46 protein-coding genes (1 of these 46 running past the window's edge) are annotated in these 57,671 nt (G+C 44.3%); 17 read left to right on the forward strand and 29 right to left on the reverse strand.

Annotation, left to right across the window (positions count from 1 at the left end; genetic code table 11):
- The first annotated feature begins 204 nt into the window (after positions 1–204).
- Entirely contained in the window at positions 205–687 is a 483-nt protein-coding gene (locus U9S71_RS19260; RefSeq protein WP_326329414.1) for a hypothetical protein, read from the forward strand.
- Between the two features lie 34 nt (positions 688–721).
- Entirely contained in the window at positions 722–2,191 is a 1,470-nt protein-coding gene (locus tag U9S71_RS19265; protein WP_326329416.1) for a S8 family peptidase, read from the forward strand.
- 1 nt (position 2,192) lies between these two features.
- On the opposite strand, the gene tnpC is transcribed toward U9S71_RS19265, so the two are convergent.
- The 3 genes from tnpC to tnpA all read right to left on the reverse strand — a co-directional run bounded on the left by tnpC (position 2,193) and on the right by tnpA (position 4,461).
- Entirely contained in the window at positions 2,193–3,674 is a 1,482-nt protein-coding gene (gene tnpC / locus U9S71_RS19270) for an IS66 family transposase (RefSeq protein WP_436410342.1), read from the reverse strand.
- 146 nt (positions 3,675–3,820) lie between these two features.
- Positions 3,821–4,174, reverse strand: a complete 354-nt coding sequence (gene tnpB, locus U9S71_RS19275; protein ID WP_326329419.1) for an IS66 family insertion sequence element accessory protein TnpB — start codon at positions 4,172–4,174, stop codon at positions 3,821–3,823.
- On the reverse strand, positions 4,174–4,461 hold the full coding sequence (gene tnpA, locus U9S71_RS19280) for an IS66 family insertion sequence element accessory protein TnpA (RefSeq protein WP_326329421.1): 288 nt from the start codon (positions 4,459–4,461) through the stop codon (positions 4,174–4,176). The genes tnpB and tnpA overlap by 1 nt, the downstream gene beginning before the upstream one ends.
- Positions 4,462–4,641: 180 nt before the next feature.
- On the opposite strand from tnpA, the gene U9S71_RS19285 reads away from it, so the two are divergent.
- Together U9S71_RS19285 and U9S71_RS19290 are read left to right on the forward strand one after the other, a co-directional pair.
- Positions 4,642–5,193 carry a hypothetical protein gene (locus U9S71_RS19285; RefSeq protein WP_326329423.1) on the forward strand — a complete coding sequence of 184 codons (552 nt, stop codon included), beginning with the start codon at positions 4,642–4,644 and terminating at the stop codon, positions 5,191–5,193.
- Between the two features lie 371 nt (positions 5,194–5,564).
- Positions 5,565–5,705 (forward strand): hypothetical protein, encoded by a 141-nt coding sequence (locus U9S71_RS19290; protein WP_326329424.1) that lies wholly within the window; start codon positions 5,565–5,567, stop codon positions 5,703–5,705.
- Positions 5,706–6,457: 752 nt separating this feature from the next.
- On the opposite strand, the gene U9S71_RS19295 is transcribed toward U9S71_RS19290, so the two are convergent.
- Together U9S71_RS19295 and U9S71_RS19300 are read right to left on the reverse strand one after the other, a co-directional pair.
- A complete protein-coding gene (locus U9S71_RS19295; protein WP_326329426.1) occupies positions 6,458–6,982 on the reverse strand; it encodes a hypothetical protein in 525 nt (174 codons plus the stop codon).
- 561 nt (positions 6,983–7,543) lie between these two features.
- Entirely contained in the window at positions 7,544–9,403 is a 1,860-nt protein-coding gene (locus U9S71_RS19300) for a hypothetical protein (RefSeq protein ID WP_326329427.1), read from the reverse strand.
- Between the two features lie 681 nt (positions 9,404–10,084).
- On the opposite strand from U9S71_RS19300, the gene U9S71_RS19305 reads away from it, so the two are divergent.
- The 8 genes from U9S71_RS19305 to U9S71_RS19340 all read left to right on the forward strand — a co-directional run bounded on the left by U9S71_RS19305 (position 10,085) and on the right by U9S71_RS19340 (position 25,393).
- Positions 10,085–11,569: a TolC family protein gene (locus U9S71_RS19305; RefSeq protein ID WP_326329428.1), complete on the forward strand. Its 1,485-nt coding sequence runs from the start codon at positions 10,085–10,087 to the stop codon at positions 11,567–11,569.
- 139 nt (positions 11,570–11,708) lie between these two features.
- Entirely contained in the window at positions 11,709–12,053 is a 345-nt protein-coding gene (locus U9S71_RS19310) for a LytR/AlgR family response regulator transcription factor (RefSeq protein ID WP_326329429.1), read from the forward strand.
- 648 nt (positions 12,054–12,701) lie between these two features.
- Entirely contained in the window at positions 12,702–13,793 is a 1,092-nt protein-coding gene (locus U9S71_RS19315; protein ID WP_326329430.1) for a BF3164 family lipoprotein, read from the forward strand.
- A gap of 90 nt (positions 13,794–13,883) precedes the next feature.
- A complete protein-coding gene (locus tag U9S71_RS19320; protein WP_326329432.1) occupies positions 13,884–15,689 on the forward strand; it encodes an O-antigen ligase family protein in 1,806 nt (601 codons plus the stop codon).
- Between the two features lie 205 nt (positions 15,690–15,894).
- Positions 15,895–16,986: an efflux RND transporter periplasmic adaptor subunit gene (locus tag U9S71_RS19325; protein WP_326329433.1), complete on the forward strand. Its 1,092-nt coding sequence runs from the start codon at positions 15,895–15,897 to the stop codon at positions 16,984–16,986.
- On the forward strand, positions 16,976–20,164 hold the full coding sequence (locus tag U9S71_RS19330) for an efflux RND transporter permease subunit (RefSeq protein ID WP_326329434.1): 3,189 nt from the start codon (positions 16,976–16,978) through the stop codon (positions 20,162–20,164). The genes U9S71_RS19325 and U9S71_RS19330 overlap by 11 nt, the downstream gene beginning before the upstream one ends.
- A gap of 102 nt (positions 20,165–20,266) precedes the next feature.
- On the forward strand, positions 20,267–23,338 hold the full coding sequence (locus tag U9S71_RS19335; protein ID WP_326329435.1) for an efflux RND transporter permease subunit: 3,072 nt from the start codon (positions 20,267–20,269) through the stop codon (positions 23,336–23,338).
- Between the two features lie 363 nt (positions 23,339–23,701).
- On the forward strand, positions 23,702–25,393 hold the full coding sequence (locus tag U9S71_RS19340; RefSeq protein ID WP_326329436.1) for a hypothetical protein: 1,692 nt from the start codon (positions 23,702–23,704) through the stop codon (positions 25,391–25,393).
- 129 nt (positions 25,394–25,522) lie between these two features.
- On the opposite strand, the gene U9S71_RS19345 is transcribed toward U9S71_RS19340, so the two are convergent.
- The 20 genes from U9S71_RS19345 to U9S71_RS19440 all read right to left on the reverse strand — a co-directional run bounded on the left by U9S71_RS19345 (position 25,523) and on the right by U9S71_RS19440 (position 48,907).
- The gene (locus tag U9S71_RS19345; protein WP_326329437.1) at positions 25,523–25,690 is read right to left on the reverse strand and encodes a hypothetical protein; all 168 of its coding nucleotides are present in this window, start codon (positions 25,688–25,690) and stop codon (positions 25,523–25,525) included.
- Between the two features lie 45 nt (positions 25,691–25,735).
- Entirely contained in the window at positions 25,736–26,464 is a 729-nt protein-coding gene (locus U9S71_RS19350; protein WP_326329439.1) for a nucleotidyl transferase AbiEii/AbiGii toxin family protein, read from the reverse strand.
- Positions 26,465–26,522: 58 nt separating this feature from the next.
- Positions 26,523–26,789, reverse strand: coding sequence for a DUF6922 domain-containing protein (locus U9S71_RS19355; protein WP_326329441.1), 267 nt, complete (start codon positions 26,787–26,789; stop codon positions 26,523–26,525).
- 290 nt (positions 26,790–27,079) lie between these two features.
- Complete coding sequence (locus U9S71_RS19360) at positions 27,080–27,256, reverse strand: BF3379 family histone-like protein (RefSeq protein WP_326329443.1); 177 nt, start codon at positions 27,254–27,256, stop codon at positions 27,080–27,082.
- A gap of 234 nt (positions 27,257–27,490) precedes the next feature.
- Positions 27,491–27,877 (reverse strand): hypothetical protein, encoded by a 387-nt coding sequence (locus tag U9S71_RS19365; protein ID WP_326329444.1) that lies wholly within the window; start codon positions 27,875–27,877, stop codon positions 27,491–27,493.
- A gap of 54 nt (positions 27,878–27,931) precedes the next feature.
- Positions 27,932–28,558, reverse strand: coding sequence for a class Ib ribonucleoside-diphosphate reductase assembly flavoprotein NrdI (nrdI, locus tag U9S71_RS19370; protein ID WP_326329446.1), 627 nt, complete (start codon positions 28,556–28,558; stop codon positions 27,932–27,934).
- Positions 28,559–28,562: 4 nt separating this feature from the next.
- Positions 28,563–29,030, reverse strand: coding sequence for a hypothetical protein (locus U9S71_RS19375; RefSeq protein ID WP_326329448.1), 468 nt, complete (start codon positions 29,028–29,030; stop codon positions 28,563–28,565).
- A 7-nt stretch (positions 29,031–29,037) separates the two neighbouring features.
- Positions 29,038–34,203 (reverse strand): helicase-like domain-containing protein, encoded by a 5,166-nt coding sequence (locus tag U9S71_RS19380; RefSeq protein ID WP_326329450.1) that lies wholly within the window; start codon positions 34,201–34,203, stop codon positions 29,038–29,040.
- 53 nt (positions 34,204–34,256) lie between these two features.
- Positions 34,257–34,793, reverse strand: coding sequence for a hypothetical protein (locus U9S71_RS19385; RefSeq protein ID WP_326329451.1), 537 nt, complete (start codon positions 34,791–34,793; stop codon positions 34,257–34,259).
- A 1-nt stretch (position 34,794) separates the two neighbouring features.
- Entirely contained in the window at positions 34,795–35,484 is a 690-nt protein-coding gene (locus tag U9S71_RS19390) for a hypothetical protein (protein WP_326329453.1), read from the reverse strand.
- Between the two features lies 1 nt (position 35,485).
- Positions 35,486–36,589 carry a hypothetical protein gene (locus U9S71_RS19395; RefSeq protein WP_326329454.1) on the reverse strand — a complete coding sequence of 368 codons (1,104 nt, stop codon included), beginning with the start codon at positions 36,587–36,589 and terminating at the stop codon, positions 35,486–35,488.
- 12 nt (positions 36,590–36,601) lie between these two features.
- A complete protein-coding gene (locus tag U9S71_RS19400) occupies positions 36,602–36,808 on the reverse strand; it encodes a helix-turn-helix domain-containing protein (RefSeq protein ID WP_326329456.1) in 207 nt (68 codons plus the stop codon).
- Entirely contained in the window at positions 36,801–37,907 is a 1,107-nt protein-coding gene (locus U9S71_RS19405) for a PorV/PorQ family protein (RefSeq protein ID WP_326329459.1), read from the reverse strand. The genes U9S71_RS19400 and U9S71_RS19405 overlap by 8 nt, the downstream gene beginning before the upstream one ends.
- A 2-nt stretch (positions 37,908–37,909) precedes the next feature.
- Entirely contained in the window at positions 37,910–38,611 is a 702-nt protein-coding gene (locus U9S71_RS19410) for a PKD domain-containing protein (protein WP_326329461.1), read from the reverse strand.
- Complete coding sequence (locus U9S71_RS19415; protein WP_326329463.1) at positions 38,608–44,241, reverse strand: Ig-like domain-containing protein; 5,634 nt, start codon at positions 44,239–44,241, stop codon at positions 38,608–38,610. The genes U9S71_RS19410 and U9S71_RS19415 overlap by 4 nt, the downstream gene beginning before the upstream one ends.
- A gap of 615 nt (positions 44,242–44,856) precedes the next feature.
- Positions 44,857–45,486, reverse strand: coding sequence for a hypothetical protein (locus U9S71_RS19420; RefSeq protein ID WP_326329464.1), 630 nt, complete (start codon positions 45,484–45,486; stop codon positions 44,857–44,859).
- Positions 45,487–45,500: 14 nt separating this feature from the next.
- Positions 45,501–45,872: a hypothetical protein gene (locus U9S71_RS19425; RefSeq protein ID WP_326329466.1), complete on the reverse strand. Its 372-nt coding sequence runs from the start codon at positions 45,870–45,872 to the stop codon at positions 45,501–45,503.
- 257 nt (positions 45,873–46,129) lie between these two features.
- A complete protein-coding gene (locus U9S71_RS19430; protein ID WP_326329468.1) occupies positions 46,130–47,425 on the reverse strand; it encodes a toprim domain-containing protein in 1,296 nt (431 codons plus the stop codon).
- Between the two features lie 111 nt (positions 47,426–47,536).
- Positions 47,537–47,971, reverse strand: a complete 435-nt coding sequence (locus U9S71_RS19435; RefSeq protein WP_326329470.1) for a single-stranded DNA-binding protein — start codon at positions 47,969–47,971, stop codon at positions 47,537–47,539.
- Positions 47,972–48,010: 39 nt separating this feature from the next.
- Entirely contained in the window at positions 48,011–48,907 is an 897-nt protein-coding gene (locus tag U9S71_RS19440) for a DUF3945 domain-containing protein (RefSeq protein WP_326329472.1), read from the reverse strand.
- A gap of 234 nt (positions 48,908–49,141) precedes the next feature.
- Between U9S71_RS19440 and U9S71_RS19445 the strand changes: the two genes are divergently transcribed.
- On the forward strand, positions 49,142–49,801 hold the full coding sequence (locus U9S71_RS19445; protein WP_326329474.1) for a M23 family metallopeptidase: 660 nt from the start codon (positions 49,142–49,144) through the stop codon (positions 49,799–49,801).
- A 14-nt stretch (positions 49,802–49,815) separates the two neighbouring features.
- On the opposite strand, the gene U9S71_RS19450 is transcribed toward U9S71_RS19445, so the two are convergent.
- From U9S71_RS19450 to U9S71_RS19465, 4 genes are all read right to left on the reverse strand, one after another.
- A complete protein-coding gene (locus U9S71_RS19450; RefSeq protein WP_326329476.1) occupies positions 49,816–50,274 on the reverse strand; it encodes a helix-turn-helix domain-containing protein in 459 nt (152 codons plus the stop codon).
- A 142-nt stretch (positions 50,275–50,416) separates the two neighbouring features.
- Positions 50,417–52,489 (reverse strand): type IV secretory system conjugative DNA transfer family protein, encoded by a 2,073-nt coding sequence (locus U9S71_RS19455; RefSeq protein ID WP_326329477.1) that lies wholly within the window; start codon positions 52,487–52,489, stop codon positions 50,417–50,419.
- Between the two features lie 16 nt (positions 52,490–52,505).
- Complete coding sequence (locus U9S71_RS19460) at positions 52,506–54,959, reverse strand: relaxase/mobilization nuclease domain-containing protein (protein WP_326329478.1); 2,454 nt, start codon at positions 54,957–54,959, stop codon at positions 52,506–52,508.
- Positions 54,956–55,336, reverse strand: a complete 381-nt coding sequence (locus U9S71_RS19465; RefSeq protein WP_326329479.1) for a plasmid mobilization protein — start codon at positions 55,334–55,336, stop codon at positions 54,956–54,958. Before U9S71_RS19465 ends, U9S71_RS19460 begins: the two co-directional genes overlap by 4 nt.
- 561 nt (positions 55,337–55,897) lie before the next feature.
- On the opposite strand from U9S71_RS19465, the gene U9S71_RS19470 reads away from it, so the two are divergent.
- The 4 genes in view from U9S71_RS19470 to U9S71_RS19485 are tightly spaced (at most 11 nt apart) and all read left to right on the forward strand, a layout consistent with a single transcriptional unit that may run on beyond the window.
- Positions 55,898–56,635: a ParA family protein gene (locus U9S71_RS19470; protein WP_326329481.1), complete on the forward strand. Its 738-nt coding sequence runs from the start codon at positions 55,898–55,900 to the stop codon at positions 56,633–56,635.
- Between the two features lie 11 nt (positions 56,636–56,646).
- On the forward strand, positions 56,647–57,126 hold the full coding sequence (locus tag U9S71_RS19475) for a hypothetical protein (protein ID WP_326329482.1): 480 nt from the start codon (positions 56,647–56,649) through the stop codon (positions 57,124–57,126).
- Positions 57,126–57,635: a hypothetical protein gene (locus tag U9S71_RS19480; protein WP_326329484.1), complete on the forward strand. Its 510-nt coding sequence runs from the start codon at positions 57,126–57,128 to the stop codon at positions 57,633–57,635. The genes U9S71_RS19475 and U9S71_RS19480 overlap by 1 nt, the downstream gene beginning before the upstream one ends.
- Positions 57,636–57,646: 11 nt before the next feature.
- Positions 57,647–57,671, forward strand: partial view of a hypothetical protein gene (locus tag U9S71_RS19485; protein WP_326329486.1) — the 5' end (the start) only. The gene runs 293 nt beyond the window's last position; the window shows 25 of its 318 coding nt (coding positions 1–25); it begins with the start codon at positions 57,647–57,649; its stop codon lies off the right edge, out of view.

Raw genomic sequence — 57,671 nt, forward strand, 5'->3', positions numbered from 1 at the left:
GCCTATTTCGGCTCTTTTTATTTATCTATTTGCGGATTTAAGGTATAAATAAACCTTGAATATTGAGCCCTAGGTAATACTTCTCTTCAATTAGTTACATACCTGAGTTCACCATGAACAATTGTTGGGGCTGTAGCGAGAATTAACATTTTCTCGTTATCTAATTTTGGAGATTACCAATTCAATAAAATAAGGAGAATGATAATGCAAACAAAAAACCAAGTTCTGATCGCCGTATGTATTGTTGCATTCGGATTCCAGCAATTATCATGTTCCAAAACCGAAAATAGGGATGCCAATTGCCTTACAGTGATGATGCCGGATACATTGCGATTCAGTATACTGGATAAAGAAACGAAGAAAGACTTGGTCTTTTCATCGGGTTCTATCTACGAAGCGGAAGACATCCAAGTAATAAGAAAAATAGCGGGGGAACTCAAGCCCGGTTTCCCGATAATCAAGGAAGGAAAAACACCGCATTTTTATATTTTAGCCAGTTCCGCGGAGCCAGTCGACACACTGTATATGCAGATCGGCGACCAGCCGATGGATACTATCACCTATTCGATAAAAAAAGATAAAGAGCAACCATGTCCGACCTATATCCTGGACCAGGTTCGGTTCAACAAAGAAAATCCGGAGCGGAACGCTCATGGAAGGATCGTTCCATTTTATAAAAAGGAGTAAATTACAATTATATAACCTTTTAAATAATTCTATTATGAAAACGATTTTTGTTTCTGCCGATGACAGAACCCAGGTATATTATTATTACCAGAACAATAGACGTTACCTTTTACCAGTGGGCGACCGCGTCCTCATTGGCTTGAAGTCTGAGAAAACAAAGAAGGAGAAAATGGCATTGCTCAACGAGCTGGACGTGGATTCTTCCGTTTTTGATTCGACGAAATCATATCCCGAAGGTCGGGAGTTTGTCTCTGACACATATATTATCGCACACCTGAAGGATGGTTGGCAAAACGCGGACAAAACCAAAATCGCCACTCTTTTGGAAACCAATCCTGAAATTACATTCATTAATTTTTTCTACAAGCCCGACGGCCCGGATGAACTGATTTCATTTACCCTCCAACTCTTTGTACAGACAAAAGACAAGGAATCTCCCGAGAAACACCAAGATCTCCTAAAGAAATACGGGATTGTTAGTGTCGATGAGTTTGACCCGGAATACGGTGTTTTCCTCCTGTCTGTTGGGGAAAAAAGCGACTATACAGCGCTTGAAGCTGCAAACGGTTTACATGAATCTGATCAGTTTGTGTATGCTGAACCCAATTTTTTCAGACTCGCGAAACTATCGCAGTTCATTCCGGATGATGATTTTTACGACGAACAATGGTATCTGCCCAATGTTGGTATGCCCAATGCCTGGCCAAGGTCAAAAGGAGATGGTATACGCATAGCAATTATGGATGTGATGGTTTCAGCAAATCATGACGACCTCGCCCCGAACATGGTTACGGGTTACGACCCCACGGGAATGCCCATCGGGTTTGACACACATGGAACCCAGGTCGCGGGCGTTGCCGCTGCAAGGGGTGACAATGATTTGGGGATCGCAGGGGTTGCTTTTGAGGCGACGATTATCCCCGTAAGGATCGGATTTGCACCAGCGGCAGGCAGTCCGGTTTTCATTTCGAACGAGACGTGGGTAGTCGAAGCATTCAACAGGTGTAGACAACAAAGCGAACTCAACGCGGATGTCATCAACTGCTCTTTCGGTTGGAATAGCCCTACGAATACGCTAACAAACGCCATCACCAATGCCGCTACCAATGGCAGGGGTGGTTTGGGATGCGTTATATGTGCTGCTACCGGCAATGATAATACGAGTGTAGCATACCCGGCAAGCCACACTTCCGTAATAGGTGTGGGAGCTACGAATGGGACGGGGCACAAGGCTTCATTTTCCAATTATGGCACAGGAATAGATTTATCAGCGCCTGGAACGGATATTGTAACGACAACCCCTCCTAACAACTACACTTTGGCTCCGAACACCATAGACGGGACATCGTTTGCCTCACCGGCTGTTGCTGGGGCGGCCGCGCTTATTCTGACAGTGTACCCTAATGCTTCACCGAATTGGGTACGAAACATACTGCGGTCTACAGCCGACCGCACGGGTGGGTACAGCTATGTGGGTGGCTGGTCCTCTGTATCCCCCCTATGAACTACATGTTTGATTCCTGGAGTTTTCTTTTATAATTCTGCGGATAGAGGTCTTTCAGGTTCTTGTGGTTTATGGCCATGATGTTTTCCAGCGTGTATTTCAGCCACTGGAAGGGATTCGCTTCGTGTTTTTTGCAGATGGCGAAGAATGAATATATCATGGCGGCGCGTTGTGCCGCTTCATGGCTGCCGGCGAAGAGGTAGTTCTTCCGGCCGAGGGCAACAGGTCTTATTGCATTCTCGCATAGGTTATTGTCTATCTGCAGGTTCCCGTCATACAGGTAAGCCGATAGCGCATCCCACCTGGCATAGGCATAAGCCATGGCCTTGCCGATCTGGCTTTTGGGCAGGGTGGATTTTATTTCTTTAAAGATCCATTTACCCAATTCGTTGATTACCGGCAGCGAGTCGGTTAACCGGAGTTCCTTGATCTGATCGGCAGCCAACTTTTCCTCCCGGGCCTGTCTTTCTACGGCATACAGTTGCTGTATCATAAGAAGCGCTTTCTCTGCTCTGGGCCTGTCATTATCCAGAGTACGCTCAAACTCACGCCGCGCATGTGCCCAGCAGGCCAGGTGCGTGACATCCTTTTTGCGGCCATATTTCTCATAGACGGCATACCCATCGGTTTGCAGATAACCTTTGAAGGTATCCAGCAGCTTCTTTGCGGCCACCTGTCCGCGCGTGGGCTGGTAGTCAAACAATACCGTCCCGTCCAATGGGGCATGGTATACCCAATAATATCCTTGGTGGGCGGCGCCTTTCTTATCGCTGTCCAATACTTTTATCGGGGTCTCGTCAACCTGTAAATATCCTTTTGATTTCGTGTCGAAGATGAGCTGTTCGTACAGCGGGTGCAGTTTGATCAGTGCCTCCTTTGTCCAGCCTTCGATGGTCGAGGAAGGTATCCGGATGTTTTCCCGGGTGAAGATCTGTTTCTGGCGGTACAATGGCAGGTGGTCCATGTATTTTCCGGTCAGGATCATCGCCAGCAGGCCGGCTCCCGGTATCCCTTTGTCGATGACCCGCTCAGGGAGCTCACCGATCCGTACACCGTCGCCGTTTTTAGCAGCATATTTATAACGGATATAGCGTTTGATATAGAACTTTGCCGGCTCGCATTCAAGTTCTTCGGTCACCTCTTTCCCGATGCACACCATATCCGATAGGTCGCCTTCGGGGTGGATCTCGATCTCTTGGACAGGAAGGTGTTCCGGCAGTTTTGCACGCCCTTTGTGGTTTGGACGTTTACGGATATATTCGATCTTTTCCTTTACTTCTTCCTGCTGCTGTTCCACTTCAGAGGGTGCAGCATCGAAAGGCAGGCTCATCTGGGCCGGGTCGCCTTCAAAGCGTTCGCGGCTCTGGCCGAACTGCATGCGCTGCAGCATTTCTACACGGGCCCTGAGCTGGTCACGTTCCCGGGTGAGGGAATCGATCTTTTCATCCTTGTGGGCGGAGTCCTGCGTTAGGGAATCGACCATCCGTTGCTGCTCGGCAAGAGCCCGGTCACGGCTGGAAATAACCTTTAAAAGGTCTTCTTTTGACAGGTTTTCCAGTGCCGCTTGCATGGCATAAAAATACAAATAACCAGCGGGTTACGCAAGCAAAAAACGATGTTTTTGATTGTTTAAACCACTTTTTTCAGGCTGAACCGGTGCCGCCTGCGGCTCTTCTCCACAACGATCCCCTCAACCATCAGCACCAGTTCGCTCCAGTCGATCTCACCGTGCTTTCCACTGCTTTGCGGTAGCGGGAAGGTGCCGCCCTCCAGCCTTTTGTAATACAGCACAAACCCGCCGTGCTCCCAGTGCAGCAGTTTCATGTGGGTGCGCCGACGGTTCAGAAAGACGAACACATCCCCGCCCGTGGCCCCACGGCCTAAACCGGTGGACACCAGCCCGCAGAGCCCGTCAAATGATTTACGCATGTCACAATGGCCACCGTACAGGTAATAACGGTGCGAGGAACCCAAACTGAACATCAGCCAAGGGCAATCAGCCTGGACAATAATCCCAGGTCGGCAGACGGGACTTCCAGCCGTACGCCGTTGGGATAAATAACGGATAAAACAGCATGGCCCGATGGCCCCGAGGAGCCCATCGGGATAAAACAGCCTCCTCCGTCCGATTGGTCTTCTTTAAACCGGGCAATCCAGTAACCAAACTTGGAAAGGGTGACACCATGCTGCTGGCAGAATTCATTCCGGGTCAATCCGCTCTCGCGCCACTGGCGGACAAGGGTGAACATGTAGTCTCTACGCTCTTTCATAATCATATTATTTTGGGCGTAAAGCTACGGGCACTCAGTTAATCAGAAAATATGTACTTGGTAGGGCGGATACGGTCCTCTGAATTGGGGGCCGGACGTCTGAACGTCCCTTCCGCGCTTGAAAGAGCCATAAATTCCGCATACCCTATTAATGGACCCGGATATCTATGTGGGTCGGCGATGGAGCCCTATTCCGTGCCAACGGCAGGCAGCGTAACTTGGTCTGCCGGTACTGGCATAAATATCAATTCTACGACGGGGGAAGCAAATGGTCTTGTGTCAAATAACGGCATCCTATCACAAGTTACCGCCACAATTAACACTGGTTTTATTATTATCAATAAGAGCCGTAATATTCCGGTAGGCGCCTACCACAACGAGTTTTTCGCCAACGGGTATTCGAGTGCTGGGCTGTATACTTGGGCCTCGATGTATATGCCAATATACTTTACTGATAATGTTACCGACGGTTCAAATACAATTACATTCGGTTACGCTCCCATGATTGGTCTTACAACTGCTAATCCGTGGCTGCCGGGACAACCACCCTGGCCCAAGGGTGGCGTTTCCGGCATCCAGATAGTATCCCAACCCTGGGGTTGGACAAACGTCCAAAATTTAGGGGATGAAATCAGGGTATCCAACGGAGACCCCGAAGGCTTGCTTGAGTTGAAGATGTTCACATCCTGTGGAGAAACGACCGTTATTTTTGACATCCGACGACCGTTTTAATCTGTATTTCATACTTGATTTATTTTAGTGCCGATACATCATTGTTTTACCGGCCCATTTTCCATATACCGGAGTTCTTTAGGATCTCTTGCCTTGGCCAGACATACTCATCGTTCCTATTTTGGAGAATTTTGTATGGACGGGTTAGTGGAGCCCTTTAGGCGTAACTTTGCAAAGAATTGATGGTTTTGAAGCTAAATTCCCATTGCATCGGGCATACGAACGAACACAGGCCATAAGCTTTTAGGCCTGTAGCCTATGTGTGAGAATGCTGCCCGGATTCCTAATGGGCGGGGACAAACCGTGGTTGAAAACCATAAATAGTTAAGAGTGGATAAAAATCGGGTTTGTTAAAGAAAAATAGTCGTTTTATGAAACACAAGGTCGGGTGCAAGTGGAAACTCCGCGACCGCAAGGCAGGGAAACCCGTGATTTTCCGGACTACCTTGGACCTGGTGCAAATGGCCATGGGCAGCGGTGGGAGTAAACGCTGCAGAACATTGTGCTTCTAACTTTGCCGTGATAATCGAATTTTTCGTTTCCAGCATTTATCAATCGAGTAGGAAGTAAGGGATTATTTCCCTTACTGTCCTCTCACACCACCCGGCATACCGTTCGGTACCAAGGCGGTTCCTTGCTTTTACATCGGTTATGATGTGTTTGACGTTGTTTTCAGTTATCCTCGTGACACAATCACTCTTACCTATCCTTCGGATTCCGTCCTATTCTTTTGGTAAGGAGCCTCCAATCGGAGCATCTGACTAATCATTTCGGTAACATTCATTTACTGTCTAACTGCAAGGTTCAGTCCTTCGATACTTCGTGAGACCTCCTACTTTCTTTGCAGGCTCGTGTCCGTATCTACTATGACCTCTGCTGACTTCTCACGGCAACTGTTGTCCGTGCTTCCGAAAAAAAACGTCCGCACGTCCGTGAGACCTCCCCGGGTACGAGCGATAACTTTCATCCCATATACCTGTTGCATTTACCATGTTGTCCCCGTGCAGTATGGGACTTCGATTCGTGTTGCTATCTCATCCGGACAACTTTGGCCTTATATGCACTTCCTGTTCGTCAGGCCGGGAGTTTGCCGCCGGCTTCCTTCAGATTCCACCTCGCGGTGGACACCCTTGCCCTTGGCTAACACTTCCTACTGCTAAGCGTGTTCGGGACTTGCACCCTAGAGTTATCGCCCATGCCGGGCGCACACCAAAAAGGCCGCCTCAAAATGAGGCGGCCTGATAACACGGTGGCTCCGGGAAGCCTAAAATGTATGTACAAACTCTTTGTTGCGTTCTTCGAGGAAAATACCGATTTCATCGAAAAAGTCGCCCTCCCAAACCCGGCCCGTATACATTGCTTCGAATTCATTGGTGAGCCGTTCGCTGAGCTCGTATAAGCCTTTGCGCCCTGAGGTAGCCATTACCTGGTTAGCCATAGAACCCCGTACATTTACGGTGCTTGTTAGGTAATAAAAGATTTCGAAGTGTGTTTTGTGCCAGCTGTCGAAGCCATTTGGATGATGTAATTCCTCAATAATATGCTTCTCCATGGAACTGGATTCCCCGAAATGATTTTCCTCACGGTTTAGATCATCGAGCTGTACTGCCGGAACCTCGTGTATGAGGGCAACGATCACATCATGTGTGTCCGGGGTAATGACATCGGAATTAATGTAACCCAAGACATCTTCAAGGGCGGCAGTTACTTCTGTGTCAATTTCAGATGTCGTTAAGTTTTCCTCGACAAAAAATCTCAAATAGACTGTTGCTTGTGCTTCCTTTTGCATGATCATTAAAATTTGAAAGTTAAAAAACGATTAATTCATGCGAATGGTGCCTGGGCTTGTGGTTGAATAAGGAGAATATTCAGGAAGGAAAATGCCGGAGGCTAGGGAGGCTCACTAACTGGAAGGAAGGGACACCCATTGTTCCTTCCGGAATATTTTGTGTGGTTGGCAAAGTGCAATGGGCCGTTTCAACACTGTCCAGAGCTTTGCTGTGAATTAATAGGATACTTCAGAACCTACACGGCACCAGGTATGCGACCTGATACCGGCTTTTGTATGGGTAGGTCTGCAAGCGTGTAAGAGAAACCGCCACCCATTTGTCCGATTACCAATGGCCATATGTTGTTGGCAATTTCATTACCAAAAGCGTGGTCCAAAAGGTTAAGACTAAATTTTGAGGGAGAGTGATATTATATTGAAAAAAGAGGACACCGGAGCGTCTTTAGTCGTACAGTGGGTTTAACCTAAATTTCTTCTAGGGTTCAACCTACAATTTCTTCTAGGGTTCAACCTACAATTTCTGTTATGAAAGTAGCCATAAAAAGGGGCTGGGGAGTTGGACTATCTGAATACCTGCTGCCCATTTTCAATATTGAAAATTCTTTCCTCTACACCTCCGGAATAATTTCGAAGGTATAAAAGCGCATTCAAGGGAACATCTTGATACATTAGTGAATCTGATTCCGATTTTTGTTTTCCAAGTGACTTCCACCCTTCCTTTGTTGAAACGAAAAGTTCATAGTCATGGTCGATTTTAATGTAATTATCAAAGTTTCTCGGTGCGTACCGAATTTTCGTGACATTTTTTGCTTGAGCCAAACTGAGGCCTGTCCACCCTTCACCAGTTGTTGAATGATCAAACGAGGTCTCTGTGCGTCCGTCAAAAGCTGAAGTAAATTCATAATTTGTATTATTTTCCCATGCGCCTGCTGTGCCAATAATTTCTCCATTCAATTTAGCGGTGTCGGAAAAAAATTCGATTTCGGCAATATTGCAATGACTGCCTTCGCTGCCCTTGTACCTTAAATATCTGTATTTTCTGGGAGAATCCAACAAGACTTCTGTAAACAATCGGTCAGGCACTTCCTTAATAATATGTAGAGTGTCAGTATTAGTAAATTTAGGATCATTTGACCCCTCAAAGCGGCCATTTACTAACCGACTCACAAAATGCAAATCTCGAATAACGCTGAACTTCGAATATAAAGTTACATCTTTTACTTTTGAAAAATCTGCATCGGGAATAAAGACGAGGTCACGGGACTGTTTGTGTATGTAAAACGGCGAAGAAAGGAACTCGATTTCTGCTCCATTAAAATATGCTATTCTTAAAACGCTTCCACCATCAACATCATTAAACGTAATGCCTCCGTCTTCGTTAAATTCACTCCATGCTATGGGTCTCCATTCAAGCCAAGATGGGGCACATAAAAATGCCATCGCGGGATGTGGTCGATTCTCATATAACGATCCTCTCGAAATATGTAAATCAATTAAATTGTTAGCGTAAAATTTGGTGACATCAATTGAACGGTTGACATAATTACACAGTTGTCTGGGTATTTCAACATTATTCTCGCTAAATTTTAATACCTCATTCTGATTTTTTGAAAATGTCTTTCTGAATACTTTTGTTTTCAAAGACGATCGATTTGTCATAAATTCAGATACATATAAAATTTCCCCGAAAAAATCTGAATTATAAAGCTCTCCTTCACTATCGACTAACGACACCCAAGAATGTCCAACATTCGCATCGCCCCTCATTGGAATAATATCTACTGAACAAGCAATGCCAAAAGTCCTGAAAAGACTTATTGTAAATTGAGTAAGATCGTCACATGTCCCGGACATTTGTTGAGAGCTTAGGGCATCCAGAGTTGGATATCCAGCAGGCCTTGTCAAAGTGAACCGGGGGTGGCCAAGGCGATTTATCAAACTATCTCTTAACAATTTCGCAACGACAATTGGGTTGGATGATTCCACGTTGTCAACAATAGACGAATATTTTTCGAGAAAAATCGCTCTCCATCTTGTCAATAACTCATTTCCAATTCGATATGGTAATATATACTCACAAAATTCATCAAAACTGTAATGCGCTGTCCATGGATATTTCTGCCAAGACTGAAATGCTAATTCAATATTTTCACACAGATAGGCAGAATCGATCGTTTCTATGTCTAACTTTCTCTTATTGCTTTTCAAATCAAACCCCCCATATACTCTATTAAGTGAATCGAGAATTATATGGGGTTCACTCTTCCTCGAATTTAGCATTTTGAAATAGTCTCTATAATTGGAGATACTTTCTCCTTCATAGTAAGAATAATCAGGCATATTCTCAATCAGAAAAACAGCAGCCAGGTATTTCAAGCTATCGGATTGATATGCAGAATATCTCTTTAGGACCTTTTCCAACTCGCCTCTATTATCGCCAGCCCTTAAAAGTGCCGATTCTAAATCGGATACAGGGTTACTACACGAAAAAAGAAATATTATACTAATAAGTGTGAGGGGAAATCTAAAGAGGTATATCCTAAAAACTAAAGTGTAAAAATGGAACATAATTGAAAATTTAATTGACCGATTTAAACCCAGCATCAGACACATATTTAGCATTTCGTGAAAAATTTAAACTTTTGGGCTTATAATCATTCGACTATCTTTATCAAATTTAAAAATTCAATACCAGAAACAGAAAATTAAAACCGTAAAGATTAATTGCCTTTCAAAATCCAAGCTAAAATGAAAAGAGAGAAAATTATGTAATAAATGTGTTACATTTAAATTCATTTTGGATATATTTCATTAAAATGCCAAAACACTTAAATGCGATGAGAATATTGATGATGTCCCTCTTTTTTGCCACATCGATAGTCTACCAGATGGAAGTTAAATAAAGGCCTGGACACAGCTTTTAAATTATTAAAAAAATAATATACCTTTTACAAATACTATATTATTCATTATTTCTTTGCCAATTAAACAAAAGCCCGGCCCTTGAGACCGTCGAGAGATTCGATCGTTGATAGGTTAAAATTGCAATATAACACTGCTAAAACGTATTATTTCTATAGGCAATATTCAAAATATATAAAAATGAAAAAACGAAGTTTGGTGGCGCATTGGATATTCTCCTGTATCCTTATTTGCAATGGCTTTGTAACTGCCGCTCAAGAGCGAATAATTACGTTGGAAGAAGCCGTTATGCTTGCTCAACGGCATTCATTTGAATACAAGGTGGCATTGAACAGTCATCAGAGCAGTGTCTGGAGCTATCGTAATTATATAGCATCATTTAGGCCAATCTTATATCTTGACGGCACAATTCCTAATTACAGTCGCGCCATAAACAAAATCACACTGCCTAGTGGAGAAGATACGTTTGTACTACAAAATCAAGCCTACAGTACGTTGAATCTTGGGATTAGGCAAAACCTAGCAATAACAGGAGGAGTATTATCAGTTGCTTCATCATTAAACCGGATTGATGTTTTTGGCAGTAATCGACAAAGTATGTATTCGTCAGTCCCAATTTCCATCTCATATTACCAGAATACAATAGGTTATAATCCATTCAAATGGCAAAAAAAAATAGAACCCTTACGTTTTGAATTAGCTGATAAGAAGTTTGTCTCACAAATGGAGGAGATCAGTCGACAAACCGTCAACAAATATTTCCAACTTCTCAACGCCCAAACCCGAACACAACTTTCTCGGCAAAACCTTGCAAAAGCGGACACACTTTACGGAATTTCCAAAGAAAGGCATAAAATGGGGACAGTGGGCCAAAGCGAGCTGCTGCAGTTACGACTTAATGTTCTTAATGCGCAAAACCAGGTAACTCAGGACAGTGTGGACGCTGTACTTGACAGGCAGCAGTTTGCTAGGTATCTTCTTCTTGACCTCGATACTGGCTGGCAACTTGAGGTACCCGACAAAGTTTCATTTTTTGAAGTAGGCTTTGATGATGCTTTAACTAAAGCATATTCCAATAGTGAGCAGGTGATGGAATTCAGGCTACAGCGTTTAGAGGCCGAACAACGGGTAGCACAGGCAAAGGCAGAAAACAGTCTCAAATTCAATGTCCAAGCTAATTTCGGTTTGTCAAATACGGCCCCCTCTTTTCCAAGTCTATTTAATAGAATGGAAAATCAGCAGAATGTGCTGGTAGGGTTTTCTCTACCAATTTTGGATTGGGGATTGGCAAAAACGGAGCGTCTGCGTGCTGAAGCGAACCAAGCAATGGTTGAAAGCCAGATCGAACAAAATCAATTGCAGCTAGAACAGGAGATTTCCCTGTATGTAGCCCGATGGAACTTGCACCGACAACAAATGGAGGTAGCAAGGGAGACACAGGCCATTGCCCTTCAGAATTACGATCTTGAAGTTGAACGTTTATTGCGTGGCATGATATCAATTAACGACCTAAATGCTGCACAAATCCAAAAAGACAATGCCACCAGTGCATATATCGATGCTTTGCGGGCATATTGGGAATTGTACTTCATAATTAGGAAGCTTACATTATATGACTTCAAGAATAATAAGAATTTGAAATATAATCTTCATAATGACCAGTAGTCTTTTGGTCATGTTAATAACTTAAAAAGCGTATTAACTCACACTATAAATAAAAATAAATCTGCCTGCAAGTAAAATCTGTCCCGTACTAATCCAAATTTCTATAAATGAAAAATTAAACCTTTAACAGTAATAAAATATGAAAAACGATAGTACAGATAAGGTAGTTCTAAAAATATCCGGTGGCCTTTTACTTATCGATCCTATGGATATTCTATATTGTCTGGCCGATAGTTCTTACTGCTGGATATATACAAATGATGGAGAAAAAATTCATTTGGGAATGACATTGAAAACTTTACAAGACATGCTTGATTGGCCATACTTCATTCGGGTGGGTCAATCCACGGTAGTTAACATCCACTACGTCCGTTCTATACACAGTAAAAGTAAGAAATTGATGCTCAATGATGGAACTGAACTTGACTATACTTATAAATTTGGATCGTTAAAAGAAAATATAAAAAACTGGTTATGTATGTGAGCATCGACTCAAGCGCTTCAAAATGAATACTAACTGAGACATATAAAATACTTCAAATAAAACTTGAAATACTAATTAGTTTAAAAAGTGCAAGGATATTAATTTAAAAGACTATATAATTGTTGTATCTAATAACATAAAAAAATTCATAAACTTAAAAAAGCAGGGAATGAAACGTAAGTTAAGAAAAACGAGCATTTATGCGGTAGCCACTGCAATGTTTTTGGGATCGCTCTTCCTGAGTATGGAAAAAAACAATCAAAACGAATGGACATTCGGTGTAATTTCTACTTTCGCACAGGGTGAAACCGGGCCCGGTTTAACATGTAAGGCTAGCCCAGTAAGTGGAGGCAGTACGGACCATTATGAATTATCTTGCTCAACATGTTCCTATCAATGGTTAAAATCGTGGTCGGGGCAATCGTCGTGCAGAAATTAATTGTACGAGAATTATATCATTAGTATCCGAAAACATTAATTCGGGTACTAATGATATTTTATTTTTTCCAGAGGCCTTAATTTCAACGAGGATACTGTTCTTGGTATGCTTTTTTATGAATATTTTTTTTTCATGCAATGTTCTAAAATTTTTGATGAGACCTGAACAGGTGCTTATCAAATACGTAAATAAATCTTAAAAGTTAATAAATGAGTATTAAAAACCAAATCCAGGCCGCTCTCTCTTCCATCATAATTGTATGTTTTATTTCATGTCGAGAAAATGATAAAAATAATCAAGACGGCATACAAATCATTGACACCAAGGATCTGGATGAATTAGTCAGCACACACCTGACTACCATAGATTCGAGTTGCTTTCAGGATGGGGAAGTGTTAGATTCAATGCTTTTGCTTATTGATTATTGCAATAGCGATGTTTTCTATGGTTATGATTTAACGACATTCAAACCGTTGGTTGCAACGGGCACAAATGGAAAAGGCCCGGGTGATTTTATTTCAGTACCCTTTTTTAGCGTTTCAAACAACAACACAGAACTAGCGGTTTGGGACCCCTCCGGATATCTGAAATATATTGATGAATTTAACCCTGAAATAAAAGCTTCAGAATCAAGATTTCTCGACCCTCAGTTTATGGGTTCAAGGTATGTTGCTATCGCCGATAATAGAATATATGGTAATAAGTTTAAGTCGGGGAAAGGTAATATTTTTTACCAGGAGGGGAATGGAGGTGGGCTGAGCTGGATTGAACCACCTAGATATATTAAAGATCACGCTTACGGCTTCATACATGGCGAAGAATTTATGCAGCCTTTCCTTGAGAACTGTTTTACAATAGGAGGAGAGGGGGACCGTAAATTTCTCGCCGTAGGTATGAAATATTACAATACGATATATTTTATGGACACCGATGGAAACTTAGTAAAATCTTTCCAGCTGGATATGGAAGGAAACGGTGAAAATATTATTGTTCCTCAAGGAGACCGGAATAGTGAGTTCTTTTCGCCCGAAACTACTGTTTTTGTATATGATGTCTATTCTACAGATAAATTTATATACTTTTTAAGTTATGGATCTTCCTCGTCGAATTTTCGGGAAAAGCATGAAGGTGGAAAATCGCAATTATTCGTTTTTGACATTGATATGAACTTTGTGAAAGGTGTGACTTTAGATAGAAAATTGGGATTCATCTGTGTTTCAAATGATAATGAAAGATTATTTGGTGGCGCAATTGGGAATAGTGGGGTATCCGCAATGGTGGAATATCAGTTAAATTTATAACGTATTGGTGAAAATAGTCTAAAGTTTCACTAACTATTCGTCCGGCAAATCAAAGTATAATCTAATACCCAGCCATATGCTCGCATCCAGATGAAGTTTGTCCACTTGCCGCTCCATATTTTTTTCTTACTGATTTTTTTCAATGCTTTCCTTGCAAACACATCTCTTGCCGACGGACTGTTTTCGGCTAAAGAATTGGGTTTGTATGCCACTGTAGTATATTGTGGCATAGCTGGAAGTATATATTTGTTAGCAAACAAAAGGGTAACTCTCGATCTCAATATAATAGACCTACTGGTTATTTCATTTTTATTGATATTGCCGTTAGGCCAATATTTTATTTTTGAAGAAACGGAGTCGTCTTTTTTGGTTCAACAAATCTCTTACTTAGTGATTTATCTTTCACTAAGACTGCTATTTGATAATTTAAGGCTGCCAATATTAGCATCAGCTGTTGCTGAATCCCTTGGTTTAATTGTTTTTTTCCATTTAGTTTTAGCCATTGCACAATATACAGACTTTCTGCCCGTGCATTACCGAGGCGCTAAAGTAACCGGACTGTTTTTTAATCCGGGACCTTTTGGTATATATTCCTCTGTGTTGAGCGTGCTGTTGTATACTTTTTTCGTTGTCAACTTGATGGCAAAACGTTATCTCTATTCTATTATCCAAGGTGTTGCATTTATTGTGGCGGCTTGGATTGTCATAATTACAGATTCAAGGTCCGCTTGGGTCGGGGGGGTGATCGGTTTGTTTTTGGTTTCTGTTTGGCTGGCATTGAAACTAGGATATTTTGGGAAAATTCGTAAAGTTGGTTGGTTTAAATGGGCGTGTGCCATAATATTGGTAATAGGTCTTTTCGGAGCATGGAAAGCTTATTTATTTAAAAAAGATTCTGCGGATGGAAGATTACTAATTTGGAGTTCAACACTTTCAATGATTGGAGATCATTGTTATACTGGGGTAGGAGGGGGCAATTTTGCTCCACAGTATCTAAACTATCAGTCTTCATACTTTAAAAAAAATGGTTTACAAAACAGGTTTGAAAAATTGGCGGGTGATACACGGTATGCGTTTAATGATGTTCTACAAATTGCCGCTGAATTTGGAATTATAGGATTGATTATATTCTTGGCAATTGTTTTCTTGATACTCAATCAACTCTTCGGAACAACGATAATCACATCCAATGCTGTTTTGATTCTAGGGGGAAGCGGTATTGCTATAATATCGAGCATAATAATAGCCGGCCTTTCAGCCTATCCTTTACAGATGACACCAATTGCCATGGTGTTTTGGTGTGGTGCTGCAATTTCGTCCGGTATTTTTCGGTTTATAAAACCGTTTACAAAGATTATTCCACTGCAAAGAATTTTATTACTTGTATTGCTGTTATCTGTGTCATCCTATTATAGTGTGTATGGAATCAAACGAGGGATTGCGTATCATCGTTGGGGGAGCGCCGAAATGATGGAATCAGGGAAAAAACAAGTGTTGTTGAGAGCTATATACGAAGATCTTAAAGAAAACGGGGAGTTCCTCGCTGAATTGGCAAAAACGTATATTGATAAAAAGCAATATCCGGCTGCGATGTCCTATCTACGAGAAGCGATTTCCCACAGCCCTTCGCCTGCGATTTATTATACGCTTGGCGAATGCTATATGCTTCATGGAAATTTTGAAGAGGCAAAAGAAACTATCAATCAGGTGAAATTTGGTATACCAAACTTAATGCGGCCACGATATCTTTTGGCAAAAATCTCCTTTCATCAGGGTAATATACCTGAGTTCCGAGTTCTTGCCAATCAAGCTCTTAACTTTAAGCCTAAAATAGACAATGTCGAGGTTAAATCAATGAAAGAAGAACTTATGCAACTTCTTAGTGGTGTAGATTAATTTTTTAAAACTATACCAATTAATAGTCTCCAAAGACATTTTCGGTAATCGATTAATTTTTCTTTCTATGCATCGAAGTTCCAATGTGCAAAAGAAATATACCCCACAATGTTGAAACCATAGTTTAAATTCGCTTTCATAACACGGAAATGTTAAATATCTTTGGTTGATGAATATAAAATAACCAAGGAATGAGACTCATTATATGCTAAAAAACACCCACAAGACTTCATGGCTGCATTTTTTTGTGCTTTTTCTAACATCATGCAATCCTGGCAATATAAACAATAAGGCGGTTGAGGAACTTGCTCCCCATGATGAATCGAAGGCCCCAACTGAAGTAGAAGTGGTCGTTTTGGAAGTTAGTGAGTTCAGACAAGAATTGCTAGCCAATGGCAAAATATCAGCAATACAGCAAGCAAACCTGAAGTTTCGCACGGATGGAATTATCAACAACATAACTGTAGGAGAGGGTGACCGTGTAAAAAAAGGACAACTAATTGCTACACTTTCCAACGATGAGCAAAGTCAGGAGCTCAAGCGAGCGGAACTTCAACACACCAAAGCGATTCTCGATTATCAGGACCAACTGCTAAGACTGGGATATAGAATTTCTGACACTGCAGGAATTGATTCGGAAGTATTGCGTATCGCTCAGATACGGAGTGGTTTGAGTAGTTCCGAATTAGAGTTGGAGGTAGCCCAAAGCAGGTTTAAAGACACACGACTTATTGCACCATTTGATGGAAAAGTGGCAAATATGAAGGCAAAGACGCATAACGGTTCAGCTGGATTCGATTACATCTGCACTCTAGTCAATGATCACGGATTTTACATAGAATTTAACGTTTTAGAGCAGGAATTAGGGTTTATCCGAGAAAGCGACTGGATGTATATTTACCCCTTCAGCAATACAGAAGCACGCTACAGCGGAAAGATATCAAATATCAACCCCCAAGTAGACGAATCAGGCATGGTGGCCGTAAAAGGTTTAATTTCCTCCAATGGTGATAGCAAATTAATTGATGGTATGGGTGTGCGGATCTCCATCGGCAGAAACATCCCGGACCAATTGGTTATACCCAAGGAAGCTGTGCTTGACCGTCAGGGTCGCAAGGTTGTCTTCACGGCAACAGAAAACGGGAGGGCAAATTGGAATTATGTGGAAATCGGTTTGGAAAACAGTAACGAATATACGGTTATCAAAGGACTCAAGCCGGGTGATAGAGTTATCCGGGCAGGTAACTTCAATCTAGCGCATGATAAACCGATCACGGTTATAAATCATGCACAATAAAGACTCGAAATACTTCCCATCCTTTAGCATCCTTACAATATCATTGATGCTGAGTCTGATAGGTGTGGCATTGATCCCCCGTCTCTCGATTCAGTTGCTGCCGAGCCATACGTATGCTTCCATTACAGTGCAATGCTCGATGCCTAATGCTTCACCAGAAGTGACAGACTTGGAGCTAACTGCACCTATCGAGCGCGCACTTTCACGATTACGAGGAATAAAAAAAATACATTCAAATTCCGGAGCTGGGACAGTTCGTGTGGACGTGCAACTGGACAAATGGACTGATCCAACGGACTTCCGGCTTGAGGCCTCTACAGTGCTTAGGCAGATAAGCCCACAGCTACCACCCACGTCAACATATCCAGAGGTAAGAATCAATCAACCTTTGGAAGCAAACCCCTACGGCAATGATATTGTAGGCTACACTTTAAGCGGCCCCGCAAGAACGGCCGATATTGCCTTGTTCGCTGAGCAAAGACTTCGGCCGATACTTGCCGAAATTAATGGAATACATGCAGTCAGTATTACCGGGTTAAAGCCGGTGATGGTAGTTGTCGAATTAGACCCGCTTCGGCTACAGAACTTAGGTTTAAATATTGACGATCTCCAAGACCATTTGAAAGAGGGCCTTGCTAAAAAAGGCCTCGGTGTGGTGCAATCAGGGGGTATGAAGACTAATCTGGTCATCGAGAGTAGCATCTCTGAAATAAATGATATACCGAGTTTCGCGATAAGTTGTCGAGACGGTAGGGTATTCCATTTACGAGATATTGCAAAAGTTAAAATTGAAGAAGCTGCTTCAAATTCGTATTACAGAATTAACGGAAAAGAGCTTGTATATATCAATATTGCTCCCGAAGCCCATTCCAATAATATCCAATTGGTAGCACAAATACGTTCAGTCTTAGAAAACGTAAGCCAACAGATGGAAGGCGAAGGATACATTTTGGATTTGGCATACGATAATACCGAATATATTAAAGAAGAATTGGAAAAAATCACGATACGTACTGCTTTATCTGTAGCTATCCTGCTTTTATTTGTGATACTGATAACTCGCAAATTGCGTTACCTCATGATAGTAGTCCTTTCACTCGGTGTTAATGTGGCTATATCGTTGTTTTTTTACTACCTCTTGCGTTTAGAGATTCATCTATATTCCCTCGCGGGTATCACGATATCTTTGGGCCTAATTATAGACAATATTATTGTGATCGTGGATGATATCCGACATACGGGTCGCAACAGGATATTCGCGGCCATCTTGGCATCGACAATGACAGCGCTAGGGGCATTGAGTGTTATTTTTTTACTGGAGGAAAATGCACGGATAAACCTTCTGGACTTCGCGATGGCCATTATAGTCAATCTGCTAGTCTCTCTCCCGGTATCATATTTTTTTATCCCCTCACTTTTGGAAAAATGTCCGATAAATACTACCCATGATAAAGTATTTTTCAAACGCCTTCGATATTTAGCTGCTTTTACAAGATTTTACGACCGTCAACTAAAATTCATGATACGTTTTCGCCGGCCGATATTTGTTTTGTTCGTTCTGCTTTTCGGGATTCCATTATTCATGCTACCAACTAAAATTGAGCGTGATGATTGGTTCTCAAAATCGTATAATGCAGTATTTGGCAGCGATTTCTATAACAATACATTACGAGATAAACTGAACACATATCTAGGGGGTGCGCTTTACCTTTATGCTAAAGACAAGGTAAGAACAGATGGTAGCGTAGACGAAGCGGGGCGTGAGGCGTTATACGTGCGGATCACAATGCCAAATGGGGCTACTTTGGAACAGATGGATACCATCGCCCGTAATTTTGAGAATGAACTTAAGAACTATAACCAAGAAATAAAACGGTTCATCACCAGAGTTTCAAGCGCGAACCATGCGTTTATAAGTATTGACTTCCACGAGGAATATGAGAAAACGTTCCCTCAGCATTTGAAGCAGCTTTTGGAAACAAAGGCCGTAATGTCTGGTGCGGCTGACTTTGCAATTTACGGCGTTGGAAGGGGGTTCAGCAATGCGATTACACTTGATAATTTCAATTCAACCATAGAGTTGCGTGGGTACGACTATGCACAATTGCAGGCCATCGCACTAAATATACGCGACACGCTGTTTCGTAATTCGCGTGTTTTGGATGTAGCAATAAATTCTCAAATCCAGTGGTGGCAACAAAGTCTATATGAAGAATTCCTGGTGGGCATCGACCGTTCAGATTACTTGGTGGCACACGGCATTGGACAAAAAGATATAAGCGACATGCTAAAAAAGATCGATGACAGGGCTTTCTACGTAGGAAACATTCAGACATCGCTAGGTGCGAATTCGGAAATAATAATTAGAACAAATGCTGGAAAGCCACCCCCAATGTGGATGGCCATGCATGCCCCTCTAGGGGTTAATAATTCTAACACGCTCCGACTGAAGGATGTTGCAACAGTAGAAAAAGTACGGCTGGGTGACAACATCGTTCGTGAAAATCAAGAGTACTTACTCAATGTTCATTCACATTTTATCGGTACAACTCAACAGAATCGCCCCGTACAGGAACGTATGACAGAAAACATAAGGAGTTCCTTGCCATATGGGTACTCTGTTGAATTAAACCGTTTGGCTGGGTGGGGAACCGACAGCGGGGATTCACGCCATTTTTGGTTAATAGGGGTGGTATTGTTGATCATTTATATTATTTGTGCCATACTACTTGGATCTTTCCGACAGCCTCTTTCGGTGGTTTTGATTATCCCGTTTTCGTTTATAGGGGTATTCTTGACTTTCCATTTTCTAGACTTACAATTCGGGCAGGGGGGATATGCTTCTCTATTAATGCTTAGCGGGTTAGTAACGAACGCCGCCCTCTATATCATCAACGATTTCAACTATATACGAAGGACACGAAAAATATCAAATAATAGAAAGGCATTTGTAAAAGCATTTAATTCAAAGGCAATGCCGATTCTTATTACTACGCTCTCTGCCATACTCAGTCTACTTCCATTCATGATTAGCGGGGATGAGGATGGATTCTGGTTTACCCTATCTGCTGGTACAATTGGCGGTTTGCTCTTTTCAATTCTGGGCGCATACCTTTTACTTCCGATTAGTTTGTTAAAGAAGGTAGATATGTTTGACCATAAAGAATATAATGTGTAATTAGCGTATCATCCGGCATGATGCTGTTCAAAATATAATATCGAACATTCGAATAGACAAGGGTTAAGTTTTATTTAATTAAATGGTAGAATCCGGCATGAAATGATCAGATTTTTAGTCCATAGACCTATTTCAGTACTCGTTAGTTTTTTTGCGCTTCTGCTTTTAGGCATTACGGCGTACGTGTATCTTCCTACTTCGTTGCTGCCGGATAGTGATATCCCAGAAATCGCCGTAGAACTGTCAGGAGAATACATGTCATCGGAAGAAGTAGAGGAACAATTGACAACACCTATCCGAAATGCATTGCTTCAGCTGCACGGACTTGATCGGATAGAGAGTAGATCGATGGAAGGGGAAGGCCTCGTGCTTGTTCGTTTCGAAGCGGGATCGGACATTAGTAAGCGGTTCATTGAAGTCAATGAGAAGGTGGACATGTCGATGAACGGCCTGCCACGGGAAGCTAAACGACCGTTAGTTACCAAAATGCGAGTGGATGATATTCCAGTCTTCCAATTGAATGTTTCTGTAAGTGATAGTCTATCCTCTCCCGCTAAACATGTTGCCGCTAGCGAATTAGTTCGCGGAACCATTGTACGTCGTCTGGAGCAACTGCCAGAAGTGGCCATGGTAGATGCTACAGGATACATGCAGCCACAAGTACGTATCGAGCCAAAGCCAGGCTATCTTGAAAGCCTTGGACTTGATGGAGAAATATTATTGCAGGCTTTCCGCGAAAACGACATAAACCTAGGGAATATCCGTGTCACGGATGGACATTATCAATACTTCCTAAAATTTACGAATGATGTAGAATCCGTAGAGAGTTTAAAAAGCACCCTGATAAATATCAATCATCGATTACTACGATTAGGCGATATAGCCACTGTCACGCTTTCTCATACAGATGAAACGGGTGCTTTTTATAATAACGGCCGTAGGGCGATAAACCTCGCTATCATAAAGCAGTCTTCTGCACGTATGGAGGATTTGCGGGGAGATTTTTATGAGCTGTTAGAGCATATGCAGCACGATTACCCCGATTTGACATTTGAGTTGGCTCAGGATCAGTCCGCTCTTCTTGACAATGCTATTGGCAACCTCCGCCAAGACTTGTGGGTTGGAGGTGTATTGGCCGCACTTTTGATGTTACTATTCATTCGCAGTCTAAAGCCGGCTTTACTTATAATCGTTACAATACCCGTATCATTGGTCATAAGCCAATTGGGATTTTACCTTTTGGGCATTTCCATTAACATTTTTTCCCTTGGCGGATTGATACTCGGCCTCAGTATGATAATCGATAACTCAATTGTAGTGATCGACAACATCAAGAGATATCGAGATGAAGGTTCAGGGGTTGCAGATGCTGCAACTTGCGCGACGGAAGAAGTTGCTCGCCCTATGTTTACCTCTGCACTTACCAACTGCGTTGTATATATTCCACTGATTTTTCTTAGTGGGCTGGCGGGAGCGGTTTTTTTCGACCAAGCGATTTCCGCTACTTTGGGGGTAGTAGCTTCACTTATCGTAGCTATCCTGCTTCTCCCATCATTGTATCATTGGATTTATACTCGAAAAAGTAATTTTCAGGCTAGCAAAAAAGAATTCACCATCAAATCCCGTGTAAACGTTACAGGGTGGTATGAAAAAGGATTAGAGGCTGCTTTTCGTAATCCTGCAGTTCTTATTATACTAGCTCTTGTGTTATTGGCAGCAGGTGTTTTGCTATATACCGCTTTGGAGAGGAAAAGGTTACCCGAAGTATCCCGAAACGATTTTGAAATCATGGTTGATTGGAACGAACCAATCGACATTGAGGAAAATTTGCAGCGAATGAAGCTTCTTCTGAATGGGCTTGACAGCTTGGTCGTCACCAATAACACTTGGGTAGGAGAACAACAGTATCTCCTTGATCATATTGATAGGCAAAGCATGTCTCAAACAACAATGTATATTGCAGCGGAAACCCCTAAAACCGGAAACGATCTCCGGGAAAAAATACTTTCCCGAGGTAGACAATTGTTTCCATCGGCAGTGATGGAAACCAAACGAGCCATGAATGCTTTTGATGCGGTATTCTCTGACCGACAGGCCCCTATTAGGCTATTGGTTGCTGAAAAGAATACTAGAGAGATGCCAGAAATAACCAAAACCCTGAAACTACTTGACTCTTTGCAGAAAATTTTACCGAATTCACGAATAAGTCGTGCTAAACTCGCCGATAAAGTGACGCTTAGAGCCAACACCGAACAAGCGGCACGCTATGGTATAGGTTTGAACGAACTAAATTCCAATATATCTGCCGCCTTCAAGCCTTTGTTAATTGACCACTTTCACAGTGGGCAAGATTTAGTGCCCATAATGTTTTACCCTGTAGATAGTTCATCCATCAGTAAGGTATTATCCAATACGTTCATCCGCAATCAGAGCGGAATGGAAGCACCGCTTTCAGCCTTCGTAACTACAGAATACACCCAATCCTACCAACAAATTACAGGTGGCATACAGGGTCGATACTATGCTGTGGATATTTATAGCGAACAAGCAGAAAGTGATTTGTCAAGCATACATAAGCTCATCATCAAGGAATTTCCTGGATTAGAAGTCATTTACTCAGGTGCCTATTTCGACAACCGTGAACTCATCACAGAAATGGCTGCAATATTGTTGGTTTCTATATTATTGTTATATTTTATTTTAGCTGCCCAATTTGAATCCCTTATACAACCCCTATTCATACTTGTAGAGCTGCCCATAGCTATTTCTGGTGCGTTGCTTTTCCTTTACATAACGGGTAACAGCATTAATATTATGGCTTTAATCGGTATCGTCGTCATGTGTGGAATCATTATAAACGATTCCATATTAAAGATAGATGCGATCAATCTTTACAGACGACAGGGTGTCCCATTAAAGGAGGCAATATTTAAAGGTGGACATAAACGGCTAAAACCTATTATTATGATCACACTCACAAGCATAGGGTCCTTAGCTCCCACACTGTTTATGCACGATATGGGTTCATCTGTACAACAACCCCTGGTGCTCACATTAATTGGCGGCATGGTCGTGGGACTATTGGTGAGTTTATTTATCGTGCCAATATTGTATTGGGCAGTTTATAAAGGGAATTTTAAATTAAATGAAGATGCTCCGCTAAAATCGAAGTAATTTCCAAGAATACAGGCTATTATTGTCAGTTCTCAGACAAGATTCGTAATAAATTAGGGTCATTTGATAACGGTCGCTGTCATCATCGAAAATGGATAATAAATGTTCAATTATATTAAACTCATATATTTTACAATTCTTCCTTTAATCTATACCAGTTGTTCCAGTCTAGCTGACAGCGAATTGGAGACTGCTTTAAAAAGCGCGGGCAACAATAGGGCAGAGCTTGAATACGTACTGTCCTATTATTCGAGAGATAAAAAGGATAGTCTCAAACAAAAGGCGGCAATATATCTAATTAAGAATATGCCGTTTCATTATTCATACAATATTCCGGATTCGACAAGACACCAACTTACCGAAATGGAAACCAAATTAATTAGTTTGGAAAATGAACCTTTTGATGTTAGAAACCATGAATACACAAAATTTTTAGAATTTCATCAAAACCTCGATTTAAAAGCAGTCGAGGATATAAAAAACATAACATCCGAATATTTGATCAATAACATAGAGCAATCGTTTTTTCTATGGGAAAACCAAAAATGGACCCAACAGCTAACGTTTGATGAATTCTGTCAATATATCTTACCATATAAAATCTTTGATGGGCAGACCTTAGACAACTGGAAGGAATACCTTTTCAAAAAATACAATAATCTTTTGGCAAACTTGAAATACTCTTCAGTATATTCAAATAGCGTCTACATGTCATGTGACATTATAAATAAACGACTCAAAAAGGACATGAGTCCCATTGTACTTCCTAATAATAATAGGCCAATAATTAGCTTGAAAGCACTTTCTGCAATGACCTATGGACCATGTGATGCATATACCTCTTTGGCGAATGCGGTAATGCAAGCAAACGGCATACCCGTTGGTGAGGATTTTACTCCCCAGTGGCCTTTTAGGAGTTTGGGGCATTCTTGGAATTTTTTGAGAGAAAACAAAAATAACAATATCGTGTTTGAAGGAGCCAACGGAACTGTAGGAATGCCCCATAAAAAAGACCACATCTTGGCTAAAGTGTATCGACGCTCATTCGGGATAAATAGAGAGTTGGAGACTATAATTAGACATGGGGATGCGGTTCCACCTGTTTTTTCAAGTCCTTTTATCCACGATGTAACAGATGAATATTTATCAACAATTGATGTAGAAATAGACGTTGAATCAAAAAGAAAATATATCTATTTAGCAGTATTCGATAATAAGAACTGGAATATTTTAGCTTGGGGAAAAAACAATGCCGGCAGAGTCAAATTTAAAAAATTGGGGAAAGGGGTTTTATACATGCCGGTTGAATTCAATAACAATAACTTAAAATACATTGGTGACCCCTTCATAATACTTCACAATGGAGATATAGTGAAAGTATCACCAGATATTTCCAAAAAGCAAACCTTAAGATTGGAGAGGAAATACCCTCTATTTGGTGACGCATACACTATGAATTTAAGAAAAATTGACGCTAAAATACAGGCCGCCAACAATAGAGATTTTAGTGATTCTGTTACACTACACACTTTTGACAATCTAAATAATGAACTGATTATAAATGAAAGTCAAGATAGCTATAGGTATTGGAGGTTTCTATCTGCCGACAGCGGATTTACAAATGTTGCAGAATTAAAATTCTATAATAAGCAAAACTCACCCTTAATTGGTGAAATCATTGGCACTGAAGGTTCGTTTTTTGATTGGGATGACAATAAAAAAGAGGCTGCTTTTGACGGGAAACTTTTGACGTTTTTTAATTCGCCAGATGCAGATAGTAATTGGGTTGGAATGGATTTCAAGAAACAAGTTGTAATTAAACGTGTGACGTGTATTATGAGAGGTGATGGAAATGATATAGAGATAGGCGATGAATATGAGTTAAATTTTTGGAATGACGGTCAATGGCACTCTCTGGGCAGAAAAATTGCAAACGATATAGCCCTTGAATTTGACAATTGTCCTAAAAACGCACTATTTTTACTCCACAATAGAACAAAAGGCATTGAAGAGAGGGTTTTCACATATGAAAACGGCAAACAAGTATGGTGGTAAAATTATACTCCATTTAGTTTAACATAATGTAAATTATCGATATATGAAAAATCTTATAAAAGCACACCTTACCTTGGTTTAAGCAATTTTTGGTAACCTCTAGGGAAATAAAACCCGCAACGGGACAAGTTAAAGCTTTTCGATTTCAGCGATGGGTATCTTAGTTGTCTTGGCTATGAATTCAGCCGACAGGCCTTCTTTTTTCAATTCCCTTGCGATATCTATACTCCTCTTTCTTTCGCCCTTTTTAAAAAGATAATCCTTTTCTTCTTTGAAAAATTTCGTTATCGTTTCCATGACTTTTTCAAATTGCTGTCCGATATTACTATAACCAAACCAAACCTAACGGCCACGAAATGGCTTTTTCGTTTCCTTAAATTTCAGTCCACGTTCATCGGCGAGCGCCTTCAATTTTTCAATCCAGCGCAGTTGGAGCGCAAAAAACGAGATTCCAATCTCCGAATTCTCCGTAAAAACTATGCGGTTTCCCGATTTCCGTCTATCGCCGGCGTTATTGAAATTACCCAAGGGAGTAAGATCATCGGTTAAATCTTCTTTGGGTTTATACGTAGGTTTATTGAAAATATTTTCATCTGTAAGGGGGTTGTATGATGCATTTCTCTCAATCAGCACGTCATATATTTTTTCCAAACCATACTTCTCACTAAGGAGATGTAAATCATAAAAATCCTTCAACTCTCCCCTATCCGCTGCCGCGAGCAATTTTAGACTGCCTATATCCAGGTCATTGATCAGTCTGATACCGTCCACGGTTTCAATTTGATGAAGAATCTTGATGTTCTGGATAATCTGTATTTTGATATCGGTGTTGTTTTTACGTACAAAGGCGTTGATGAACGAGAGGTTTTCTGACCCACTATTTTCCAGGGCACATTCGAGGCCGGCATTACCATACATATCATGGAGAGCCTTAGAAATGCTCGCCATACGCCCAGCTCCAACGGTACTCGAAGAAAACAAGTCGGCATCGATCGATTCGCGGTGGTTATATTTTAGGGCAAGGTTCGTTCCACCTCCCAGGTAAAAATCAGATAACTCCGGAACTTCCATAAGTTCCAAAATAACTTTTCTTAAATCGTCGGAGACTCCGCTTTTCAAGTAAAAATAGTTAAACGCCCGGAATGAACTGATTGAAGGACTCGGGATCCATATGGTATCGGTCGGCAATAAACCGGATGGAATCATTCCCCCGGATGGCTTTGCTACCCTTGGCTACACGCTTAATGATTCGAACAGGGTAGAGTTGTTCGAGATTTTCTAGGTATTTCGGGTTTCTCATGCTTCCTGCCAGTACCCGCTCTATAATAAAATCCCTGTCTTTCTTGGCTGAAAGACTGTCCACGTCAACATCCCAAAACATGGCTCTCCTGAACATGGAGTCCAATTTCGGTTGTTTTTGCGATACAAGTATTTTATGTAAGAATCCCGGTTCCATACTTTAAAACCCTAATTAATACAAAATTACTAATTAATCCCCTTAATCCAGCAAATTTAATGCCCTTTTGGCTTGTGGAAAAACAGATGAAATAACGAAAAATACATGAAGCGATGGTATGATGGAAACGACCGCCAGTTTTTTGTTCTCTTCCATCATTCGTAACGGATAAAATCCGGCCGGCTCCGGTGACACTTCCACCGGAACCGTTGTATTCTCAAATTACCGGATTATTTTGCATTCTTGGCGGCGGTAACCGCATTCCGGATTTCCTGGGCCAAAGTTTTAACTTTCTGTAGGCCCGTACGTACACGGGTACCCGCGGCGCTGTTTCCTTTTTCAAAAAACTTTACGGCATCCTCCTCTATGGAAGCCACCAGCGATTTCAATTCATTGAATTTTTCCATTATAATAATACTAGTTAATTTACACTACGGCAAGTATAGTTATATTTATTGGGAGGTCCGGTATTATCAGAGGGTAATCGACCCCTACCCTACCCTTTCTGCATTGGAACGTTGCTAAGGCCGATGCATCAGGCATACGACCGGACACCGGCATTTGTGTAGTTAGGCCTGCAGGCGTATAAGGGAGAACGCCGCCCGGATGCCACCGGAAATATAGGTTGGATAACGTAAAAATTATGACTGTTCTCTGCGGGTAAGTTTAAACCAGTTGGTGTAATCTTCGGGAGTAAGGTTTTTTTTAAGGTAATTATAGTAACCCCTGTCACTTCTTTCGGAAGCATGAAGCCTAAGCGCCAACATCGTCCTGCATTTCTCAAAGCCCATTAGTTCCAACGAGGGCCTGACTCCTTCATCGAGCCCTTCAAGCCAGCTTTGGTAATCATCTTCATCCGGTTCACAGGCAACATCGTCATGGAACCTGTAAGTAAGATTTCCCACCCTGAAGAGTAACGCGTGTACCTCTCTGTCATCTTCAGAAAGTTTGGCGAGAAACCGTTCCTGATTCGTCCGTTGTTCCTCTAACGGGTGGTCGGTCATTTTAAGCTGTTCCTTATTCTCCATGACATTATAAAATAGGCTGTTATCTCAAAATCGTACTTATGGCCACAAAGTTAATCACTTTCCCGAAACCAGGGTATGCAGCTGCTCGATCACCTCCTGTTTATAGCCGACCATTCGCAGGACCTCCTGTTCACCATCGAGCGCCACGACGGTAGGCACTGAGCGCACGCGGTATTTGGCGGCCATATCGGGGTGGTCGAAAGGATTGATGTCACGGTAAGGGATTCCATGGCTGTCCAATGCCTTGGCCACGGTGCTGCATGTTACGCAGCTTTCTGTCTGGAATTTGATGATACGGAGATTAGTTTCCATGGTTTGTGGATTATTGATATAGTCGATAAAACTTTTCAATTCGTCATTGCTTCCTGAAATCTCGAATTTGGTATTGATGGGTATTCCGTACTGGAGGCTTATTTTATCCACGGCTGCGGCGAAGTTCCGGCCCCAGTTCCTGTTACCGCTACCGGATACGGAAATGATTTTCCGGTGGTTTTCCATCAGGAAGTTATCGACGATTGGGGGAATTTCGCCCCCCGGGCCGGTGTATGTGACCAGGTGTGCCCGGTCGAAGGGAACGGTATCGGGCAGCTCTGTAGCCCGGAGTTTGAACACGGATTGTTCAACGGCTTTGTTAACAAAGCGTTTGACGTTCCCGGTCCTGCTGGCGAATATGATAAGCATCCCATTAATGTTTGTTGGCCATCGTTTTCTGTTTAGCGACGGTCTGTTTCTGTTTGTAATCGCGCACCCAATCGATGTAGTATTCGAGCAAGAGCTTTTCCTCTTGTGAGAGCGCCAAGCCATTGGCCACTTTTCCCTGAAGGTTGTGGATGGCGTATGAGTACTCATCGAATTTTGATTGTTCGGTCGTTTCTTTCATGGGGGGTCGGGGTTTAATGTAAAGTTTGTAGACCACGGTGAGATTGTTTTTCGCGAGGATAATGAAGACAGCGGCCATGACGGTATGTGCGGCGGTCAGGACGATGGACTGGTCGCCGGTCCGGAGGATACTCAATATGATGAAAGCGGCTGTTACGGCGAGGGAGCTGTAGAGCACCGGCTCGGTAATTTTGCCCGCTTTCCAAGCGATAGCCGTCGCCCCGATGAATAGGGCTGCGGCTATGCAGATTCCTGTGATGGCTATGGCATCCATTGGCGTGTTACAATTTTGGGGTGATGTTGATGTTGTTGTCTTCGTCGTCGTCCCCGCCTTTCTTGCGGTTACCATTGATGATTTTCTTTTGCAATCGGTCGACTTCTTTTTTCAGTGACGCGATTTCGTCTTTTCTGGGATATGTTCCCTTGGTGAGTTCGGACAGCCGGGAGATATCCTTTTTGAGGATAGCCGCTTCCGTTTCCTTTCTTTCGAGGATGGAAGGTGTCCTGGCCAGGGCATTCAGAAAGAAGCGTGCCGCCAGCGCGGGGTTATCATTGAGGTATCCGCCGTTGAAGGTCATCCTTATCCCGTTCCGTTCGGCATAGAAAGTGTTTACGGGGTCGCGCTCGAACGTGCCGTTGGGTTGGTTCCAAACATACAGGTCGTGGCCATAAAGCGTTCCGATTTTCACGGGGGATGAAATCCCCCTGTTTTCGGAAATTTTGTTCAGGTGGACACCGATGTCCGCGGGTTCACCTGAGCTTACCCCGTCCAGCTGGATGGGGTTGAGTTTTTTGCCGTTCTTGTCCACGCGTATCGTTCCATCGAGGTAGGCGGCATTTTCCCGGAGTTTGGTAATATTGTCTTCCACTTGCTGGAGGGATGCTGTGAAGCGCTCGATGCGTGATTCGTTGCTGTGTTTTTCCTGTTCATAGTTAAATTCCTCGTTTAGTAGCATTTCGAGACGGCTTTCAAGTTTTGTCTTTTCGAGTAAGTCGGTATTGCCGTTCAGCAATGCCACGTATTCGGCGAGGTTCATGCCAGAGTTCTCGTCCATCGAGCCCTCGTCGATGCTTCGAGTTGTGCTCGAAGCGTTTTTTATCTGGTTGATGAATTTTGCTTTATTGTTTACCAGATTGAATTTGTACGCATCAAGTGTATTGTTGGTGGCGTAGAAATACTCATGTACTTCGTTGTTCTGGTGCTTTTCGGCTACCATGTTTCCCTTTCTTGCTGCACGTCCTGAGCGTTGTTCGATATCCGATGGGCGCCACGGGATATCGAGGTGGTGGGTGGCCACCATGCGTTCCTGGACATTAAGTCCGGTGCCGCATTTTTCCGTTGAGCCGATCAATACGCGTATCTCGCCACGGTTTACCATTCTGCAGAGCCTATCCTTTTTTGTAGGTGTGGAATCCCATTCGTGGATGAAAGCGATTTGCTCCTTGGGAATGCCGTGTTTATCCGAGAGTTTGTCGCGCAGGGCGTCGTAAATATTGAATTGTCCCGGTTTGGGGGTACCCAGGTCGGAGAAAACGATCTGGGTGCCTTTGTGCTTATCGAATTCGCTGTAATATTGCGCGATTTTAGCGGCGCTGACGGACACTTTGTTGTTAGGGTGATCGCCATATTCTTCGGGGTCTATAAGCCTGATATCAAGCGCCATTTTCTTCGCGGCATTGGTTGCTATGAGCATCTTTGCCGTTTCCTCGGATTCGGTGAGGGGTTCGCGTCCGATTAGGGTGGCATCGCCGGTTTCGGCGAATTCAATGAGGTTTGCTGTGAATTCCTCCTGGTCGGGTGTCTGGTCGGTATTAATAAGTATGGGTTTGTTAACCGGCTTTTTGAGGCCGATATCTTTATCGGACCGGTAATCTGTTATTTCACCATAGAACATGGCCAGTTCGGGCACTTTTATGAAATGGCGGAACCGCTCTTTCATGATGATTTTATTGGTGACGGAAACCTCCATTTCCGTTGTTTTCTTGGCGTATACAGCTGCCCACGAATCGAAATTGGATAGGCCCTGTTTCTCCATTTCTCCCGGCCTTAAGTATTTGAATTGGAGGTAAAGTTCAGTCAGTGAATTGGAAATGGTCGTTCCGGAAAGGAACGTTGCCCTGAGGTCGGTGCCGAACCGGTCCTGCAGGGTGCGGATGGCATACAGCATATTGGTTGCTTTCTGCGAACCCAATTGGGGAGAAAGCCCCGACACCCGTTTATGGCGGGTTGTATAGGACAGGTTCTTGAACATGTGGGATTCATCCACGATGATATGGTCGAGGCCCATTTCCCTGAAATTGGGCATATCATCCTTAAGCTGTTCGATGCGGAATTGTACTTCTTTGAGATTGGCAGTAAGGTTCTGTTGCATTTTAATCATGCCTTTCTGCATGGACCTCGATATATCGCCTCCCAATTGATTAACCGAATCGAGGTCTGCCTCCACGTTGGCCAGTTCCTGTTTGATAATGCTTTGCATGATGGCGGGATCCTGGGGGATGGTTTTGAATTGGTCGTGTGTCATGTATACGGCATCCCAATTATTCTGCTGGATCTGGCGGAATAGCCGCTCCCTGTTTTTGGGTGTGAAATCCTTTGGCTCGGGCGCAAGTATCCTATCATTTGGATAGGCAAGCCGGTGTTCCTCTGCAAGTGCCTGAATGTTGGCTTTCATCCCCAGCACCAGTGGTTTGGAAACGACATTCATTTTCTTCATTTGGTGGGCGGTAACAGCTATGATCAGGGATTTTCCGCCACCTACGGCGTGGTCCACGATTCCGCCGCCGTTCAATGCGTTCATCATGACGGCATCGCGCTGGCTTTGGTAGAGTGAAGGGATATCAAGGTTCTTCAGGTTTACATCATCAAGCTGGAGTAAGGAGCCGTCGTACCTTTCTTTGTGGATGGCATTGAATAGCCTGTTATAAGTCTGTTCAAGTTCTTTCTGGTGGCTTTTACGAGCGGGGTCTGCCAGCCATTTCTGGAATTCGGAACGGATGAGTTCCGTCTTGCGGAATACCTCGCGTGTGGCGTTATGGTCGATTTGTTTTATTTCGCTTCCATCTGCATCCGTGACTGTATAGGTAATGATGGGGGAGTTATGCAGCATGGCATTCTCGAACATCCATTTACCTGTATAACGCTGGGCGATAGCCTTCACGGAAAAGGTGTTTTCATTGTCGATGCTATAGCCGTTGAGTTTTATTTTGAAAAGGTCTGCCGACTTGAAGAATTTGACATCTGCGTCGACGTTGAAAAGATGGGAGGCGAATTCGCTGTATATTTTCATTGGAACCCACCGTTCGCCAAGGGCGATATCGATTTTAGAAAACGGGATGATTTGTGGTATGGCTTCTTTGAGTGCACGGCCGGTGCGCTTAAGTTCCGGTTTCAGTGCATCATTCATGGGATTGTCCAGCTGCTGTATCACCCGTTCCATTTTCTCATAGGTATTCCCCGTGAGCACTTTCTCGCGGATGTGGTATTTTAGCGTGTGCGGATCCAACAGGATCCGGTCGGACAGGCTGCTGATGACCTGCTTTACAGGTATGCCCCATTTCCTGGCAATTTCTTCCGGAAGAACGGCATTGAATCTATTGATGGAATAAATAAGGCCGGAGGCCGCGTCGGTGACCTCGATTTCTTTTCTGATATGGATAGGTTCGCGGAAGATGTCTGCTTTCTGCCAGTTGATTTTCCGGGCGTTGGTCTGCCTTTCCGAGCGGGGCGGCATCCGTTCCAGACCGGCTATGTCCCAAGCATGGGTGTTGTCGGTTTCAAGTAACGCCCGGTTTTTGGTGTCGTTGATGAATCCATGCCGGAGGATGAAGCGGTCATATGCTTTGTTGAGTTCGCCCCTGGTGGCATTTTCGGGTTGTTGATTATCCCTTTCGCTGCTTTGCAGCTTCAGGTAAGTATCGCGGAGCTGGAGGTAGTCGGTAAGCTGTTGGGGGCTTACGCCATCGAGTTGGACCGCCGCTGATAGTGTTGGTTCTTCCGGTGAACCATTGAGGTAGTGGAAGGCTGTTCCCGTATAGACTAAGGAACCCTGTTTCAGGAATACGGGCAGCGATTGCAGGTCGTGTCTGAAGTGCTGCGTATCCGATTGCGGAACAGGCTGTGGTTTTGGCTCGGGTGCAGGGGGAGCCGGTTCCGGCATTGTTTGGGCCGGGTTATCTGCGGTTGCGAACATATCAAACAGGGAAAGTTGTGTGGCAGCTTTCCTTCCTTTTCCCTGCTTTGCAGATTGGTGTTCGACAATCTTCTGGATGGGAACGGCCAGCTGGGACTTGATGGTGCTTTCAAGCTCTTTTAGTTGAAGGTTACTCCGTAGTTTAACGGTAAGTTCTTCGGCAAGTTCGCTGATGGGTTTATTGTAGAAGTAAACGTATGCCTTACGGCCGTATTGATTGGTGTCAAGTTTCGTTTCGGTTTGGATTATGCTTCCGGGATTATTACGGTAGTAATCATTCAGACGCCGTCCGTCATCGGCAAGGCTGGTGGAGACCCACTCTTTGTCTTTTTCGGAAAGCGATGGCTTGGGTGTGGTGCGCTTGCGTAGAATAATTAAATCTGACTGGGCCTCCGTGCCCGCATGGTTTGAAAAGAGGTTATCCGGCAAGCGGATTGATGAAAGTATGTCGCATGTATTGGCAAGTAACACACGTTCCGGCTGGTTGGACGGACTATCCATAAGTGATGACGTTGTGATAAAAGCCATTACTCCGCCGGGTTTGAGGACATGGATTGTTTTTGCGAAAAAATAGCCGTGTAGACTTTTTCGGCTATTCCTTACAAGTTTGTTTTTGCTTGTGGCCAGTTCTGGATCGAATATCCGAACATCCCCGAAAGGGATGTTTGATATGGCAAGGTCAAAATGGTTGTTGTGGTTCTGCAGGTTCTCGTAACCACCGGTGGTTTGGTATGCATCCGGATGCAGGTGTTTAAGTAACATGGATGTCAATACGTCCTTTTCAACGACCCTAACTTCATCGGGTTTTCTACCAGACTCCCTTTCCAATGCTTCAACGAATGCACCGGCGCCGGCGGATGGTTCGATAACGCGGAATTGCGTTCCGTTACGGTCCACTGTTTGGAGTACCGCTGAAGTAATTGCGCGGGTTATTTCCATAGGTGTATAAAATGCCGATAAAGTGGAATTCTGTAAGGATTTGATCATTTCTCCATAGGTGTCCCGGTCCGTATTGGATTTTATGGTATCATGGAGTTCGGTAAACAGTGGGCGCAGCTGGCGGTCTGATTCAGACTTCCAGTAGCTGTCTTCTTCAATGGGGTTCAGTATAGCCTTTAAGGCACCAAACCCAACATAGGATTTAATGGTTTGCTTTTCCTGCGGCGTTGCCTGCCTTTTTTCGTTTTCAAGTACAAAAAGCAATTTAATGACGTTGATATTAGTTTGTAACGCTGCGCGTCTATTGAATGCCATATCGGGGTAGTAATCTGAGTTAAACTAAATTGGGTCCTGTTGACCCGGTAATGCTATTGTAACGGGCCGGTGCTTTTATGCGTAGCATTAGTGGAAGCTTCGAGCGAAAGGCTGTTATAGGCTTTGATCGTCAGCTGTTTGATTCTGTCTTCTTCTTCCTTGGTATAGCCTGCTGCATAGGGTGGAATATAGAGGCGGCTTTTCCGTGCTTCGCTATCATTCACGTCGAAATAAACGCGCTTTGCTATTTCGGCCATGAAGCCCATGTATTTGTCGTCGTCGAGTTCCTTCAGTTGCTTGTATATTTCCGGGTACTGTTCAAGGACATCAGCGACTTCATCCGAGTAGGCGTTCCCCAATTCGGATAACAGTTCTTTCATAGCGAATTCGTGTGCGGTTTGTTTGTCTTCGCCCGAATCGATTAACCGGTGGTATTCCTCTGCAGTGTGTTCTGCGTGAGAACGAAGAATTGCCCGAAGTTCATCTTCCTCGTGAATGAGGGAGGCTTCGGGATAATGTGATTCTACCAACCGGTTCAATTCGTTGTAAAATGATAGTGCGGTTTTACGCAGTTCTTCTAAATGTGCCATGTTAACTGATTTTAGTAGAGATGGATGATTTCTGTTTGATGCTCCGGAAAGCATCGATGATTCTTTTCTTGGCCGATGGCGATGCAGCCATTTTGACTTTGTAGGTTTTTCCGTCCCTGTTCAGGACGGGCCCGATCATAAAGCGGTCGCCGTTCGCGTTGCGTACGAATACCGGCTTCTTGGCGGCGAAGGCCTGTTGTTGCGCTTTGCTGAAGTGGATAATGGTACCGTCCTTCAGCTTGATGGATTTGGGGACTCGGATGGCACGGTCGGGGTTTGCGGTTTCTCCTGAGAGGGGTGATATTTTCTCGGAGGAAAGCTTTTCCGTTGGTGCTTTGGCCTGGGCGGTTATTTCCTCTAGCGATTTTTTCAACCTGACCAGTTCCGATATGTGCGGGTTGTTGACTTGTAGATGGGGATTGACGGACACGGCATGGAGCGTGCTGTTCAGTAGCTTCAGCTGCTGTTCCCGTGTCATGTTTTCCCTGATATAGGCAAGGAAGTGCCCTTCCATTGCTTTTTCCAGTTGGCGGTTCAGTGATCCCATGGATTTGTCGGTGGCTTGGCTAAGGAATGCCTTTGCCCATAGCTTGACCAACTCCTGTTTGGAGTTGATTTTCTTATCGATGTCGACCGATTCTCCTGCGATATCGGCTTTATACCGTACGGTGATATTGATGTCGTTCCTCATTTTAAAATCTGTGTTTCGGACGTTGTGCCTTGATGGTTTTATTTTCTTGTTGCTTCGGCTGTGATACTTTGACGGTAACACCGCTTTTGGAACCGGGTTTATAGGATATGAATACTTCAACGCGGTTTTTGTGGTGCATGACCTTTACGGTTTTGCCGTTGATGATATCCATGCCCTGATTTGTCGTTAAATGGACCGCGCTGCCGTCCTGGAATTTTATTTCGGACGGGATCATTTTGGGTTCTTTCGGCCTTTCCGCGAATGTAGCGTTGTTGAAACGCACTTTCCTTGTGGGTTGGCCCGGCTGTATCCGTTCAATCGTTTCATGCGAGAGGATTTCGAACGGTTCCTTTGTCGAGCCTATCTGGTAATATGTGTCGGATCCGGCCGGCTGGAATTTACCGGTCCGCACGAGTTTTTCCCGATCGATGGCATGGCCATCGATATTATCGGGTATGCCCGCAAGGAAGTCTTCGGGGATGTTGGGTTTCGGGGCGTTTTGGGGGTCTTTGCGATACGCAACCAAATCGTCGTATGTTCCGGCATCAAGGTCGTAAAAACTTAGCTCAACGGGCTTGGAGAGCGTTTCAGGGAATATTTCGTTCGCCTCGATTTCGTCCTCGGTAAGGTTGAAAGTTATGGCACCCTCCCCTTCGTATATTTTATCCAATTGGAAGGTTTGGGCCATGCTGGCGGAATTCAATGATTCCCCGTCATAATCATACCCAAAAGCCATATCGAGCAAATAGTAAGCGTGCTTTTGTTCGTCCGGACTTAAAAGTGAGGTAATGTTTTTGAGTTTCGTTTCAGCGTCTTCGTCCCCTGAGATCAACATCATGTGGTCAACGAGCTCGTCGATGTTGTTCGCCTCGGTTAATTTGGTAACCGTGTCGCTTACAGCGACCGGCATGGTTACATCCTCCAACCTGTGTTCAAGGGTAGTGTCCGGCCCGGGCCATTGTTTTTTTGGACTTTCAAATAATGCGTCCGTGAAGTCATCCCCATCTGGATTGTATAACGGATTGCGGTCTGGATTTGCGCTGTTTCCGTATTTCTCATCGAATCGCTTGTTGGCTTCTTCTTCGTTGTATTTTTTCTTTTTCATGGCCATATGATTTTAGTTGTCCGTTAAATCATTGAGATCGGCTCCTTTTTCTTTCAGGAAAAGGACATACCGGATGAAGTTCTGGTCGCTTTTGTTGTTCTCCATGTAGGATATGTTAGCCTGGGGGATATCGAGTTCCCTTGCAACCTCCTGCTGCGTAAGGTTTAGCGCCTTACGTATCTGTTTCAGGTTAAGCACTTTTGTTTCTGTGTTATTCATAAATCATAAATGATAAGCCGATTTTATACATATTGGACATCCCGATGGTGTTATCCCCGGTGGGGAAAACGTACGCGCCATCTATGGATATTACCCTTGAGTCGAAGAAAAGGTTTATCCCCAGACCAGCCGTAAGTAGGCTGCGTTTGTTAAACGCTTCGGCTTCCTTTTCATACCCTGCGCGTATGGAGAATTGGTCAATAAAAGAGAGTTGGCCACCGATGGCAAAGCCTGGGCCGGACATACCACCGACCGACTGCCCGATTCCATCAATGGCTCCACCGACATGGTAGTCTTCGCTATATGAAGGCAGCAAGGGCAGGTTCGCTTCTATGCCGATATAGGCCTGAATATCGTCTATGTCGCCGAAGTCCGCGCCGATACCGAGCCGTGCGACCTGCGGTAGGTAAGCGGCCTGTTCGCTGTTTTCGGAGTATTTCAGCTTGGTGCCGACATTCTGTATGACAAGCCCCATGTTAAAGTTGCCGTTGGCCATTGGTATTTTTCCGAATACACCCGCATCGACGGCCACGGCCGTTGCATTGCCGCTGTAGCCCATGGATTCGAGTGAAGCGCTGCCGAGCCTGGAGAGGATGATTTTCGGCGTCAGGCCCATGCTCCAGTATTCGCCAAAGCGTTTGCTGTATGTGGCGGATATGGCGAACTCCCTTGGTCTTACGTAGTCCGTTTCGTTGCCCATGTTATCGGTAAAGAAAACATCCCCGTAGGTCAGGTATTGCAGCCCGAAGGAAAGATAGCTTTCGTTGTAACTACCGCCACCCACCCAATGGTTGGTAGAGAGGCTGATGAGTTTTATATCCTTGGTCAGGGCCGATACCAGCGGAATGTAAGACATCGAGACGTCGTTGAGCATGGTCCTGTTGTGCTGGAACGATACGCGCGCCGGGTTGGAGAATATGGCGAAAGCATCTCCGTTATGGGCGGAGCGCAGGTTCCCCATGCCCGAGCTTTTAATGTCGTTGTTGACGTTCAGGAATTCCGCTCCGGTGGGTGTGGCCTGTCGCTGTTCCTGCGCGTGCAGCGGGGAAGCGGCAGCAAGTGCGGCGACAGTTATGATATGTTTCAGGGGTTTGCGCATAATCAATTGATGATAATTTGGGTTTCCAAGGGTTCCGAATAATCGCCGTCGTTATCCATTACCCGGAGGGAAACGGTGTAGGTGCCGGCACCGGAGAACACATGGTATACAACGGGTTGCGGCGTGGTGAACACGCTTCCGGATATATTGTATTCGTAGGCCACCACCTCTCCCCCGAAGCGTTCGTCGGCATCGTGGGAGCGGGTGGCGTCAAAAGCATATTCATAGCCGTTTACCTGCCTGTTGTCCATCTGTGCTACCGGTGGCAGGTTTCTGAAGGCAAACAGGTTGAGTGTGGCCGTCGATGTCTGGTTGAAGCTGTCTTCGGCTACGAAATGGATGGTTGTGTTTCCTGTCTGTTTCGGTGAGAGTGACAGGTCGACGAATTCCTGGTCCACGCGCACCGATGGCCGTTCCATTTCCATTCCATTGTAGTAGCCGGTGACCTTGCCGGAATCGAGTACGATGGCGCATTTCCATAGGTTCTCGTTCGGGTCGGCCAGCTTCAGGCTCACGGTGTAGTACGAAGGTGAGTCCTCGTAATACCGGATGCTGTCGGTCATTTCCTTGGTGAGGGAATCAGCCGATGATACAAAATGGATCTCCGGTGGGGTGTTAAAGGACTGTATGGTGTCCTCCCTGTCCGAACAGGACAGGGATGCGGTGCCAGAGACACAAAGGGCAAATAGCGCTATCCTCCTCATAATTTCAATATTTTAAAGGTTTCCATTGTCGACCGGCCACCATCTTCCCTGAGGACCACCAAGTAGTAGGTCTGCGCAACCAAGCGGTTGATGCCGGGCAGCTCGAATTCATTTGCGCCCGGTTGGATGGTGACTTTCTCGTAGGACACCAGTTTTCCCGATATGGTGTATATTTCGAGCAATGCGGGAATGCTTTTCTGCGTTTCGTTGTATGTGCGCATCCTTGCCTGGTCGGTAACCGGGTTGGGGTAAACGACCGTTTGGGTGAATGGCCGGTCGTCCTCTGCCGGTTCGGTTTCATTTTCCGGTGGATCGTAGGATACGGTGTCGGTGTTAACCGTTACCGTTATTTCCTTGTCGGCCATGCAACCCTCTACTGAAAAAGCTCGTACCTTGACGGTGTACTCACCCGGCTTATTAAAGTAATGCTTGGGTTGGTTCTCTGAAGAAGAAAAGCCATCACTGAAATCCCATTCCCAACGGACGGCAGGTGCGCTATCGGGCAGTTCATTTAGGGTAAACGTTACCGGTGTACCCTGTAGCACTTCTGTAGCTGAAGCATTCAGGGTGAAGTACGGTGTCATCGAGGTAATGTTGACTGCTTGCCGCAAAGAGCTGCAGGTTTTATCGGATACGGCTTCCACGTATATCGTTTCATTGACAGTGACGGTAAATGAAATGGTCTTACCCTCTGCGAAAGGATCCATTTCATCTGGGCGGTACCACCGATAGATGATATCCATTCCGCCGGCTACGTTGCTGCTTGCAGTCAGCGTAAGGGTCGTGTTGGCGCACACGGGTTGGTTACCAGTTACGGTAGGTGTTTCCGGTGCAGGCATCACGGTAATCGTCCTTGTTGCCGTAGTCACGCAATTAGCGGCATTTACGTACACATAAGTTATCAAGTGGGTGCCGATCCCTGCTTCCGACGGTATGAACCTCCTGCCGGTTACCCCCTGTCCGGATATTTCCGTTTCCACTGGAACGCCCGGCGCATCGAGCGGTACTTCAGGACCGTTGATGCAGACCGTCGTATCGGGGCCTGGCTCTATCGATTTCAGCGGCACCACTTCAATCATGAAGGAAGTAAACGATTCGCACCCGTATTCGCTTATTGTGGAATAAGTGATTTCATGGAAACCTACTCCTGCAATTTCAGGATTAAAAAATTTGTGGGTTACCGCTGTGCCGGAATACCTACCGTTATCAAAACTATTTGTGTTGATGGAATCAAGGTTCAATTCCGGCGCGTTAACGCACATCATGAAGTCCGGGATGGTTTGGAGCGGAATGGGTTCATGCGCCGATACTTGGAAGCTTTCGGAAGTGCGTTCGCAATTATTCTCGTTAACGACTGTTACGGTATATTCTCCACTTTCCGTTACCCGTATCGAACGGGTGGTTTCTCCGGTGCTCCAGCGGTAAAGTTGTCCCTCACTCGCGGTAAGAATGGTGGTGTCACCTATGCAGAAATCCTGTCCGAGTGATGATGTGATGGTAGGAACATCGTTGGGTGTCACTGTAACGGATATTGTTTGGCTTTGGCTTTGGCATCCTTCCGTATTGGTTGTGACCACGTAATAATCGCCAGGATTTCTCACGGTTATCGACTGTGTGGTTGCCCCGTTTGACCATAGGTAAGAAACGGACGGTGAAGCGGTAAGAATAACGCTATCACCATCGCAGAATACAGTAGAACCTGTAATGGTAATTGTTGGTACGGGGTTCGGGGTCACACGAACGGTTATCGGCTCACTTGAGCGTTCGCAACCCTCTTCATTTGAAACATACGCCACGAGGTTAGCCGAAGATTTAACCGTGATGCTTTTTGTGGTGGCACCGTTGCTCCAACGGTAACCGGTTGCCTCCTGGTCGATGATCAGTGTTACACTATCGCCCGCGCAAAATTCAAGCTGGCCAAGTATCGACACGGTCGGTTTGGGCAGCGGGTACACGGTGACTTCGACATCCTCGCTGCTGCGTGAGCATCCATCGGGTGTTTGGGAAGACACGTAATAGGTTCCCCCCGTAGTAACAGTTATGGATGAACCTTCCTGACCATCTGACCATACGTAGATATAACCGGCAATAGGTGTAACCGATAATCGCACGCTGTCGCCCTCGCAAAATACAGTGGGCCCTGAAGTATTAATTACAGGTATCGGATTAGGGGTTACAACAACTGAAATAGGGTCGCTCGCCCGTTCGCAGCCTTCCTCATTAGAAATATAAGCGGTTACGGTCTGGCTTTTCCCCACTTTTATGCTCTGCGTCGTTGCGCCGTTGCTCCAGCGGTAGCTGGTTGCCACCTGGTCGATGGTCAGCGTTACACTATCTCCTTGACATATTTCCAGTTGCCCCGTTACGGATATTGTTGGCTTCGGCAATGGGAAAACCACGACATCAACAGGGTTACTGTTTGAAGAACAATTGTCAGGTGTAATTGCGGTTACAAAGTATGTTCCGGTGGCGAAAACGGATATGGAGTGTCCTTGCTGCCCGTTTGACCACAAATAGGTATAGCCTGAAATTGGGGTAACCGAAAGCGTTACACTGTCTCCCTCGCAGAATTCGGTCTGCCCCGTTATGTTCACGGTTGGGATTGGGTTGGGATTAACGACAACGGTGACCGGGTCACTTGCCCGTTCGCAGCCTTCCTCATTGGTGATATAGGCGGTAAGGGTTTGATTGACCGCTACGGTGATGCTCCGTGTCGTCGCACCGTTGCTCCAGCGATAGCTAGCCCCAACCTGATCGATACTCAATGTTACGCTGTCATCGCTGCAAAATTCCAGCGGCCCATTCGCGGATATTGTTGGTTTTGGTAATGGATGAACGGTAATCGTGATGTCTTCGGAGGTTGCTTCGCAGCCTTCTGAATTGATTACCTTCAGGTTGATGGTAGCACTAGAATGAAGTGTGATGCTCCGTGTCGTCGCACCATTGCTCCATAAATAATCGCCTTCTTGGTTGGCGGTCAATACAACACTGTCACCTTCGCAGAAAGTTGTGTTCCCGAAGATCGAAATCGACACGGGTTTGTTGTCCTTTACGCTTATGCTGATTGGGTCGCTTGCCCGTTCGCAGCCTTCTTCATTTTGGATATAACCGATAAAAGTGCCTCCGGTTTTTACGGTAATGCTTCTTGTTGTTTCTCCCGTATTCCAACGGTATGAGTCCGCAGTCTGGTCAATCGTAAGAACAAGGCTGTCGCTATTACAGATGTCGATATCATTATTAGCCGAAATGGTTGGTTTGGCTATAGGGTTAACGGTTATTTCTATGATTTGAGATACAGCCGAACAACCATTTTCATTTTCGGCAATAACATAATACTGTCCTTGATCCTTTACTTTAATGCTGTGTGTCTGCAGACCGTTCGACCAACGGTAATTTACACCTGGCATGGGATTGGTTACAGAAAGAATTACGCTATCCCCCTCGCAGAATTCAGTAAGGCCCAGGGCCTGAATATTAGGTGCAGTATTCGGAAGCATCGTGACAGCAATGGGGTCACTTGCGCGTTCGCAACCGTCATCATTGGTGATGTAAGCGGTCACAGTCTGGCTGGTGGCAACGGTTATGCTTTTCGTTGTCTCACCATTACTCCAGCGATATGAGCTCCCGGTTTGATTGATGGTAAGTGTTACCGATTCGCCCTGACAAAATTCCAAAGGCCCAGATGTTGTGATTAATGGTTTTTCAAGCGGGCTGACCTCGATATCGATTAGGTTCGAAATTTGGGAACATCCATTATCATTTTGTGCCACTACATAGTATTGCCCGTTCTGTTTTACTTTTATTTGGTGGGCCTGTTGCCCGTTTGACCAGGTATAAGAAATTCCCGGCAGTGGGTTTGAAATGCTCAAAGTTACACTGTCACCCTCGCAAAACTCCGTAGGCCCTAGCGCTTGGATAGATGGCTTTGAATTGGCCAGTACAGCTACATTTACAGGATCGCTGGCTCGTTCGCACTCGCCATTGCTGATGTAGGCGATGTAATTGCCGGAGGCTTTCACTGCGTTGGTTGGGCCCTCGGTCCCGTCCGACCAACGTACAGTTGTTCCAGGAGATAAGTTTGTGACTGTCATCACTACGCTGTCTCCCTCGCAGAACGTTGTGTTTCCCGATAAAGTAACCTGTGGTTTCTGTATTGGATTTACCGTTACACTGAGGGTTTCAGATGAATTGGAACAGTCATTGTCATTGACGGCTATTACATAATATTCACCGGCCACCGACACTTCATTCTGTATACCCGTTTCACCGTTGCTCCATTGATAGGCATATCCGGCTTGCGCGTTGGTAACCTGCAGGGTTACTGTTTCCCCCTCGCATATTTCCGTTGAAGAGAGGGGTGCGATTTCAGGCACCTGGCTCTGGAGAACCGTTACGGTAACCGGATCGCTAGTGCTTTCGCATCCGGCTATGTTGGTTACAGTTACTGTATATTGCCCCGTATTATCGGTGGTTATTTCCCGTGTTGTTTCCCCGTTTGACCATAAGTAGGATGCTCCCGTCGAAGCTGTAAGCGTAACGGAACCACCCTCGCAGAATTCAATGGGGCCGGTAGCGAAAATAGTTGGTTTGAGATTGGGTATCACTACGACTTCGACGGTTTCGCTTTCAGACACGCAACCGTTGCTGTTGTTGGCCCTTACGGAATAAATTCCCGTTTCGGTTACCGTGATGCTTTGCCCGTTTTCGCCATTGCTCCATGATAAGTTAGCTGGAGCTGAGCCGTTAGGCATGGAGGCGGTGAGGATAACGGAACCTCCTTCGCAGAATTCAAGAGTGCCACTGACAATGATTTCCGGCGTGGGGTTTGGTTGTACGATAATGGTAACCGGTTCCGACGTGTTACTGCAACCGTTTTCGTTGGTAACACGAACGCGGTAAGTACCGGTTTCGGAAGTCGAGAACAACTGGTTTGATCCGATGACGCTATTATCTTCGTCGAGCCATTCATGGGTTATACCCTCCCCTTCTGGACCCGACAATACAGCTGTTTCCCCCTCGCATATCCTATCGCCACCTGTTTGAATGGTAATTTCCGCATCGGGCCAAGGGGTTGCTGTTAGAGAAACTGTTTCGGATATCGTGGAACAATCACCGTTACTAACCGTCACGCTTATTGCATTAACGGTATTGGTGACGGTGATCTCCCTGCTGGTGTGGCCTGTACTCCATTCATACGTGTAGTTCATCCCTTCGGGTGCTTCGGGGGCAGATAGTGTCACCTGCGTACCCGCACAAAATGTCGTTCCGGGGATGGATGTAGTGATTTTGGCAACAGGTAGCGCAGTTACTTTAAGATCGATTGACTTAGAATACAACCCGTTGTCGTACTGCTTTGAGGCAGTAATGGTATACGTTCCCGCCTCAAAATTGCTTTTTTCAATGATATTGCCTGTCTGTATGGTCCCGGATTCATTGCTTAACTTGAATGTAACGCCGGACTTGTCGCTAAAATAATCATAAAGATCCAGCGTCCCGTCCCCCTCGCAGAAAGAGATTAAATCGGTTTCAGGCAGATCGATGAATGATGCCAATACGGACCTGATGGTGAATGTGTATACCTCCTGAACTAATGGGGCTCCTCCGTCACCCTGAACAGATTCCGTTCTCACATAATGGTTTCCGCTGGTTGGTGGTAGACGCGAAGTGCCAAACCCACTACGCTCTTCTTGTGTATGAAAACTTCTGATGGGCTTATTTATAACGGTAAATTCTACTTGTTCATCCGTTGACGGCGTATAATTAATTGAGGGAAAATCAGTTTGACTAAATCCTTGTCTATAATAAAATACAGCATAGTACTGATACATATAATAATCGTGGTTAAACCATCCTGATCTTACCCTCCAATAACGGTCAAATAATTTTGCAGGAGGTAATCCGTGAAGGGTGATAGACGGCCCGGTTGCTCCAACAGCCGGGAAGTAAACAACTAACTCTCGTTCATTATTTTGGAAGAAGTTGGGCATATGGAAACCAAAAACCCAAGCCTGAGGAAGGTATTGTATATCAACGGTAAATTGAGAAGACGCTGATAAGTCAAGTGGATCCGTGTTTTGAGAAGTCGAGTTTATCATCGGGTTTATGATGCCGGACCAATAATAAGGATAAATTCGAGTTTGTGTGTTGGTTCCTGAATAATGGTACTCTTCCTGATTTTGGCCGTGCGCCAAGCTCAAAGAAAAAAGCAATAAGTATATGAACGAAAGTTGTTTCATTATATTAGTCTAATCTTGTTTTAGCGCAAAAACATATATATACCAATACTCATCATCATATTTCAACAGCTGAATCCCATTCGCTTCCACATCAAGAAATGGAAACGGGAGAACTTGGAAAAGGGACTGATGGGCCTTGTCTTCAACCCACTCATTAATGTCTGGGAATTGTATTGCAAACGGTAGACCGTCAGAGGTATTATCCAAAAGTGATATAGGGTTCTTATAAGGGGAATCAGTTACGTCACACCCATTTTCCTCGGCCAACCGCGAATCCAGCGTAAGCGTAACGAAGCCCCCGCTGAACTCTAGGCCATCAGGCATATTTATGGTAAAGGCCTTTTCACACACCGTTGATCTTTCCTGCGTGTGTTCCCCTGACCTTACGCCGTTGGGAAGTCCATTCGCACCTAACTCGCTTACATGGCGGCCTGTGTAAACAAGGGTCTTACCTAAAAATTGTTCAAGATACTCTTTACTGTATTTTGCCTGTTCGTCACTAGATAGATTCAAGAATTCTTCTGCCGTTCGCGGTTCTTGTTCCTCTGGTTCGGGTACCGGCCCATCTTTTTTACATCCGGAAAATGTTCCCACAAATAAGGCAACAACGAAGATTAAGGGTAATTTTAGCGTTTTCATGTCCATGGATTTAATTAGTGAATATTGAATAAAAGTGAGATTCCGTAATCGTATCGTTTCTTCCCGAGATATCCTTTAAATAGGTAAGACTGGTTCCCGAACACACCGAAGGCTACATCACGGGTAATGTAGTATTGCGCCTCTGCGCCTCCTCTTAGTCCATAACCGAAACCGCGGTGTGATTCTGGTAAACCATTGAGTATATCATACACACCGGTCAGGCCGGCCTTTATAAGGAAATTAAAACTATAGCCCAAGAAGAATGGTGCTACGGCCACATTGAATGTTCCCCCATAGGCGCTAGAAGACACCTGGAAAGGTCTGCCCCATTCACCGTATAGCTCACCACCCACAACAAAGGGGCTATTTCTTATGGGAGAGTTCATTCCTATTTTTGTACCCCAACCAAGATCCGTTAGGAAAATGGAGCTGTAAACACTACGGTCTGATTCTAGTCTGGCATATTGGGCGTTAAGAATCTCCGGAGCAATTAAAAACCCCGAAAGCACAAGAAACATATAAAACCGTTTGAGCATAATTGAGAATATTTAACAACAAATAAAAACAATAAATCTAATAATATCAAATATACTGTTATTAAATATTTTAATATTAAAGAAGATGTGATGCCTTATTTTATATGTCAATAGGCTTGTGTCGCCGCGTTCTTGGGGTTCTGCGGCTTATTTGCTAAAACCTTCCCTTTGTTCAGGAAGTGCTTTAAATCATCATTAAAGTCCTTTGAAACGGGTATATGCATTATAACATCGGATATCCCGTAAGCGGACACGATGGATTCCACAAGAAAATGGAGTTGCTGTTTCCTTTTCGGAACCTGGATGATGAAACTAGTGTCGGACACCTCGCTGAAAAAGCGGGTATCTTGATAATCTGAATTTTTCCTTATGGACTTGTTGAAGTTGTTCAACAGTTGTGACAGCCGCTTGTTTGGTGATGGCAGTATGAGTGACATCAGGGCCTTGTCATCCCCGTGGGGCATGATGGAGCCGATATCCTGTGCCAGACCGCAAAGCAACTGTAAGGTGAACACCGCCCCCATTACATCATTATCGAACCCGACAATGATGGAGGGATTTGAGGCTGTTTTCAGTTCCGTGAAGACACTTTTGAGGGTTTCAACCTGGTTGGATGTCAGGTGGCCGCCCAACGACACGTAAAGCGGATTATTCGGCTTATGAAGCTGGTGGTATGAGAGGCAGTCCTTGGCGCTTTCGGTTACAACAATAGCATCCACTTTCCCGTTGTCGGGCAGGTTGGATAACCATAGTCCGGAATCCTTGTTGGAATCAAGAGCATGGCCTTTATAAGATACATTGCGCTGCTCAAAGCCAACTGTAGGCCCTCCCGCCCGAAGAACATAAGGGAAAGAAACATTGTAATACCGATAATGCTTTCCAGAGAAAACACCGTCCTTATCAACGATGGGGTTTTTAACCGAAATGATCTTGCCGGCGAAACAAGTATCGTTGATCGTAGAAAGGGCGATGCCCTCCCTTTGGAGGTAGCTGATATTTTCTTTCCTGAGCGTTGCTGATTTCAGGAACAGCGTAGGGTCAAAACCCCGCTTTGCAGTTAATGCTGGTTCCTGCTTTTGTGGAGTGAGTTCGTGCGCGATATTAAGGTACTCATGCAGGACTTCGTTTACGGCTGCATAGTCGACCATTGCGGCTTTGTGCGGGGCTATTATTGCAATCCGTTTCTTGACGAAGTCTATAAGGTCTCCAGACCTCGTAGCCCCTGCTTCTGTATACCGATTTTTAATCCGGTTGATGATAACCCGGTCGTTGTGGTCGGTGTTTTCCAATGCTGGATAATTCCGGCTGCGTTTAGATTTGGCCCAGGGCGTTAGGCTTGAATAGCCGTAACGCTGGGCGAAGTCAACAATTTGTATATGCTCCCGAAGCTCACTGAATGTCATCTGTCATCTTGATTGGCCCTGCTCTTTTTCCTTATTACCCATATCGTCACGACGAAAAGGAGGAAAAAGGCAGGCAGGGCTATGTAATTAATGATATCGGCGATGGACATATTACAATATTTCGTTTTCGTCCAGCTCGGCTTCGTCGGGTTCGACGAACTCAACCTCATTCTCGTCCTTGGCATCCACAATACCAGCGACAGTTTTTTCGCTGGGGCCTTTCATTCTTTTGAACGTCTTGGCGACAACGGAATAGCTGGTGTTTTTATTGCCTGCGCCATCTTCCCATTCATTCTTTTCGATTGGTCCTTTGACAAGGACAAGCGCGCCTTTTTTCGCAAAATCTGCAGCAAATTCAGCCATTCGGCCAAAACAGACGATATCGTGCCAGGTTGTGGTTTTTAGTGTTTTGTTGTCGTTTTTGCTTTTGCGGAAATTGGATGTGGCAACGGAGAAACGGCAATACTTGTCACCGGCAGCGGATTGCGAAAGTGTTGCATCAGAGCCAACGAAACCGATCAGTAGGGACTCATTGTGGGTGTTCATATTTCAAAGGATTTGACTAGATAAAAAAAATTGGGTTACTTACATGGATAGTTTGGGCTTGCTAGCATTTGTCTTTTTGGATTTTTCCGCTTTTTGGGTTGTTGCTTTGGTGGCGGCGGAAACCTTGGTTTTCCCCGTTGTTTTTGTTGTTGTGTTAGCTTTTGCTTTCGCTGCTGAATTTGTCTTATCCGTCGGGGTTTGAGAGACGGTGGCAGCTTCATTTTTGGCTTGCTCTTTCTTGGCCAGCGAGAAAGATTCTTTGAGGACCGCGTCACCGGTGACGACGATATTATTTCTTATGGGGTCGTATTTGATGGAGGCCACCCCTTTGTATTCGTTATTCCTAATAACGGGATCTTTGATTAATATTTCTCTGCCTTTTTTCAGGAGGCTTTTTTCGGAATCCGACAATTCCGCGCCGTAGAGTTTATTTGGCACTTTGAATGTCAGTGGGTGGTTAAGATTCCGAGTAACCACCTGGTTGGTTTCGGGATCCACTTTGGAAATGTATTCGCCCGGCTTTTCTGCCCGGATGACTTCATCCCCGCGTTTTGAAATAATAGGCTTGTTATGGTATACGATGGCCTCTCCCCTTTCGTAAAGCGCCGACTTTTCATCATCGCTGAGTTTGTAGCCCCCGGATAACCAGTCTCGCTTTTGCAGTTCATTGACTTTCATGAGGAATTCCGCTTTTACCTGTCCGGTTTTGCGGTCAGCGACAAGCTTCAAGCGTCCTTCTGCTTTTTTGTTTTCACTGTAGGTGAGTTCGTAGATATTATCGGTGAAGTTACCCCTTTCGAGGTTATAGATATCCTTTTTGGGTATATCCGAAATCTTTACGCCAAACAATTCGCCTTTCTTTTGGCCGATGACATTGTCCAGCGAGGCGAAATGTTTTTCATCTTTTTCAGCGGTGCTGATGGTATGGGCAGCCATAATCAATTATTTTTTAGTGAATTAATATGATGAATAATCACTAAGGTAGTTTATTATTGAGGTATAAAACAAATAAAAATATAAAAATTATTGTTTTATTTGTAATTCGTATAATTTGAAAAGATGAAACGTCCGGCAATATTTATCGTTTGTTTTGCTGCAGCAATTGTTTTTTCGGTAGCCTATTTGGGCTTATACACTAATCGAGACCCGTTTACAAGGAAAGAAACCCATTTGACCAAGTTACTGGACAGTGTAAGGCTATCCAACCTTTACTTGCAACAGGAGTTGCAATATTACCAAAATATCATCAAAAATAAGGACGCCGGACTTTCGGTCAGAGAAAAAAGTAGTCTTGCACTTAAAATAGAGGGAATGGAAAGGGAAATACTGATCAGGGCGCACGATTTCGAATCGCTTCGAATCGTCGTTGACAATATCTCCACTTCATCGGTCAATCTTCGGAAGTTCCCTGCCATCATGCCGCTTAAACCGGGCAGCTATACAAGGATAAGTTCGGGATTTGGGAGAAGGGCCAGTCCTACGGCCCGAGCATCCTCCAACCACATGGGGATTGATATACCGGCCAGCCGAGGCACCCCGGTTTATGCACCTGCAGACGGTGTTGTGGCGAAAACGAGGGGTTCGGCTGGAGGTTACGGCAAAATGATTGAGATGGAACATTCTTTCGGGTTCAGCACGGTATTTGGACACCTTCATGAAATCATGGTGGAACCCGGACAGAAGATTGGCCGGGGCAAGGTTATCGGCTTGGTGGGGAGTACCGGCATCTCGACGGGGCCGCACCTGCACTATGAGATTTTGAAAAATGGCAATAAGATCGACCCGATTTCTTTTACCGATATTGTATTGAGAAAATTGGAGGCGGAATAGGCGGGTTGGGCAGGTTAATTCAACTCGTCGTAGTAATTTCGTTCTTCTTCCTCAATCTTTGAATTCACCTTATTGGTGAAATCCTGCACCAGTTGGGCAATAGCCTCTTTGATACGTTTTGAGAAATGATGGTTGTTAACCAGTATTTCGTCGATGTCAATATCTTCGAATACGGTGTCGTATTCCATCTTCGGGTTCATCATGGATATGCCGGAATTATCCGGCTGCAACATCCAGTTGATGTTATAGCCCAAATGGTTGAAAAGGAGTATAAGTGATATGAAGTTTTTGGCGCTGCCTTTCCCCTTTTCGAGCATGGACACATAGGATTGGCTTGGGAGGTTGACCATCTCGGCCACTTGTCCCTGTGTGAACGCTTTCAGGTTTGTCCGCTTCTTATAATCTTCCCGCAATATCCTTAATCTGGAGCCAAGTTCTATCTGCTCTATTTCAAAGGGATTTATATCTGTCATTTATTTTTCAGCATCGTTTATTACAAAAATACTATAGTTATTTGAATTAGCACACAAGGTTTTAACTTATGTGCAGCTTGTAGATTTATAGCCACAAAAATAGAACCGGGAATTTAAGACGTCGAAGCGATTAAAGGTCAGGTCACCCTAATTGCAGACGCTTGTGTTCCTGCAGCAAGAGTTCCTCTGTTTCCGCTAGGATACGGTCGTAGTTTTCCTGTAGTTTTCGGTCAATCGACTGTTGCGAGACCTCGCCGCCGGTATCCGCGAATACCTTGGTTTTTATGACCGGCCGTTCCAACTCACGGTATTTCCTATTGGCGGGATGTTCAATGCGTTTCTCCCCCAGCGAATCGATATCGGCGAATCCCTTGGCGAATTTAATCGGCAGCGGGTGCTGAACGGTATCGGACAGCTTCAGCACGAATTGTCCCTGTGACATCGTTGCGACCTTGGCTTCGGGTATCACGTGGTCCAGCTGGATAGACGTGTTCAGCGAGGTTCCACCCTGCGACGAGTAATTTTTGGACACCCTTCTCTGTTTGATCTTTCCGAACATATCCTGCATGGCCTTGGCGCTTTCGCGCACGACACGCCCAGCCATGATGTTCCCTACGGTGTTAATGACTACGTCGGCTATTTTTTTGTCATAGTGTTGTATGAGTTGGGAAAAATCCTGAAACCCTAGCATAACCGCGACCTTGTTGCTCCGTGCTGTCGCTATCAGTAATTCAACGTCCTTGATGTAGACCGTGGCCAGCTCGTCGACGGACAGTAAGCTTGGGAGATTGCCGGGTGAGTTAATCTTTTTGACGACCTGGCTAAGGATAAGGGATATTGCCGGGCCGTAGACCTCTTTGCGAAGTTCGTTGTTTATCAGGCATAGGTAAGCCGGGTTATCGGGGTCCGACACGAAGACGTTGGCTTCGTCTGCGGACATTGCCCAAAAGAGTTTAGGCGTTGCGAATGAAGCTAGCCCGATTTTCACCGTAGCGGTCTGGCCGGAGAGCTGCTCCATGGCACCGTCCTGCATAGCATCGGCGAATGCACCGAATGCAAGTTTGGTTTTAGGGTGACTTTTCAGTACGTTGAAAAGCAATTCTCGTTCTGAGTTAATAAGGGCAATCACATGGGGAAAGGTGGAACAGTTGCCTTCTTCGGCTACGCCTGTCTTGCGGTTGATTTTGCTTTTGAGTGTGGTGAACCGTGCCAGCTGCACGCAGCAATTGAAAAACTGGATAGCGGATTCCGGGAAAAACTCCCCTTTCTTGCCGATCCATACCTTGTTCAGATTCTGCATGAATACGGTGGCCACATCTTTGCAGTCTTCCGGCCCATCTAGGTACCTGGGGTGGAATGGGTTAAAACGGACCGACCTGCGCGGGTCGTCAAAATCCAGTGCTGCAAATTTAGGGATTGTATTCCCCTTGAAATTAGGGTGCTGTAGGATCCTGTCCTTGTTAAGGTAAAGGTACCTGTAAAGCATGTCTGACAGTTCTCCGCGCTTGTAGTCGTAGACACACATGGTAAATCCGTTGAGTAGGCTTTGCCTAATGAATTCATTAATGAATACATATGATTTACCGGTACCTGGATTGCCGATGACCATGTTTCCTGCAAATGGGTTTACTACGTTCCAAAAGGTACGTTCACCCTTGTATTTAGCGGGTATGTGTATGGAATAAGTGCCATCACCGATGATTTCCCGTACCTGCTCGAAGTCTTCCCCGTCCTCGTTGAACGGGTCGTCCATCAGTGGTTTTTCCTTCAAGGCTATGGAATAGTAGGTAAAGTAACGGATTAGACCTACGAAGGACAGCATTGTTAGGGCAATGAATAGTGTCGAGCCGAGCACGCCGGCACCTACCGCGTCGGCGATGTCTGCACTGAAAAGGAACACGGCTGCGGCAACGATGAATAGGGCAAGGTAGTGGTATTTACTTCTCTTGGTTTCCAATATTTTCCGCTTTGATAATAATGGAAATATGGCTGCGAAGAAAATAGCCAGAGCCCGGATACCGAAATAAAAAGCCACCGGCGAATTGAAAGCGAGCTTTTCTACGCACCGCTGAACAAAACCATTGACCAGGCTGTGTGATAAACCAAGGTATTCCATTAGCGGATATGCGAATGTGTAACATGATATCACCGTTAGGATTACCGCCATTATCAGCGATAGCGTCGAGAATTGTTCGTATTCCTGTTCTGTTGACATGATGGATGAGATTAAATTATATCCTTGGTGTTCTTCTCCTGTCGTTGCGGGCTGTATTCTTGCCCACGCCACTGCCCTTGCTCTGGCCTAGTCCTGCAAGGAACTGGCCGATTAATCCGTCGAATGGGTTGTATTTGTATTCCGTTGCGACGTAAGGCACGTAATTTTCGTACCATCCGGCGATTTGCTGTATGTTCCTGGAAAGGAAAGTCCTTAGTGACCGGTCCACGCTTTCCTCTCCTAAGTTGCGTACTGCATTGGCGTACTCGTCATGTTTGCGCACGCGGTCGAGCATCGATTGGGAAAGCGCGTCCACATAGATATCGTCAGAGAAAACTTCTGAAATCTTTGCTTTTTCAGCGCTGCTTAGTTCTTTGGCTTCCTTTCGTAGAGCCTGGTCGAGATCTTCCTGTATCCTTATCAACGGCACGACCTTGGCTTTAGCGCGAATGGTCGTTTCAATGGTTTTGTCGAGGCTCTGTTTCAGGTGTTCTTCTAAACCGAGTTCCTTAACCTCCTGCTTGGCCGCTATTTCCATGGTGATTGCGCCGGGACTTGCAGCAATGGATCCAAGGTATGAGCTGTATCTTGGCTTGGAATCAGGTGTTTCTTTTTCATGGTTCTGGCGGTAGGATGAATAACCATCCTTAATGACTTTAGCGATTTCGTCTTTGAGGGCTGCATTGGCATATCGCTTGACAATCATGTCGGACACGAACGAGGCCTGCTTTTCCGTAATGGCATCGGTTTCGGCCTGTATGAGGCTGCTGCTAGCTGCTTCTTCACGGCTGTATTCTTTGATGGCCATCAAGGCCGAGTCCCTCAAAAGCTCACGGGATCCAGTGTTTCCGGAATCCGTTAAGGCAAGGAAAATTTCGCGGTTGCTTTCTCCTTTGGACGGCAGACAGATTTGGTTGACAACGTCCTTGGTATGTGCGTTCAACGTATCCTGGAAGTCGATGCGGAACCTGTCTTTATGCTTTCTCTCCTTAAATAGCTGGAATTGTTTGTCTATGGTTTTGGCATCGATGGAGGACAAAACAGCCTTTACGGAATCGTCCGCCATCACTTGGCCACGAATTGTTTGGAACCGGTCATTGAATACAGTTTCGATGTACTCGAATTTGTTTGCGGTTTGTCCCTTCTGTTTTGTTTTTGTGTAATCCTCTTTGAAATATTTTTCCAGTGCAACATTAAGCGATTTGAGTTTTTGCAGTTTCTCCATGTTCTTCCGGACCGCCACTTTACGATCTGCAAGGAAACTACCGACAACTCTTGGGGTTGCCTCCTCCCCTCTCCCAGGGAATTGTTCGCGCAAAAAGGCGCATATATCTTCAGCTGGTTTACCGCAATCGATGTACTTCAGCTGATCAGCATTAAAGTTCGACTTCCGGTATTCAGAGTATCCTGTATAATATGCATCATAGAGTAGTGAAGTGAGCTTCTTCCTGGTTGGGCCATCGTTGACCGTTTCTTTGAGCTTTCCTACGGTATAATTGCGGTGGACTTCCGAACCTTTGAGTATAACTCCCGAATTATGGTCGACGAAAGATATCCCGTAAATGTTGCCGTTTTTGTACCGGTCGTATACGACGTCTATGCCCTGCTCTTTCAGCGTCGAGGCAAAATCGCTATAGTTTATCTGGTCATAGTTGCGAAGTGCATTGTATACGGTACTGGACAGCTCGCGTACATTATATTTGGATTTGGCCACAGCACCCTTTGCAAAATTGCGCTCTAGCACTGATTCGTTGAAACGGTAGTATAGCTCGCTACCTTTTATTTTCACTGTATGCGGCTGGTCGTTTACCTGGAGCATGTAGCCTGTGGCATCGTCCTCCGGATTTGTGACCTTTTCGACAGTCACGTTATGCAATGCTAGTAGTTTTTTGTATTCAACGAATGAAGCTGGATTATAGTTCTGAAGCACATCGCGGTTTGTCCTGGCAATAAAGGATTTTATACCACTGCGGGTAGTTAAATCGGCGGTGTCCATCCTTTCCCTTTCAGTGGGTTTCCTGTTTGGAACAACGGTAAGGTTATATTTCTTTTCCAGTTCGCGTGTCAGCTCCTGCGATTTATTATGTTGGTAATAGGTTTCGATGCGCTTGCCGTTTTCCTGTACATTTACTGAAATGATATGGATGTGGTCGTGTGGCCGGTCGTGATGGTGGTAGATGACATAGGGCTGATGGCCATAACCAAGGCCATCCATATAATCTTTAGCTACAGAAAGGAACGTTTCGCGGTTTATATGTTCGCCGGGTGGTAAATTGATAGATGCATGGAAAGTAGGGTTTTCCATCCGTGAATGGGATATATATTCATCAAAGACAGCTTTATATATTTGTTTGTTGGGTCGTAGGAACTGCTGTGCATGAAGTAGCGTTGCGGTGCCCTTGTTTACCTTTTGCTCATGATATTCGATCAATGAGACAACATTACAGCCATGTGAGATTTTAGCGATCATGATTGTAAAATGATATCGAGCCTTTCTAGCAAAGAATCTAGTTGCCCTTCGAGCACGCGAACATTTCTATCACCGGCGTATCCCCTATTTTGGTTAATAACCTTTGTAACCTGGTTAACGTTCACACCGATTTTATTGATTTCAAAGATAAGTTTTTCATAAAATTCCTGTTTAGTTTTTGTTGTTGAAAATTGTCCTCCAATAAGCAATTTATATCGAATGTAGTCACTAATTCGATTAAATTTTTCTTGTTTGAATGTGCGTTCAATTTCAGAGTATTCAGCTTTCGTCAAACGTATGGTAACACGAATATCACGATTTTGAATATTCGATGATTTCTGATATTTTTTCGCTTTTCCTTTATTTTCCTTTGCCATTATTGCAGATAATGGTATACAATCTTATTAAAAGTATGCAACGGAACGGAGCATACTAAAAACCCAATGATGGATTTATCATTGGCAAGGTACGAAATGGCTGGCAAAAAAGTGGAATAGAATGTAACTTTTTGTCTGACGTTTCGTATACCTTGCAAAAAAGAGACGGGTTATAATCAAATAGACATTTTTCAATTCAAGTTAATTACCCGCCGGTTGGCTCGTTAATGATTAGTTAGACAATGATAACGGCCATAATGTTTACTACACTCAGTATTTACATATTTAATACTTTAAAGCATTAATATTTTATTATTTCTGTACTTATTATTTATTGTTTTATTTTTAATGTGTTTACCACTTTTAGTATTTAATATTTATGCTAATAATTATTATTTAAGTATTGCTTTATTTATTATGTTATTTATTGCTTTATTTTATGTAGTATATAATGTGTTAATTATTTTAGTATATACTTGTGTAAATAATGATATTTATATATATTTGCAGTATCAATTATTTAAATCAATTAATAATTATTAAGGACCAAAGAAAAAGTATATGATAGTTTCAATTGCCAACCAAAAGGGAGGGGCGCAAAAAACAACGCTTACTTCATTGCTTGCAACGACAGTGCATTATAGCTTACCGCAAGCGAACGTTGCAGTTATCGATGCGGACATCCAATCATCGATATTTAATTTCCGTAAGCGTGAAATGGCCGCAATGGAAAGGGACTCATCCAAGAAGGAAAAGTTTGAGCAAATACAGGAACACTTAGGGAAAGAAATGTTTCCGATCGTGAGGGCAGATGCTGAATCGGGAGGTGTGTTGGATGCGATGCAGGATTTACAGGAAAAGGGATATAACATGATTCTGGTCGATATGCCGGGAACGATACAGGCCGGGGGCTTGTTTGATATATACAGGAACATCAATTACCTGTTTATCCCTTTGGATTGCGACGACCAGAGCCAAGACTCAACGTTTTCGTTTCTTAAAAAAATCAAGGAATTGATTTTGGACAATGGGGATCTGGAACACAACATGGTTGACTATAGCCTGTTCTTTACTAAACATGAAGCGAACCCGATATTGAGGTCACATAAAAAATTTGAGCGGCTTAGGGCTTCTCTAAAGGCACAGGACATACATCTGCTGGATAACGTGTTCCCTAATTCGGACAGGTGGCGGACCTCTATTACGTCCACGGTGTTGCCTTTCCCGCAATTGAAGAAGTATGAAAGCATTTCCCCGTACCCGTTAATGAAGGAGATAATCAAATTTGTAAACAGATAATTAAAGAAACTATGACGACCAAAAAGAATTCACTTGACAAAAAGTTCAGGACACCATTCGGAAATGAGGAGGAAGCGTTGGTTTTTGACAGCTTTACCAAGCCTGCGGCCATGATAAAAGGGCTTCCTGAAAAGGAAGGGGAGGAAAAGGTAGAAACGGAGGAAACAGATGAAGCAAAACTGGCAGCAAAGGCTGTTGGAACGAAACAACCGGTTAGGAGACCAGCGCATGGCGGTGGTATGCCGGCACCTGACAACTCGGAATTAGCGAAGTACAGTAAATTTGAAGACTACGCTGAGTACCCGAATAGGGGAGAGGGAACCAAAACGAAGACGTTCACACTGGACAGCGTGTCGGAAGCAAAGCTGAACAGCATAGCTACGGCCCTGGATACCTCATTGCGGGTTTTCTTTTCAAATGTAATCGATGAATTCTACGAGAAGTACGAAAAGGAAATAAAGAAGCGCGTGCGGAATAAATACGGCGTGTGATGGAGCAATATACCTGGGGACAGTTCTGGACTGTTGTTGTGGTCTTTATAGTTATCTACTATGGGGTGGTATACCTTGTTTATTACCTACCGAAGAAGAAAAAGGTGGTAGAGATGAATAAAGATAACAACGATTCGAATAATATTAAAAAATCAGATAATAATATTGTTATATTTGATTCACCGTTTATTAGTAATTTTGATAATGATGATGGCGGCCAGGAGGATTATAAAATAGAGAATAAACCTGAGATGGTGGCAGAAAAAGGATCCGGGAAAACAAAAGAAACGGAGTTCGAGGAGGATAATTTTGATATGGTGGGTTTCGAGGAAGATGATGTGATTTTCGACCATGTCGATTACATGGATGACGATGGGAAGGATGGGGATAATGGCAAGAGTGGTGAAGAAATGGTCGAATTGGAAGAGGATCTTTACGATGTGACCTGGGAAAGTTACACACCGGGGGAACAGATTAATTTGGATTTTGACAATAGTGATAACGTTTAAATTGACTTAGTATGAAAAGTAAGAATGATCAAATTG

This window comes from Parapedobacter flavus, from assembly GCF_035818675.1.
In the GTDB taxonomy this organism is placed as follows: Bacteria; Bacteroidota; Bacteroidia; order Sphingobacteriales; family Sphingobacteriaceae; genus Parapedobacter; species Parapedobacter flavus.

Coding starts and splice junctions, on each gene's coding strand:
- U9S71_RS19365 (WP_326329444.1), bottom strand. CDS start 27,877: ATGGAGAATAAGGAACAGCTTAAAATGACCGACCACCCGTTAGAGGAA.
- U9S71_RS19375 (WP_326329448.1), bottom strand. CDS start 29,030: ATGGATGCCATAGCCATCACAGGAATCTGCATAGCCGCAGCCCTATTC.
- nrdI (WP_326329446.1), bottom strand. CDS start 28,558: ATGCTTATCATATTCGCCAGCAGGACCGGGAACGTCAAACGCTTTGTT.
- U9S71_RS19430 (WP_326329468.1), bottom strand. CDS start 47,425: ATGACATTCAGTGAGCTTCGGGAGCATATACAAATTGTTGACTTCGCC.
- U9S71_RS19460 (WP_326329478.1), bottom strand. CDS start 54,959: ATGATCGCTAAAATCTCACATGGCTGTAATGTTGTCTCATTGATCGAA.
- U9S71_RS19320 (WP_326329432.1), top strand. CDS start 13,884: ATGAAGTTTGTCCACTTGCCGCTCCATATTTTTTTCTTACTGATTTTT.
- U9S71_RS19345 (WP_326329437.1), bottom strand. CDS start 25,690: ATGGAAACGATAACGAAATTTTTCAAAGAAGAAAAGGATTATCTTTTT.
- U9S71_RS19350 (WP_326329439.1), bottom strand. CDS start 26,464: ATGGAAGTTCCGGAGTTATCTGATTTTTACCTGGGAGGTGGAACGAAC.
- U9S71_RS19405 (WP_326329459.1), bottom strand. CDS start 37,907: ATGCGCAAACCCCTGAAACATATCATAACTGTCGCCGCACTTGCTGCC.
- U9S71_RS19385 (WP_326329451.1), bottom strand. CDS start 34,793: ATGGCACATTTAGAAGAACTGCGTAAAACCGCACTATCATTTTACAAC.
- U9S71_RS19310 (WP_326329429.1), top strand. CDS start 11,709: ATGAAAAACGATAGTACAGATAAGGTAGTTCTAAAAATATCCGGTGGC.
- U9S71_RS19410 (WP_326329461.1), bottom strand. CDS start 38,611: ATGAGGAGGATAGCGCTATTTGCCCTTTGTGTCTCTGGCACCGCATCC.
- U9S71_RS19465 (WP_326329479.1), bottom strand. CDS start 55,336: ATGGCAAAGGAAAATAAAGGAAAAGCGAAAAAATATCAGAAATCATCG.
- U9S71_RS19475 (WP_326329482.1), top strand. CDS start 56,647: ATGACGACCAAAAAGAATTCACTTGACAAAAAGTTCAGGACACCATTC.
- U9S71_RS19265 (WP_326329416.1), top strand. CDS start 722: ATGAAAACGATTTTTGTTTCTGCCGATGACAGAACCCAGGTATATTAT.
- tnpC (WP_436410342.1), bottom strand. CDS start 3,674: ATGGTCGATTCCCTAACGCAGGACTCCGCCCACAAGGATGAAAAGATC.
- U9S71_RS19420 (WP_326329464.1), bottom strand. CDS start 45,486: ATGAAAACGCTAAAATTACCCTTAATCTTCGTTGTTGCCTTATTTGTG.
- U9S71_RS19325 (WP_326329433.1), top strand. CDS start 15,895: ATGCTAAAAAACACCCACAAGACTTCATGGCTGCATTTTTTTGTGCTT.
- U9S71_RS19450 (WP_326329476.1), bottom strand. CDS start 50,274: ATGACAGATATAAATCCCTTTGAAATAGAGCAGATAGAACTTGGCTCC.
- tnpA (WP_326329421.1), bottom strand. CDS start 4,461: ATGAAAGAGCGTAGAGACTACATGTTCACCCTTGTCCGCCAGTGGCGC.
- U9S71_RS19395 (WP_326329454.1), bottom strand. CDS start 36,589: ATGAAAAAGAAAAAATACAACGAAGAAGAAGCCAACAAGCGATTCGAT.
- U9S71_RS19290 (WP_326329424.1), top strand. CDS start 5,565: ATGAAACACAAGGTCGGGTGCAAGTGGAAACTCCGCGACCGCAAGGCA.
- U9S71_RS19335 (WP_326329435.1), top strand. CDS start 20,267: ATGATCAGATTTTTAGTCCATAGACCTATTTCAGTACTCGTTAGTTTT.
- U9S71_RS19355 (WP_326329441.1), bottom strand. CDS start 26,789: ATGTTCAGGAGAGCCATGTTTTGGGATGTTGACGTGGACAGTCTTTCA.
- U9S71_RS19295 (WP_326329426.1), bottom strand. CDS start 6,982: ATGCAAAAGGAAGCACAAGCAACAGTCTATTTGAGATTTTTTGTCGAG.
- U9S71_RS19380 (WP_326329450.1), bottom strand. CDS start 34,203: ATGGCATTCAATAGACGCGCAGCGTTACAAACTAATATCAACGTCATT.
- tnpB (WP_326329419.1), bottom strand. CDS start 4,174: ATGTTCAGTTTGGGTTCCTCGCACCGTTATTACCTGTACGGTGGCCAT.
- U9S71_RS19440 (WP_326329472.1), bottom strand. CDS start 48,907: ATGGCTGCCCATACCATCAGCACCGCTGAAAAAGATGAAAAACATTTC.
- U9S71_RS19455 (WP_326329477.1), bottom strand. CDS start 52,489: ATGTCAACAGAACAGGAATACGAACAATTCTCGACGCTATCGCTGATA.
- U9S71_RS19390 (WP_326329453.1), bottom strand. CDS start 35,484: ATGAGGAACGACATCAATATCACCGTACGGTATAAAGCCGATATCGCA.
- U9S71_RS19425 (WP_326329466.1), bottom strand. CDS start 45,872: ATGAACTCTCCCATAAGAAATAGCCCCTTTGTTGTGGGTGGTGAGCTA.
- U9S71_RS19435 (WP_326329470.1), bottom strand. CDS start 47,971: ATGAACACCCACAATGAGTCCCTACTGATCGGTTTCGTTGGCTCTGAT.
- U9S71_RS19260 (WP_326329414.1), top strand. CDS start 205: ATGCAAACAAAAAACCAAGTTCTGATCGCCGTATGTATTGTTGCATTC.
- U9S71_RS19360 (WP_326329443.1), bottom strand. CDS start 27,256: ATGGAAAAATTCAATGAATTGAAATCGCTGGTGGCTTCCATAGAGGAG.
- U9S71_RS19315 (WP_326329430.1), top strand. CDS start 12,702: ATGAGTATTAAAAACCAAATCCAGGCCGCTCTCTCTTCCATCATAATT.
- U9S71_RS19305 (WP_326329428.1), top strand. CDS start 10,085: ATGAAAAAACGAAGTTTGGTGGCGCATTGGATATTCTCCTGTATCCTT.
- U9S71_RS19330 (WP_326329434.1), top strand. CDS start 16,976: ATGCACAATAAAGACTCGAAATACTTCCCATCCTTTAGCATCCTTACA.
- U9S71_RS19285 (WP_326329423.1), top strand. CDS start 4,642: ATGGAGCCCTATTCCGTGCCAACGGCAGGCAGCGTAACTTGGTCTGCC.
- U9S71_RS19470 (WP_326329481.1), top strand. CDS start 55,898: ATGATAGTTTCAATTGCCAACCAAAAGGGAGGGGCGCAAAAAACAACG.
- U9S71_RS19400 (WP_326329456.1), bottom strand. CDS start 36,808: ATGAATAACACAGAAACAAAAGTGCTTAACCTGAAACAGATACGTAAG.
- U9S71_RS19480 (WP_326329484.1), top strand. CDS start 57,126: ATGGAGCAATATACCTGGGGACAGTTCTGGACTGTTGTTGTGGTCTTT.
- U9S71_RS19340 (WP_326329436.1), top strand. CDS start 23,702: ATGGAAACCAAATTAATTAGTTTGGAAAATGAACCTTTTGATGTTAGA.